At 34.6% G+C, this 57671-nt stretch carries 63 protein-coding genes, 2 pseudogenes and 1 other annotated feature (1 of these 66 only partly in view); of the genes and pseudogenes, 51 read left to right on the top strand and 14 right to left on the bottom strand.

Going from position 1 to position 57671, the window contains the following annotated elements; all coding sequences use genetic code 11:
* The 19 genes from BLT48_RS12855 to BLT48_RS12945 form a co-directional block, all read left to right on the top strand.
* Positions 1-933, top strand: partial view of a penicillin-binding transpeptidase domain-containing protein gene (locus BLT48_RS12855; protein WP_089978468.1) — the 3' portion only. 1227 nt of this gene lie to the left of the window's left edge; only the last 933 of its 2160 coding nucleotides appear in the window; its start codon lies off the left edge, out of view; it ends in the stop codon at positions 931-933.
* Positions 934-949: 16 nt separating this feature from the next.
* A complete protein-coding gene (locus BLT48_RS12860; RefSeq protein WP_089978470.1) occupies positions 950-2428 on the top strand; it encodes a UDP-N-acetylmuramoyl-L-alanyl-D-glutamate--2,6-diaminopimelate ligase in 1479 nt (492 codons plus the stop codon).
* 12 nt (positions 2429-2440) lie between these two features.
* The gene (gene mraY / locus BLT48_RS12865) at positions 2441-3406 is read left to right on the top strand and encodes a phospho-N-acetylmuramoyl-pentapeptide-transferase (RefSeq protein ID WP_089978474.1); all 966 of its coding nucleotides are present in this window, start codon (positions 2441-2443) and stop codon (positions 3404-3406) included.
* Positions 3407-3471: 65 nt separating this feature from the next.
* Complete coding sequence (gene murD / locus BLT48_RS12870; protein ID WP_089978476.1) at positions 3472-4857, top strand: UDP-N-acetylmuramoyl-L-alanine--D-glutamate ligase; 1386 nt, start codon at positions 3472-3474, stop codon at positions 4855-4857.
* A gap of 20 nt (positions 4858-4877) precedes the next feature.
* Positions 4878-5981 (top strand): undecaprenyldiphospho-muramoylpentapeptide beta-N-acetylglucosaminyltransferase, encoded by a 1104-nt coding sequence (gene murG, locus BLT48_RS12875; RefSeq protein ID WP_035022191.1) that lies wholly within the window; start codon positions 4878-4880, stop codon positions 5979-5981.
* A gap of 23 nt (positions 5982-6004) precedes the next feature.
* Positions 6005-6934, top strand: a complete 930-nt coding sequence (locus BLT48_RS12880; protein WP_051923378.1) for a cell division protein FtsQ/DivIB — start codon at positions 6005-6007, stop codon at positions 6932-6934.
* Between the two features lie 135 nt (positions 6935-7069).
* Positions 7070-8401 carry a cell division protein FtsA gene (ftsA, locus tag BLT48_RS12885; protein WP_035022193.1) on the top strand — a complete coding sequence of 444 codons (1332 nt, stop codon included), beginning with the start codon at positions 7070-7072 and terminating at the stop codon, positions 8399-8401.
* Positions 8402-8437: 36 nt separating this feature from the next.
* Positions 8438-9697, top strand: a complete 1260-nt coding sequence (gene ftsZ, locus BLT48_RS12890) for a cell division protein FtsZ (RefSeq protein ID WP_035022195.1) — start codon at positions 8438-8440, stop codon at positions 9695-9697.
* Between the two features lie 2 nt (positions 9698-9699).
* Positions 9700-10374, top strand: coding sequence for a YggS family pyridoxal phosphate-dependent enzyme (locus BLT48_RS12895; RefSeq protein ID WP_089978478.1), 675 nt, complete (start codon positions 9700-9702; stop codon positions 10372-10374).
* Positions 10375-10423: 49 nt separating this feature from the next.
* Entirely contained in the window at positions 10424-10909 is a 486-nt protein-coding gene (locus BLT48_RS12900) for a cell division protein SepF (protein ID WP_035022200.1), read from the top strand.
* A gap of 33 nt (positions 10910-10942) precedes the next feature.
* Positions 10943-11218 (top strand): YggT family protein, encoded by a 276-nt coding sequence (locus tag BLT48_RS12905; RefSeq protein ID WP_143019116.1) that lies wholly within the window; start codon positions 10943-10945, stop codon positions 11216-11218.
* A 20-nt stretch (positions 11219-11238) separates the two neighbouring features.
* Positions 11239-12021, top strand: coding sequence for a YlmH family RNA-binding protein (locus tag BLT48_RS12910; RefSeq protein WP_089978483.1), 783 nt, complete (start codon positions 11239-11241; stop codon positions 12019-12021).
* Between the two features lie 131 nt (positions 12022-12152).
* Positions 12153-12791, top strand: coding sequence for a DivIVA domain-containing protein (locus BLT48_RS12915; RefSeq protein ID WP_439328948.1), 639 nt, complete (start codon positions 12153-12155; stop codon positions 12789-12791).
* A 348-nt stretch (positions 12792-13139) separates the two neighbouring features.
* The gene (ileS, locus tag BLT48_RS12920) at positions 13140-15929 is read left to right on the top strand and encodes an isoleucine--tRNA ligase (RefSeq protein ID WP_089978488.1); all 2790 of its coding nucleotides are present in this window, start codon (positions 13140-13142) and stop codon (positions 15927-15929) included.
* A 124-nt stretch (positions 15930-16053) separates the two neighbouring features.
* Positions 16054-17034 carry a diaminopimelate epimerase gene (dapF, locus tag BLT48_RS12925; protein WP_035022208.1) on the top strand — a complete coding sequence of 327 codons (981 nt, stop codon included), beginning with the start codon at positions 16054-16056 and terminating at the stop codon, positions 17032-17034.
* A 160-nt stretch (positions 17035-17194) separates the two neighbouring features.
* A complete protein-coding gene (gene cspD / locus BLT48_RS12930; RefSeq protein ID WP_035022210.1) occupies positions 17195-17395 on the top strand; it encodes a cold-shock protein CspD in 201 nt (66 codons plus the stop codon).
* Positions 17396-17618: 223 nt separating this feature from the next.
* Positions 17619-18041: a MarR family winged helix-turn-helix transcriptional regulator gene (locus BLT48_RS12935; RefSeq protein ID WP_051923433.1), complete on the top strand. Its 423-nt coding sequence runs from the start codon at positions 17619-17621 to the stop codon at positions 18039-18041.
* 31 nt (positions 18042-18072) lie between these two features.
* The gene (locus BLT48_RS12940; RefSeq protein WP_035022212.1) at positions 18073-19851 is read left to right on the top strand and encodes an ABC transporter ATP-binding protein; all 1779 of its coding nucleotides are present in this window, start codon (positions 18073-18075) and stop codon (positions 19849-19851) included.
* A gap of 28 nt (positions 19852-19879) precedes the next feature.
* Complete coding sequence (locus BLT48_RS12945; protein ID WP_197050323.1) at positions 19880-21646, top strand: ABC transporter ATP-binding protein; 1767 nt, start codon at positions 19880-19882, stop codon at positions 21644-21646.
* A 275-nt stretch (positions 21647-21921) separates the two neighbouring features.
* Here BLT48_RS12945 and BLT48_RS12950 read toward each other — a convergent pair whose 3' ends face one another.
* From BLT48_RS12950 to BLT48_RS12960, 3 genes are all read right to left on the bottom strand, one after another.
* Positions 21922-22170, bottom strand: coding sequence for a GlsB/YeaQ/YmgE family stress response membrane protein (locus tag BLT48_RS12950; protein WP_007724863.1), 249 nt, complete (start codon positions 22168-22170; stop codon positions 21922-21924).
* Positions 22171-22333: 163 nt separating this feature from the next.
* Positions 22334-23554: a toxic anion resistance protein gene (locus tag BLT48_RS12955; RefSeq protein ID WP_035022216.1), complete on the bottom strand. Its 1221-nt coding sequence runs from the start codon at positions 23552-23554 to the stop codon at positions 22334-22336.
* Between the two features lie 19 nt (positions 23555-23573).
* Positions 23574-24278, bottom strand: a complete 705-nt coding sequence (locus tag BLT48_RS12960) for a 5-bromo-4-chloroindolyl phosphate hydrolysis family protein (RefSeq protein WP_089978492.1) — start codon at positions 24276-24278, stop codon at positions 23574-23576.
* A 251-nt stretch (positions 24279-24529) separates the two neighbouring features.
* On the opposite strand from BLT48_RS12960, the gene BLT48_RS12965 reads away from it, so the two are divergent.
* The 3 genes from BLT48_RS12965 to BLT48_RS12975 are packed head-to-tail and all read left to right on the top strand — an operon-like array spanning position 24530 to position 26064.
* Positions 24530-25081 carry an NUDIX hydrolase gene (locus tag BLT48_RS12965; RefSeq protein WP_035022221.1) on the top strand — a complete coding sequence of 184 codons (552 nt, stop codon included), beginning with the start codon at positions 24530-24532 and terminating at the stop codon, positions 25079-25081.
* Between the two features lie 18 nt (positions 25082-25099).
* Complete coding sequence (gene macP / locus BLT48_RS12970) at positions 25100-25351, top strand: cell wall synthase accessory phosphoprotein MacP (RefSeq protein WP_035022223.1); 252 nt, start codon at positions 25100-25102, stop codon at positions 25349-25351.
* 20 nt (positions 25352-25371) lie between these two features.
* The gene (locus BLT48_RS12975; RefSeq protein WP_035022226.1) at positions 25372-26064 is read left to right on the top strand and encodes a 5'-methylthioadenosine/adenosylhomocysteine nucleosidase; all 693 of its coding nucleotides are present in this window, start codon (positions 25372-25374) and stop codon (positions 26062-26064) included.
* Positions 26065-26145: 81 nt separating this feature from the next.
* On the opposite strand, the gene BLT48_RS12980 is transcribed toward BLT48_RS12975, so the two are convergent.
* Positions 26146-26619 carry a GNAT family N-acetyltransferase gene (locus BLT48_RS12980; protein WP_035022228.1) on the bottom strand — a complete coding sequence of 158 codons (474 nt, stop codon included), beginning with the start codon at positions 26617-26619 and terminating at the stop codon, positions 26146-26148.
* A 220-nt stretch (positions 26620-26839) separates the two neighbouring features.
* Here BLT48_RS12980 and BLT48_RS12985 point away from each other — a divergent pair, with 220 nt between their 5' ends.
* The gene (locus BLT48_RS12985; protein ID WP_035022231.1) at positions 26840-27406 is read left to right on the top strand and encodes a GNAT family N-acetyltransferase; all 567 of its coding nucleotides are present in this window, start codon (positions 26840-26842) and stop codon (positions 27404-27406) included.
* A 24-nt stretch (positions 27407-27430) separates the two neighbouring features.
* Here BLT48_RS12985 and BLT48_RS12990 read toward each other — a convergent pair whose 3' ends face one another.
* Positions 27431-27871, bottom strand: coding sequence for a YueI family protein (locus BLT48_RS12990; protein ID WP_089978495.1), 441 nt, complete (start codon positions 27869-27871; stop codon positions 27431-27433).
* Positions 27872-28169: 298 nt separating this feature from the next.
* Here BLT48_RS12990 and BLT48_RS12995 point away from each other — a divergent pair, with 298 nt between their 5' ends.
* The gene (locus BLT48_RS12995; protein WP_035022236.1) at positions 28170-28799 is read left to right on the top strand and encodes a YktB family protein; all 630 of its coding nucleotides are present in this window, start codon (positions 28170-28172) and stop codon (positions 28797-28799) included.
* Positions 28800-28860: 61 nt separating this feature from the next.
* Here BLT48_RS12995 and BLT48_RS13000 read toward each other — a convergent pair whose 3' ends face one another.
* From BLT48_RS13000 to BLT48_RS13010, 4 genes are all read right to left on the bottom strand, one after another.
* On the bottom strand, positions 28861-29325 hold the full coding sequence (locus BLT48_RS13000) for an S-ribosylhomocysteine lyase (protein ID WP_035022239.1): 465 nt from the start codon (positions 29323-29325) through the stop codon (positions 28861-28863).
* 133 nt (positions 29326-29458) lie between these two features.
* Complete coding sequence (locus BLT48_RS13935) at positions 29459-29629, bottom strand: hypothetical protein (RefSeq protein ID WP_156097349.1); 171 nt, start codon at positions 29627-29629, stop codon at positions 29459-29461.
* 301 nt (positions 29630-29930) lie between these two features.
* Positions 29931-30536 (bottom strand): 30S ribosomal protein S4, encoded by a 606-nt coding sequence (gene rpsD, locus BLT48_RS13005; RefSeq protein WP_035022241.1) that lies wholly within the window; start codon positions 30534-30536, stop codon positions 29931-29933.
* Positions 30537-30757: 221 nt separating this feature from the next.
* Positions 30758-31225 (bottom strand): free L-methionine (R)-S-oxide reductase MsrC, encoded by a 468-nt coding sequence (locus BLT48_RS13010; protein ID WP_035022243.1) that lies wholly within the window; start codon positions 31223-31225, stop codon positions 30758-30760.
* A gap of 224 nt (positions 31226-31449) precedes the next feature.
* Here BLT48_RS13010 and BLT48_RS13015 point away from each other — a divergent pair, with 224 nt between their 5' ends.
* From BLT48_RS13015 to BLT48_RS13060, 11 genes and pseudogenes are all read left to right on the top strand, one after another.
* The gene (locus BLT48_RS13015; protein ID WP_089978497.1) at positions 31450-33171 is read left to right on the top strand and encodes a septation ring formation regulator EzrA; all 1722 of its coding nucleotides are present in this window, start codon (positions 31450-31452) and stop codon (positions 33169-33171) included.
* A 165-nt stretch (positions 33172-33336) separates the two neighbouring features.
* Positions 33337-34476, top strand: coding sequence for a cysteine desulfurase family protein (locus BLT48_RS13020; RefSeq protein ID WP_035022247.1), 1140 nt, complete (start codon positions 33337-33339; stop codon positions 34474-34476).
* Positions 34477-34511: 35 nt separating this feature from the next.
* A pseudogene (gene thiI / locus BLT48_RS13025) lies at positions 34512-35730 on the top strand (tRNA uracil 4-sulfurtransferase ThiI).
* A 163-nt stretch (positions 35731-35893) separates the two neighbouring features.
* The gene (locus BLT48_RS14075) at positions 35894-36037 is read left to right on the top strand and encodes a hypothetical protein (RefSeq protein ID WP_218123375.1); all 144 of its coding nucleotides are present in this window, start codon (positions 35894-35896) and stop codon (positions 36035-36037) included.
* A gap of 300 nt (positions 36038-36337) precedes the next feature.
* Positions 36338-37942, top strand: a complete 1605-nt coding sequence (locus tag BLT48_RS13030) for an amidohydrolase (RefSeq protein WP_089978499.1) — start codon at positions 36338-36340, stop codon at positions 37940-37942.
* A gap of 324 nt (positions 37943-38266) precedes the next feature.
* Positions 38267-38935 carry a redox-sensing transcriptional repressor Rex gene (locus BLT48_RS13035; RefSeq protein ID WP_089978501.1) on the top strand — a complete coding sequence of 223 codons (669 nt, stop codon included), beginning with the start codon at positions 38267-38269 and terminating at the stop codon, positions 38933-38935.
* Between the two features lie 122 nt (positions 38936-39057).
* Complete coding sequence (gene tpx, locus BLT48_RS13040) at positions 39058-39549, top strand: thiol peroxidase (RefSeq protein ID WP_035022253.1); 492 nt, start codon at positions 39058-39060, stop codon at positions 39547-39549.
* A gap of 54 nt (positions 39550-39603) precedes the next feature.
* Positions 39604-39840 (top strand) — a binding site (T-box leader).
* 74 nt (positions 39841-39914) lie between these two features.
* Positions 39915-42560 carry a valine--tRNA ligase gene (locus BLT48_RS13045; protein ID WP_089978503.1) on the top strand — a complete coding sequence of 882 codons (2646 nt, stop codon included), beginning with the start codon at positions 39915-39917 and terminating at the stop codon, positions 42558-42560.
* 186 nt (positions 42561-42746) lie between these two features.
* Positions 42747-44054: a bifunctional folylpolyglutamate synthase/dihydrofolate synthase gene (locus BLT48_RS13050; protein WP_035022259.1), complete on the top strand. Its 1308-nt coding sequence runs from the start codon at positions 42747-42749 to the stop codon at positions 44052-44054.
* 18 nt (positions 44055-44072) lie between these two features.
* Complete coding sequence (locus BLT48_RS13055; protein ID WP_035022262.1) at positions 44073-44732, top strand: HAD family hydrolase; 660 nt, start codon at positions 44073-44075, stop codon at positions 44730-44732.
* A gap of 63 nt (positions 44733-44795) precedes the next feature.
* Complete coding sequence (locus BLT48_RS13060; protein WP_226776678.1) at positions 44796-45440, top strand: UPF0758 domain-containing protein; 645 nt, start codon at positions 44796-44798, stop codon at positions 45438-45440.
* A gap of 227 nt (positions 45441-45667) precedes the next feature.
* Here BLT48_RS13060 and BLT48_RS13065 read toward each other — a convergent pair.
* The 5 genes and pseudogenes from BLT48_RS13065 to BLT48_RS13085 all read right to left on the bottom strand — a co-directional run.
* Positions 45668-46669: pseudogene (locus BLT48_RS13065) on the bottom strand (recombinase family protein); the annotation flags it as partial.
* Positions 46670-46800: 131 nt separating this feature from the next.
* Positions 46801-47433, bottom strand: a complete 633-nt coding sequence (locus BLT48_RS13070) for a DUF4352 domain-containing protein (protein WP_089978508.1) — start codon at positions 47431-47433, stop codon at positions 46801-46803.
* Between the two features lie 69 nt (positions 47434-47502).
* A complete protein-coding gene (locus tag BLT48_RS13075) occupies positions 47503-47706 on the bottom strand; it encodes a hypothetical protein (RefSeq protein ID WP_089978510.1) in 204 nt (67 codons plus the stop codon).
* Positions 47707-47769: 63 nt separating this feature from the next.
* Positions 47770-48114 (bottom strand): ImmA/IrrE family metallo-endopeptidase, encoded by a 345-nt coding sequence (locus BLT48_RS13080; RefSeq protein ID WP_089978511.1) that lies wholly within the window; start codon positions 48112-48114, stop codon positions 47770-47772.
* A 10-nt stretch (positions 48115-48124) separates the two neighbouring features.
* A complete protein-coding gene (locus tag BLT48_RS13085; protein WP_089978513.1) occupies positions 48125-48445 on the bottom strand; it encodes a helix-turn-helix domain-containing protein in 321 nt (106 codons plus the stop codon).
* A 274-nt stretch (positions 48446-48719) separates the two neighbouring features.
* Between BLT48_RS13085 and BLT48_RS13090 the strand changes: the two genes are divergently transcribed.
* The 16 genes from BLT48_RS13090 to BLT48_RS13150 all read left to right on the top strand — a co-directional run bounded on the left by BLT48_RS13090 (position 48720) and on the right by BLT48_RS13150 (position 57589).
* The gene (locus tag BLT48_RS13090; protein WP_089978514.1) at positions 48720-48911 is read left to right on the top strand and encodes a hypothetical protein; all 192 of its coding nucleotides are present in this window, start codon (positions 48720-48722) and stop codon (positions 48909-48911) included.
* Between the two features lie 14 nt (positions 48912-48925).
* Positions 48926-49081 carry a hypothetical protein gene (locus tag BLT48_RS13940; RefSeq protein WP_176944133.1) on the top strand — a complete coding sequence of 52 codons (156 nt, stop codon included), beginning with the start codon at positions 48926-48928 and terminating at the stop codon, positions 49079-49081.
* A gap of 172 nt (positions 49082-49253) precedes the next feature.
* Positions 49254-49472: a hypothetical protein gene (locus BLT48_RS13095; protein WP_089978517.1), complete on the top strand. Its 219-nt coding sequence runs from the start codon at positions 49254-49256 to the stop codon at positions 49470-49472.
* 14 nt (positions 49473-49486) lie between these two features.
* The gene (locus BLT48_RS13945) at positions 49487-49663 is read left to right on the top strand and encodes a hypothetical protein (RefSeq protein ID WP_176944134.1); all 177 of its coding nucleotides are present in this window, start codon (positions 49487-49489) and stop codon (positions 49661-49663) included.
* A 149-nt stretch (positions 49664-49812) separates the two neighbouring features.
* A complete protein-coding gene (locus tag BLT48_RS13100; RefSeq protein WP_089978519.1) occupies positions 49813-50049 on the top strand; it encodes a hypothetical protein in 237 nt (78 codons plus the stop codon).
* Positions 50046-50300, top strand: a complete 255-nt coding sequence (locus tag BLT48_RS13105; protein WP_089978521.1) for an RNA-dependent RNA polymerase family protein — start codon at positions 50046-50048, stop codon at positions 50298-50300. Before BLT48_RS13100 ends, BLT48_RS13105 begins: the two co-directional genes overlap by 4 nt.
* Before the next feature lie 75 nt (positions 50301-50375).
* Positions 50376-50576, top strand: a complete 201-nt coding sequence (locus BLT48_RS13110) for a hypothetical protein (RefSeq protein ID WP_089978522.1) — start codon at positions 50376-50378, stop codon at positions 50574-50576.
* On the top strand, positions 50576-51052 hold the full coding sequence (locus tag BLT48_RS13115; RefSeq protein WP_089978525.1) for a siphovirus Gp157 family protein: 477 nt from the start codon (positions 50576-50578) through the stop codon (positions 51050-51052). The genes BLT48_RS13110 and BLT48_RS13115 overlap by 1 nt, the downstream gene beginning before the upstream one ends.
* Positions 51053-51076: 24 nt before the next feature.
* A complete protein-coding gene (locus BLT48_RS13120) occupies positions 51077-51754 on the top strand; it encodes an AAA family ATPase (protein WP_226776753.1) in 678 nt (225 codons plus the stop codon).
* Positions 51755-51774: 20 nt separating this feature from the next.
* Positions 51775-52275, top strand: coding sequence for a hypothetical protein (locus tag BLT48_RS13125; RefSeq protein WP_089978529.1), 501 nt, complete (start codon positions 51775-51777; stop codon positions 52273-52275).
* 13 nt (positions 52276-52288) lie between these two features.
* Complete coding sequence (locus tag BLT48_RS13130) at positions 52289-52492, top strand: hypothetical protein (protein ID WP_089978530.1); 204 nt, start codon at positions 52289-52291, stop codon at positions 52490-52492.
* A gap of 364 nt (positions 52493-52856) precedes the next feature.
* On the top strand, positions 52857-54689 hold the full coding sequence (locus BLT48_RS13135) for a hypothetical protein (RefSeq protein ID WP_143019117.1): 1833 nt from the start codon (positions 52857-52859) through the stop codon (positions 54687-54689).
* Entirely contained in the window at positions 54686-56155 is a 1470-nt protein-coding gene (locus BLT48_RS13140; protein WP_089978535.1) for an ATP-dependent DNA helicase, read from the top strand. Before BLT48_RS13135 ends, BLT48_RS13140 begins: the two co-directional genes overlap by 4 nt.
* Positions 56152-56619 carry a crossover junction endodeoxyribonuclease RuvC gene (locus BLT48_RS13145; protein ID WP_089978536.1) on the top strand — a complete coding sequence of 156 codons (468 nt, stop codon included), beginning with the start codon at positions 56152-56154 and terminating at the stop codon, positions 56617-56619. The genes BLT48_RS13140 and BLT48_RS13145 overlap by 4 nt, the downstream gene beginning before the upstream one ends.
* Positions 56616-56783, top strand: coding sequence for a hypothetical protein (locus BLT48_RS13950; RefSeq protein WP_176944135.1), 168 nt, complete (start codon positions 56616-56618; stop codon positions 56781-56783). Before BLT48_RS13145 ends, BLT48_RS13950 begins: the two co-directional genes overlap by 4 nt.
* Positions 56784-56785: 2 nt before the next feature.
* The gene (locus BLT48_RS13150) at positions 56786-57589 is read left to right on the top strand and encodes a DNA-methyltransferase (protein WP_089978539.1); all 804 of its coding nucleotides are present in this window, start codon (positions 56786-56788) and stop codon (positions 57587-57589) included.
* Positions 57590-57671 lie beyond the last annotated feature (82 nt).

Below are 57671 nucleotides of genomic sequence, written 5' to 3' on the forward strand. Positions count from 1 at the left end.
GAAGCTAAGGGCTCGATTGCTTACAATTATCCCTTAGAACAAGCCAACACAGCTTTTGGTCAAGGATTGACAGTAACTGCATTTCAAATGTTGCAAGCTTTTACAGCTATAGCAAATGATGGGAAAATGATGAAGCCACAATTTATCAGTAAAACGGTTGATTCTGACACAGGAGAAGAAACAATCGTTGAGCCAGAAGTTGTTGGTGAACCTATCACAGAAGAAGTAGCCGATCAAACACTAGAATACCTTAAAGAAGTTGTTTATAACAAAAATGGTACAGGAGTAGATTATCAAATCGAGGGATATGAAATTGCCGCAAAAACTGGGACCGCAGAAATTGTCAATCCTGAAACAAAACAGTATTATAGTGGGGGAACCGATTATGTCTACTCAGTAGCAGCTATGGCTCCAGCGGATGATCCAAAAGTAATTCTTTACATTACTGTACAACAACCAGAAATTAAGGATGGCAGTACAACAGGAAGTGGCGTAGTTAAAGAAATTTATCATCCTGTTATGAAGCGAGCATTAGAATATTTGGCCTTAGGAGAAGATGAAGAATCCGAGGAAAATGCGGTCGAAATGCCAAAAGTTACTGGAATTTCAAAAGATGAAGCACTTAAATCATTAGAAGGTACTCAGTTAAATGTGACCGTTGTTGGAAATGGTGATACAATAGTACAACAATTACCATTATCAGCTGAGACCACTATTGAAAATCAACGTGTGGTTTTAATGACTAATGGTGCTATGACTATGCCGGATATGATGGGATGGTCAAAAAATGATGTTTTAAAAGTTTCAGAAATAACCGGATTAGAATTTATATTTGAAGGGGAAGGTTATGTCGTCAGTCAAAACCTTGAACCAAATGCGAATATGCAAAGTACGGATAAAATTACCATAAAATTAGAAACACCACAAGAATAGAAAAAGGTGAAAAACAGTGAAAGCAATCGAATTAATCAACCCATTAAAATCAAAGGAATTTTCTACAAATTTTTCTGATAGTTTAGAAATTACAAAAGTTACTCAAGATACAAGAGAAGTTGAACCGGGTTCTCTTTTTGTCTGTATTATTGGTTCTCTTCACAATGGACATGAGTTAGCAAAAGAAGCTGTTCAAAAAGGAGCAGTTTTAATAGTGGCAAGTGAACCACTAGATGTAGACGTTCCAGTGGTCTATGTAAACAATACAATGAAAGCTATGGCAATTTTAGCAGCTGCTTTTTTTGATTATCCGAGTCAGGATTTGCGAGTTATAGGTGTTACTGGTACTAATGGTAAAACAACAGTCACACATCTTTTAGATTATATTTTTCACGATCACAAGGAAAAAACCGGAGTTATCGGAACGATGTATCGTCGTATAGGCTCTGAAGTTTACGAAACAAAAAATACTACACCAGATAGTCTTACGTTGCAAAAAACTTTGCGCGAAATGAAAGAAAACGGCGTACAGACTTGTTCTATGGAGGTTTCTTCACATTCTTTGGTTCAAGGTAGAGTGTGGGGGACTGATTTTGATATTGCAATTTTTACTAATTTAAGTCAAGATCATTTGGAATATCATCACACTATGCAAAAATATGCTGAAGCTAAAAGTTTATTGTTTTCACAATTAGGTAATGGCTATCAGCAAGATAAACCAAAATTTGCTATTTTAAATTTTGATGATCCAGTGGGCAGAAGCTTTGAAGAAAAAACGGCTGCTTCTGTTTTTTCTTATGGAATCGATCAACCGGCTGATTTCAAAGCTACCGATTTAAGGATTACGAATAAAGGTACCCGTTTTAATTTGAATTTTGAAAATCAAGTATACGAAGTACAATTACAACTCGTTGGTAAGTTTAATGTGTCGAATGCTTTAGCAGCTATTGCAGGGGCATATGCTGCTGGATTGGAACTGCCATCTGTTATTCAGTCACTTAGCCAAATAAGTGGCGTAAGAGGCCGTTTTGAGATTGTTAAAGGGGAGTATGATTTTGCTGTAATCGTTGATTACGCGCACACACCAGACGGGTTATTGAATGTATTAAATGCAGTAAATGAAATTAAAACTGGAAATGTGTTTTGTGTAGTTGGGTGTGGCGGAGACCGTGACCGCACTAAGCGTCCAATAATGGCTGAAATTGCACAAAAAAATTCAGATACAGTTATCTTTACATCAGACAATCCAAGAACGGAAGACCCTGATGCTATATTAAATGAAGTAGTTGCAGGATTAGAAGAAGATTCATATCAATTAATTCCTGATAGAAGAGAAGCTATCCAGTCTGCTATTCAACAAGCAGCACCAAATGATATTGTTTTAATTGCTGGAAAAGGCCATGAAAATTATCAAATTATCGGGACTGAAAAAATTCATTTTGATGACGTAGAAGAGGCTGAAAAAGCAATACTCATAAAAAACATTGATAAATAGGAGCGGAATAGAATGCAATGGACAGAAATGTTACTCGCAGTTGTGAGTGGGTTTGCCTTAACTATTATGGCAATGCCAATCGTGATTGGTTTTTTTAGAACAAAACAATTAGGACAAACAACTAGGGATGAAGGACCGAAGTGGCACGAAGTGAAGACGGGGACTCCAACTATGGGAGGGATTGTCTTTCTAGTAGCGGCAATTATTTCAACAATTTGGGTTTCTATATGGCAAAACGTCTTTTCAATAGGTATTGTGCTAACTCTTTTCATCCTAATTCTTTATGGTTTATTGGGATTCTTGGACGACTTCATTAAGGTGTTCAAAAAGAGAAATCTTGGTTTGACTTCTAAACAAAAGTTAATAGGTCAAATACTCGGGGGTGTGCTTTTTTTTGGTGTTTCCCTTTATAAAAACATACCGACAGAATTGGCTTTCCCTTTTGTAGGCCCAGTAAATATTGGTTGGTTTTATGGATTATTTATTATCTTTTGGTTAGTTGGGTTTTCAAATGCTGTTAACTTAACGGATGGTTTAGACGGGCTAGTTGCCGGAACAGCAAGTATTGCTTATGGCGCATATGCTATTATCGCTTGGAATCAACAACAACTTGATATTTTAATTGTTTGTTTAACTATCATAGGTGGGTTGATTGGATTTTTCTTTTTTAATAAAAAACCTGCTAAAATATTTATGGGAGACGTTGGTTCATTAGCATTAGGTGGCGGTTTAGCAGCCATTTCAATTCTATTGCATCAAGAATGGTCTCTTCTTTTAATCGGACTTGTTTTTGTTATGGAAACCGCAAGTGTTATGATCCAAGTCACTTCTTTTAAATTAAGAGGTAAGCGCGTCTTTAAGATGAGCCCTATTCATCATCATTTTGAAATGAGCGGTTGGAGTGAATGGCGTGTGGTTCTTACTTTTTGGTCTATCGGATTACTAGCTGCAGGAGCTTGTCTACTAATTATTCTATGAAGATTCCAGTAGTTTTAAGTGCTTGATATTAAAATATCCTTATTTTAAGAAAAAGAGGTTTAGACATGAAAAAAATAAAATGTTATGAACATAAAAAAGTATTGGTTTTAGGTCTCGCTTTAAGTGGAGTCAATGCAGCTAAATTACTTCATTCATTGGGTGCACTAGTAACCGTTAATGATTATAAAAATTTTGATGAAAATCCTCAAGCTCAAGAATTATTAGAATCTGGTATACGAGTAGTTACTGGAGGACATCCCGTTGAGCTATTAGACGAAGATTTTGAATGGGTCGTGAAAAACCCAGGTATTATGTATAACAATCCTATCATCATGAAAGCTGTTGAAAAGGGTGTACCTGTCATTACAGAAGTTGAATTAGCCTATGAAGTAGCTGAAAGTATGATTATTGGTATTACAGGTACAAACGGAAAAACAACAACAACAACTATGATAGCAGAGTTGTTAAATGCAGAACGTTCTAAAGGTCAAGCTTTTGTGGCTGGGAATATCGGAACTCCTGCAAGCTTGGTAGCTCAAAAAGCAACAAGAGACGATGAAATCATAATGGAGTTGTCTAGTTTTCAATTAATGGGAATCACTCAACTAAGACCGCATATTGCAGTGATAACAAATATTTATTCTGCTCATTTAGACTACCATGGAACAAGAGAAGAGTATGTGGCAGCTAAGATGAGTATTACGAAGAATCAAACTGAAGAAGATTATTTGATTGTCAACTGGGATCAACCTGAATTAAGAAAACTGTCTCAACAAAGCAAAGCCACTATTGTGCCTTTTTCAAGAAAAGAGATCTTAGAAAACGGAGTGTATTTGCAAGACGATGTGATTTTTTATCAAGGAGAGCCAGTAATGGCTAAGGAAACTATTTTAATCCCTGGTGATCATAACGTTGAAAATGCAATGGCAGCTATTGCGGTTGCTAAGTTATTGAATCAAGAAAATGGCGTGATTCGGACGAGTTTAGAACAATTTGCTGGTGTCAAACACCGGACTCAATTTGTAAGAGAGTGGAATGAACGTCGTTTTTACAATGATTCAAAAGCTACAAATACGTTAGCAACGGAAAATGCATTAAAAGGTTTTAATGACCCAGTTATTTTATTAGCTGGTGGTTTAGATCGAGGAAACAATTTTGATGAATTGATTCCAGTAATGAATAAAAAAGTAAAAGCTTTAATCGTTTTTGGAGAAACGGCAACTAAATTAAGTGAAACGGGTACTGAAGCTGGAATACCAACGATTCTATCTGTTCAAAATGTTGAAGCAGCTGTGCCAGTTGCTTATGAACTTAGTGAGCCTAACGATGTCATTCTGTTATCGCCTGCTTGTGCAAGTTGGGATCAGTATCGAAGTTTTGAGGTTCGTGGCGATGCCTTTATTCATTCAGTTGAACAATTAATAGAAGAAGCAACAGAAGAGGAGGAATAGGCCTTTTGGTCTAGCAGCCAATGAAAATTTTATTATCTGGTGGGGGAACTGGAGGACATGTCTATCCAGCACTCGCACTTATGCGTCGAATACAAGAACTAAATCCAACGGCAGAATTTTTGTACGTTGGAACTGAAAAAGGGTTAGAAAAAAGAATTGTAAAGGAGTATGGGATACCTTTTGCTTCTGTAGAAATAAAAGGATTTAAACGCTCATTATCTCTTGATACAGTTAAAACGATACGGATGTTTATCAGTAGTATTAAGCAAGCTAAAAAAATTGTTAAGAACTTCCAACCTGATATTGTTATTGGGACGGGTGGGTATGTATGTGCGCCGATAGTATATGCTGCATCAAAATTAGGTGTGCCAAGCATAATCCATGAACAAAATAGTGTTGCAGGTATAACGAATAAGTTTCTTGCACGTTATGTAACTAAAATAGCTATTTGTTTTGAAGAAGTTCGAAATGACTTTACTAAATATCCTGAAAAAGTTTGTTTTACAGGTAATCCAAGAGCACAAGAAGTCAGTACTGTGCAAAAAAATGCGGCTTTAGAAGAATACAATTTAGATTCTGAAAAACCAACTGTCTTGATTTTTGGTGGTAGCAGAGGAGCAAAAAAAATTAATGATGCTTTTGTCGAAGCTCTGCCTTTGTTAGCGAATAAAGATTATCAAGTATTGATAGCTACAGGAGATATTCATTTTGAAAAAATTCAAAGTCAGTTAACAAAAATCAAGAATGAGAAGTTTAACGTTTCAGTAGTATCCTACATTCCGAATATGCCAGAAGTCTTCTCGACAGTTTCTTTGGTTGTTTCAAGAAGCGGGGCTACAACGTTGGCAGAACTTACAGCACTTGGATTACCAAGCGTCTTGATTCCTAGTCCGTATGTGACCAATGATCACCAAACAAAAAATGCAGAAAGTTTAGTAAATAAAAACGCTGCAAAATTAATCAACGAATCAGAATTAACTGGAGAAAAGTTAGTCCAAATATTGGATGATCTAATGTTGAACCCAAACATGCGACAAGAAATGGCAAGAAATGCTAAAAAAATGGGTATGCCAGATGCTTCAGATAGAATAATTGAAGTAATAAATAAAATTGTGAAAAAATAACTTTTATAAAGGAGGATAGGTGCATGAGAAAACAGAATAAAAAACAAAAAGCTGTAACTAACCTGCATCTTTCTTCTTTAAAAAAAGGAGAACAAAAAAAAGAAGCGGCAGATAGTGAGAAGCAAGCTGTATTTCAAAGAACAAAATCATTAGAACATACGTTACCAAAATTAAAAAAACAACGTCAGAAAAAACTTTTCTCACGATTAATCATGCTTATTTTATTATTTTCATTTGCAATTTTGATAGTTGTGTATTTTATAAGTCCTTTAAGCAAAGTGGACATCGTTTCTGTTAGAGGTACAAAAGAAGTAGCCGATCAAGAAATAATTGATGAAAGTGGTATTAAATCTGGAGGTAATCTCTGGGAAATATTCTTTGAAAGAAATAAAATTTCTGGAGAAGTTGTATCTGAACTGCCACAAGTTAAATCTATGAAAATTGTTTTAGATGGTTTGAATGACTACACTTTGGAAATCCAAGAGTATGAGACAGTTGCTTATTTAGTTAAAGACAATAAATACTACAATATCCTTGAGAATGGGAAAATTGTAAATGAAAGTAGAAAAGTATCTATTGGAAACCCACCAATTTTCAAAGAGTTTGAAGAAAACAAAGCGTTAAAGGAAATGATTGCTCAATATCAGTCATTAAATGAAAATATCCAAAACAGTATTTCAGAAGTCCAGTATACGCCCAGTGAGGTTGACGATTATCTTATTAAGCTATATATGAATGATGGGAATGAAGTAATCGCTTCGATACCTTCCTTTGCAGAAAAAATGAATTACTATCCTGATATGGTGAAAAAAGTGGGCGACCAAAAAGGAACAATAAATATTGAAGTTGGGGCTTATTTTTCTCCATTTAAATATAGTGAGGATAAAAAGGAAGAGTCAAACGGAACTTCTGATGAAAACGGTATTGAACTCGTTCCAGAAGAAGCCCAATAGAAAAAAGGAATAAAAAGTTTTCTACTTAAATAGAAAAAAATACTGAAATACTTCGTAAATTGGTACCGCTTATGTTAAAATTGGTAATAACTATAGGTTTTAACATAAAATGATGATATAGGAGGTTTCAATGAATTGGGGAATACTGAAATGTATGTAAGTCTAGATATTGGAACCACTTCAATAAAAGTAGTTGTAGCTGAATATATAAACGGACAAATGAATATTATTGGAGTAGGCAATGAAAAGTCTGAAGGCTTAAACCGTGGGATTATCGTAGATATTGATAAAACGGTACAATCAATTAACAAAGCCATTAAACAAGCAGAGAAAAAAGCAAATGTAACTATTCGTAACGTTATTGTAGGCATTCCAAGTACATCTGTCGAAATAGAAGCGTGTCATGGAATGGTAGCAGTATCAGGAGAAAATCGTGAGATTACTGAAGTAGACGTCCAAAATGTTTTGGCAGCTGCAATGGTAAAATCAGTTCCTCCGGAAAGAGAAATCTTAACCATTTTACCGGAAGAATTTATTGTTGATGGATTTGATGGCATCAAAGATCCGAGAGGAATGATTGGCGTCCGTTTGGAAATGCATGCTATTATGTTAACTGGACCAAAAACTATCTTACATAACACGAAACGTTGTGTAGAAAAAGCTGGTTTACAAATTCAAAATATCGTCTTGCAGTCTTTGGCAGCAAGCAGTGTAGCAATGTCTAGCGGCGAAAGAGATTTTGGCACAATCTTGCTTGATTTGGGAGGCGGACAAACAACGGCTTCAGTTATGCATGATCACCAGTTGAAATACACGTATGTAAATCAAGAGGGTGGAGATTACGTAACAAAAGATATCTCGGTTGTCTTAAACACCACCATTGAAAGTGCCGAAAGAATAAAACGTGATTATGGATATGCTTTGCCAGAAGAAACTTCTCCAGAAGAAACTTTTCCAATAGAAGTGATTGGCAAAAGCCAACCGGTAAAAATTGATGAACGTTATTTGTCAGAGATTATTGAAGCTCGGATGGTTCAAATTTTTGAAAAAGTGAAATTTGAATTAGACAAGGTTGGAGCAAGAGCTTTACCTGGTGGAATGATTTTAACGGGTGGTGCCGCAGCCTTACCTGGTGCAATAGAGCTTGCTGAAGATACGTTTGAAATTCCAGTTAAACTTTATATTCCTCATCAAATGGGTCTGCGTTATCCAGCATTTACTACAGGTATAGGTTTGATTCAATATGAAGCTAACCTAGATGATATTCATCAAATTATGAAAGAATATCAATTAGGTGTTACAAGGTCAGAAGATTCTTCTTACAATGTTAAATCAGAAAATTTTCCAGAAAATGATGAACACAGTTTTTTAGAATATGAAAAAGAAAAACCCCTTAAAAAAGAAAAGAAACAAGAAGACAAGTGGAGCAATAAGGCGAAAAACTTTATCTCAAATTTCTTTGATTAAATAAAATACATTCAGATTGTAGTAGGAGGAAATAGAATGGACTTAGAATTTGACACAAATCCAGCTAATGGAGCGATCATTAAAGTAATTGGTGTTGGTGGAGCTGGGAATAATGCGGTTAACCGAATGATTGATGAAAATGTACAAGGTGTAGAATTTATCGTAGCAAATACTGATTTACAAGCTTTAGCAGGTTCAAATGCTGAAGTAAAAATCCAACTTGGGCCAAAGTTAACACGTGGTCTAGGAGCAGGAGCAAATCCTGAGATTGGTCGTAAAGCAGCAGAAGAAAGTGAAGAACAAATTGCTGAATCATTACGTGGAGCAGATATGATTTTTGTAACTGCTGGTATGGGTGGTGGAACAGGTACTGGTGCTGCACCTATCGTAGCTCGTATTGCTAAAGAGCAAGGCGCTTTAACAGTTGGAGTTATTACTAGACCCTTTACTTTTGAAGGACCTAAACGTGGGCGTTTTGCTGCTGAAGGTGTAGCACAAATGAAAGAACACGTGGATACTCTTGTTATTATTTCAAATAATCGTTTATTAGAAATTGTTGATAAAAAGACACCAATGCTTGAAGCCTTCCATGAAGCCGATAACGTTTTACGCCAAGGTGTTCAAGGGATTTCAGATTTAATCACTGCACCTGGATATGTAAACTTAGATTTTGCTGATGTAAAAACAGTTATGGAAAATCAAGGATCAGCATTAATGGGTATTGGTATGGCAAGTGGTGAAAATCGTACAGTCGAAGCGACTAAAAAAGCAATTTCATCTCCATTGCTAGAAGTTTCCATTGATGGCGCAGAGTCTGTATTGTTAAATATTACAGGTGGATCTGACTTAACATTATTCGAAGCGCAAGATGCTTCAGATATCGTTTCAGCAGCCTCTACGACAGAAGTAAATATTATATTTGGTACTTCTATTAATGAAAACTTAGGTGATGACGTTATTGTAACGGTTATTGCAACAGGTATCGATACAACTAAAGCAAAAGAAGTAAAACCACAAACAAGTGAAAGAAATCGAAACAGTTCTACTCAAAGAATTGTGCCTGAGACATCAGCTGCCCAATCAGATCAAACAAAAGATCCTTTTGGCGATTGGGACATTCGTCGCGAACCTAGTTTGCGTGATCAAAGAGCTAAATCTCAATCGAATGAGTTAAATCAACAAAACGAAAAACCTGACTTCGATATTTTTAAACGAGAAGAAAAGCAAGAAAAAGAAAGTCATCAAGAAGAAGATAATCTTGATACACCTCCATTCTTTAGAAGACGTCGTAAATAAAAATGAGTTCTGTTAAAGAAAATTGTCAAGAAATTGAACGTAAGTTAGGTTTGTCGTTAAAAAAAGTCAATCGAGAACGTTCTAGTATACAAGTTGTTGCAGTGACTAAAAGTGTTTCTAGTGAACAGGCTATTACTGTAATTGAAGAAGGCTATACGCATCTGGCAGAAAATCGTCCTGAAGGTTTGGAAGCAAAGTTGGAAGAACTAAATAATCCTCAATTGGTCTGGCATTATATTGGAAATCTACAAACAAGAAAAGTAAAGAAAGTAATCAATAAAATTGATTACTTTCATGCTTTGGATCGTTTGGCATTAGCTGAAGAAATTGAGAAGAGAGCGAATAAAACTATTTCTTGTTTTGTTCAAGTAAATGTGACGGGTGAAACTTCCAAAAGTGGTATAAGCCCGGATGATCTTGATGGATTTATTGATAGTCTTTTACAGTATCCAAAAATAAGAGTCGTTGGTTTAATGACTATGGCGCCTTTAAATGCTGAGGAGATAGTTGTTCGCAGGGCTTTTGCTCAGTTGAGAGACTTGCAACAGACGATTCAAGAAAAAACACTCTCTCACGCCCCCTGTACAGAACTTAGTATGGGAATGAGTAAAGATTATACTATTGCTGCTGAAGAGGGAGCAACGTTTATTCGAATCGGAACGTCTTTTTTTGAATAAAAATCAATTTCAGTAAAGAAGGAAATTGGTTTAAAAAGGAGGACTTTAAATGAATATGTTAACTAATTTATCTCAATTCTTTGGTTTAAATGATGAAGAAGAATTCGAACTAGAAACTGCAGCTGACAATCAAGAAAGTAGACCATCAAAAGCAGAAAAAAGTGAAACTAAGCGAGAATTAAAAAAACAACGAGCTTTCAATACACGTCGTGAACCAGCAACAACGAATAAAGTTGTTTCACTGAAAAACCCTGAGATCCCTTACCAATCTAAAATTGTTGTTTTTGAACCTAGAGTTTATTCTGAAGTTCAAGAGATTGCAGATTTATTGCTTAGCAATCAATCAGTTGTTTTAAATTTTACTCGTATTGAAGAAGATCAAGCTAAAAGAATCGTTGATTTTTTGACTGGAACTATCTACGCTATAAGCGGGGATATTCAGCGTATTGGTGAAGAAATTTTTTTATGTACACCTAAGAATGTTGAAATAAATGGTGCATTGTCAGATGCTATGCAAGAAAATGATTTTTATTAAAGAAAAGAGGAAAAATCGATAGTGGCTTATTTTATGTCCTTACTTTACACGATACTTTCTAAAGCATTAGATATCTACTCTACTCTGATTATCGTATATATCTTAATGTCTTGGTTTCCTGGAGCTTATCAATCAAAATTTGGTCGTCTATTGTCATCTATTTGTGAGCCGTACCTAGGCTTCTTTAGACGGTTTATTCCACCAATTGGTATGATTAGTTTTTCAGGAATTGTTGCTTTGATTGTTTTAAATTTAGCTAAAAGCGGATTATATTCACTCTTTCAGCTAATCATGAGAATAGTGTATTAATTGAAGGAGGTATTTTTCTAATGATTGAAAATGTCTATCAGCATTTTAGAAAAGAAGAGCAATCCTTTATTGATACAGTTATTGGTTGGATAAGAAACGTTGAAGATCAATATACTCCTTATTTGACAAATTTTTTAGATCCACGTCAATTGCATATTGTAAAAACAATCGTTGGGAAAAATAGCGAGATTACTATTCATTCTTTTGGAGGATATGAAGCAGCAGAGAGGGTGAGAGCTTTCATCTGTCCTTCATATTTCACTCCAAAGCAGGATGATTTTGGAATAACGATTTGTGAAATCCGTTACCCTATAAAATTTGCATCGTTGTCGCATGGAAAAGTATTAGGAACTTTGCTTTCAACTGGACTAAAAAGGGATTATTTCGGAGATATTATTTCGGATGGTGCACGTTGGCAAGTATTTGTCGAAAATACAACGAAAAGTTATGTGGAGCAGCAAGTTATCAGTATTGGGAAAGTTGCAGTCCGTATGGAAGAAAGAAACTATACCGACATTTTAGTTCCTATAGATAATTGGACAATTGAGAGTCAAACCGTTTCATCCATGCGTTTGGATACATTGGTTTCCAGCGTATTCAAGATATCTAGACAACGCGCCAAACAGATGATTGAATCAGGAAAAGTGAAGTTGAATTGGGTTGAATCAACTCGACCGGATTTTGAAATCGGGTTGCTAGATATTGTTTCAGTTCGTGGATACGGACGATTACAAGTTCAAGAAATTGAAGGCAAAACTAAAAAGGATAAATGGCGTTTGCAGTTAGGTGTATTATATAAATAACTCTTAACTCATTTACTTGTAGATTAGTTTATGATAATTTAGTACTAAAGCACGTAAAAATTAAAAAAATGGAGGTGTCTTATATGGTGTTGACTCCCTTAGATATACATAACAAAGAGTTCCCTGTCAAGATGCGAGGCTACGATCAAGATCAAGTAAACGATTATTTAGATCAAATCATTAAGGACTACGAAATGGTTTTAAAAGAAAAACGTGAATTAGAAAAAAACTTGCAATTTTCTGAAGAAAAAGTTGGACACTTCAACAATCTTCAAGACGCTTTAAATAAATCGATTATTGTTGCTCAAGATGCAGCAGATAGATTAAAAGAAAATGCGGCTAAAGAAGCAAATATTATTCGTTTAGAAGCTGAAAAAAATGCGGATCGTTTGTTAGATGAGGCCGTTTCTAAAGCTAGAAAAATTACTACTGAAACAGATGAATTGAAAAAACAAAGTAGAGTCTTTAAACAACGTCTGCAGATTATGATAGAATCTCAACTAGAAATGGTTAAGAATTCAGAATGGGATGATTTGTTAAGACCTGCTGAAGAAGAAACGCTCAACATTCCTACATTAAAAGAAATATTAGCAAGTGTTAATCAACCAGAAGAAGTTGTCAGTTCTAATGTTGAATCGAACGATGAAACAATTGGAGAAAATAATTCTGAGAAACTGACAGTAGTTAGCGCTAATGAAATAGAAAACAATGATACACAAGAACAGCCTTCATTAGAAGGCACTTTGCCCGCTATTGAATTGCCTAAATAAGTAAAAGCAATGAATGGAACAGAAAAACGCTAGAACACTAAAGTAAGCGAGTTAGGAATAGTGAAAGCCTAACAGTCCCTTCTAGTTGTCAGATCCTCCAGGAGTGTTAATTTGAACTTGAGTAAAATTAACCGTTTAATTGACGTTATACAATTACTTAAGAGAAGGAAAGAATTTTGAATTTTTCCCTTCTAAATTTGGGTGGTACCACGAAGATTTCGTCCCTCTAGGGATGAAGTCTTTTTTTTTTTGATAAGATTAGTTGCAATTGATATATCTCAGTTGTATGATGAGCATGTCGTTTTGGAACTAAGAAGATAAATCATAACAAATAAGGAGTAGATCTTAATGAAAATGAAAGAAACATTACAATTAGGAAAAACAAAATTTCCCATGCGTGGAAATTTACCGGTTCGTGAGTTAGAATGGCAAAAAAACTGGGAAGAATTAGATATTTATGGACAAAGACAAAAAATCAATGAAGGTAAACCAACATTTGTTTTACATGATGGACCACCTTATGCAAATGGAAACATTCATATTGGGCATGCTTTAAATAAAATTAGTAAAGATATCATTGTCCGTTACAAATCAATGTCTGGATTCAGATCTCCTTATGTACCAGGTTGGGACACTCATGGACTGCCGATTGAACAAGCCTTAACAAATAAAGGTGTTAAACGTAAAGAAATGAGTCTTGCAGAATTCCGTAAGTTATGTGAAGAATATGCTTGGGAACAAGTAAATAAACAAAAAGAAGATTTTAAACGTTTAGGTGTAGCCGGAGAATGGGATCATCCATATGTAACACTAACGAAGGAATACGAAGAAGCACAAATTCGCGTGTTTGGAAAAATGGCTGAAAAGGGTTATATCTATAAAGGGTTAAAACCCATTTATTGGTCTCCATCTAGTGAATCTGCACTTGCAGAAGCTGAAATTGAATACAAAGACGTTAAATCAGCAAGTATTTATGTAGGGTTTAAAGTTGTTGATGGGAAAGGTCTGATCGATGAAGATACTTCATTTGTTATTTGGACAACTACACCATGGACTATCCCATCAAATCTTGCTATTACTGTTCATCCAGAATATGACTATTCTGTTGTAGTTGCAGACGGTAAGAAATACGTTTTAGCAAAAGATTTAATTGATGCTGTTGCAGAAGAAATTGGTTGGAATCAAGTTGAAACGATTAAAGAATTAAAAGGCAAAGACTTGGAATTCATGACGGCTCAACACCCAATGTATGACCGTACTTCTCTTTTGATTTTAGGTGACCATGTAACTCTTGAAGCCGGTACTGGACTTGTTCATACAGCTCCAGGTCATGGGGATGATGACTTTATTGTAGGACAAAAATACAAATTAAGTGTTTTATCACCAGTTGATGATAAAGGATGTTTCACAGATGAAGCTCCAGGTTTAGAAGGTATTTTTTACAATGATGGAAACAAAGTCATTACTGAGTGGTTGGAAAAAGAAGGAGCACTACTAAAATTAAACTTCTTTACTCATAGCTACCCACATGACTGGAGAACTAAGAAACCGGTTATTTTCCGTGCAACACCTCAATGGTTTGCTTCTATTGATCAATTCCGTGGAGACATTTTAAAAGCCGTGGAAGGTGTTGAATGGGTTCAAAAATGGGGTATGCAACGCTTATACAACATGGTCCGTGATCGAGGCGATTGGGTGATTTCACGTCAACGTGCTTGGGGAGTTCCTTTACCAATCTTCTATGGTGAAAATGGCGAAGCTATTATAACACCGGAAACAATTGAACACGTAGCAGCTTTATTTGGAGAGTTTGGTTCAAATGTATGGTTTGAACGCGAAGCTAAAGAGTTATTACCAGAAGGATTCACTCATCCCTCAAGTCCAAATAATCAATTTACAAAAGAAACAGACATCATGGATGTATGGTTTGATTCTGGTTCATCTCATGAAGCTGTACTAAGAGCTAGAGAAAACTTAACTTTCCCAGCGGATATGTATCTTGAAGGTTCAGATCAATACCGCGGTTGGTTTAATTCAAGCATTACGACCAGTGTAGCTATCAACGGAGTAGCACCATATAAAACAGTTCTCTCTCAAGGAATGGTTTTAGATGGAGACGGTCGTAAAATGAGTAAATCTCTTGGAAACACGATTGCACCAAGTAAAGTTATTAAACAAATGGGAGCAGACATTGTGCGCCTATGGGTTTCTAGTGTAGATACACAAGCAGATGTGCGTGTGAGTGATGAAATTTTAAAACAGGTTTCTGAAGTTTACCGCAAAATTCGTAATACCATGCGTTTCTTATTGGCTAATACCGCTGACTACAATCCTTCAACAAATAAAATAGCGTTTAACGACTTAAGATCTGTTGATAAATACCTCATGATTCGTTTGAATCAGTTGGTAGAAAAAGTAGAAAGGCACTATGATAACTATGAATTTTCTTCTATTTATCAATTAATAAATAACTTCTGTACAGTAGACTTATCTCAATTCTATCTAGATTTTGCTAAAGATGTTGTTTATATTGAAGCTGAGGATGCTTATGAACGCCGTGCTATGCAAACAGTGTTCTATGAAGTATTAGTAAAAATTACAAAACTATTAACACCAATTCTTCCACATACTGCTGAAGAGATTTGGACATTCTTAAGTGAAACCGATGAATTTGTTCAATTAACGGATATGCCAGTCATTGATCGATATGAAAATGAAGCTGAACTATTAGACATGTGGGATGCTTTCATGGATATTCGCGATGTAGTTCAAAAAGCTCTTGAAGAAGCACGTAATGAAAAAATCATTGGAAAATCTTTTGAAGCAAAAGTTACTATTTACCCTACAGAACAAACAAAAGATTTGTTTGTTTCATTAAATAGTGATATAGCACAATTATTAATTGTTTCTAATTTAGAAATAGCAGAATCGATTGAAGAAGCACCTAGTAACGCGGTTCATTCAGAATCTGTAGCCGTTGTAGTAGAACACGCTCATGGCGAAACTTGCGAAAGATGTCGTGCTATCAAAGAAGATGTAGGTTCTAATGAAAATGCACCAACTCTTTGTGCTCGTTGTGCTGCAATCGTTGAAGAACATTTTCCAGAAGCTTTAGTACCTGAAACTGAAGCAGAATAAACCTTTTATAAAATAAGGGAGTGAGACAAACGTCTCACTCCCTTATTTTGATACTTTATATTTTTTATTGTAATCTGTAAATGAAATGGTAAAATATGGTAAGGAAAAAGGAGGTACAATCATTATGCAAGTAGACTTAATTAAAGTTCATGGATCAGAAAACGAATTTTTTATTTTAGATGAAACATTGCTCGAAAGAACAGTGACACAAGATGAACTTGTATCTCTGACTCAAATCATTACGGATCGCAACACAGGGCTTCTAAAGGGAGCTGACGGAGTTCTTTTAGTAGGAACAACGAATCATGAAGAATCAGACGGACGTATGAGAGTAATCAATTATGATGGTAGTGAAGCTAGTATGTGTGGCAATGGATTAAGAACGGTTGCGCGTTATCTTTCTGAAAAAAATAAAAAAAATGAGTTTATTGTTGAAACAATGCATGCTGATCTACACGTAAAAAAAGCAGAAGAATTAGGAAAAGATATTCAAACTTTTCAAGTAGAGATTTCTCCAGTATCTTTTAATGTAGATGATTTGCCATTCAATTGGTCATCAGAAAAGTTTATTGATCAAGAATTACCAGAACTAGCTCCTAATTTGCGCTTTTCTGCGGTTGCAGTGCCAAATCCTCATTTAATCAGTTTTGTTGATCATGAAACAGTATACAGTTCACAATTTGAGGAGCTTGCAACCTATTTAAATGGTAAAAACCCTTATTTTCCTGACGGAGTAAATGTTAGCTTTGTAGAAGTATTGGATAAACAATCCCTATTTGTCCGTACTTTTGAAAGAGGAGTAGGTTTTACAAATGCTTGCGGTACTGCAATGGCAGCGAGCAGTTTAATGTATGTGTTATTAAAAAATGGACAATTTGAAGAAAAGATTCAAGTGACTAACCCTGGAGGAATGGTTCAAACAGTTGTTCACAAAGATGAAGATGGAATTTACTGGATGGACTTAATTGGAAATGCAACGTATTTAAATAAAGTGTCTATCTCATTAGAAGACATTTTAACTCATAAACTAGATAATCATACCCAAATCCCACTAAATGAAAATGAAAATTACCATAAATTTTTAAAGGAACTTACGATTGATTAAAAAACATAGATGAAAATGTTGCTGTTAAAGCAAAGTAAACCCTTGCAAAACTAAAAACACTGAGTTATAATAATTTTGTAATTGATTTTATTTTTTTGAAAGACAATAGGTCACAAAAGAGAATCAATTGCAAAACGACTAAGCGGAGGTACAGTGAATTATGGAAAAAGGAACAGTAAAATGGTTTAATGCAGAAAAAGGTTTTGGTTTTATTGAGGTTGAAGGCGGGGACGACGTGTTTGTACACTTTAGTGCAATTACAGGTGACGGCTTCAAATCATTAGAAGAAGGACAAGCAGTTGAATTTGAGATTGTTGAAGGAAACCGTGGAGCACAAGCTGCGAATGTTGTAAAACTTTAATTTTAATTCAATTAATCGTAGTACCAGCAGATTAAAGTCTGTTGGTACTTTTTTTGTAGAGAGAGATTAAACCTGATTTTTTTGTTGACTTTAAGTTAGTGTTGATATATTATAGTTAGCATGCTAACTATAATTCGTTCTGTAAATTTCTGAAAAGGATAGTCGAAAGATTGAGGTGAGAATAATTTTTTTTGATGAAGAGAACAATGAAAAAGAAATTGGAATGGAAATACGTAAATTAGTAAATTTTATACACCGAAATGTCGATTCTTTTAAAACAGAAGATGAAAAATACCATATTACCAAGATGCATGGAATGATCATTGGTTTTTTAAATAATGCAAAAGACGAAGATGTATTCCAAAAAGATATTGAAAAAAAATTTTCAATGCGCCGTTCAACTACTTCAACAATGTTGAAAAGTATGGAAGATAAAGGATTGATTGAACGTATTTCTATTGAAAAAGACGCACGAATGAAGAAGTTACAATTATCCCAAAAAGGTCAAAGCTTAGTTGAAAAAGTAACAAAAGAGTACCAAAGAATAGAAAATTTATTACTTAAAGATTTAACGGACGAAGAGCTTGAACAGTTTTTCAAGACCATTCATAAGATGCAACAAAATATGTTGAAAGATATAGAGTAAGACTCAGTTAAAGAAACGAAGGAGAACGACTATGCTAAAAATATTAAAATATTTAAAACGAAAAGAATGGATGATGATTTTATTTAGCGTTATCTTTATAGTTGTTCAAGTCTATTTGGATTTAGAACTACCAGAATATATGTCTAAAATTACGCAACTTATTCAAATTCCGGGTTCAAAAATGCAAGATATATTTGAAAATGGCGGCTATATGATGCTGTGTGCTCTAGGTAGCTTAGTCGCATCTTTTGTAACAGTGTTTTTTGTTTCAAAAGTAGCGGCTGGTCTTTCACGCACGATACGATCAGAAGTATTTACAAAGGTTGAAGGATTTTCAATGGAAGAAATCAATCATTTTTCTACTTCAAGTTTGATCACCCGTTCTTCAAATGATGTAACCCAGATTCAAATGGCAATGTCATTAGGTCTGCAAGTGTTAATCAAAGCTCCTATTATGGCTATATGGGCCATTTCCAAAATAGTTGATAAATCTTGGGAATGGACACTTTCAACAGCGGGGGCAGTAGGTGTTTTGTTCCTTATTATAAGTGTTGTCGTTATATTCGCTTTACCAAAGTTTAAAGTGATCCAAACCTTAACCGATAACCTTAACCGAGTTACACGTGAAAATCTAACCGGATTACGCGTTATTCGTGCATACAATGCAGAAAATTTTGAAGAAGAAAAATTTGAAACAGCAAATCACAAACTAATGAATACAAACTTATTTATCAATAGAATCATGGCGATTATGGGACCAGGGATGACATTGATCATGAGTGGATTAAGTTTATCTATTTACTGGATCGGTGCTTACTTAATCAATGATGTTCAACTAACTAGTCAAGCAAGTGTTTTAGATCGTGTTGATATATTCAGTGATATGGTTGTGTTCTCTTCTTATGCTATTCAAGTTGTTATTTCATTTATGATGTTAACGATTGTATTTATTATCGTTCCTCGTGCTGCAGTATCAGCTGGACGTATTTTAGAAGTTTTAAATACAAAAGAAACCATTAAGGATGGAACATTGACACAATCTACTCAAGATCAAAAAGGTACCGTAGTATTTGATAATGTATCTTTTCAGTATCCAGATGCTTCTGAAGCTATATTGGAAAATATTTCCTTTACGGCAAACAAAGGTGAAACAGTTGCTTTTATTGGTTCTACCGGTAGTGGGAAAAGTACGTTAGTCAATTTGATCCCTCGTTTCTTTGATGTAACAGGTGGCCAAATTAAAGTTAACGGCCAGGATATCAAAGAATATACACAAAAATATCTGCATTCTTTAGTTGGGTTTGTTCCACAAAAAGCGTTTTTATTCAGTGGTACGGTTCGTTCAAATGTGAGTTATGGAGATGCTGGACACGAAGTAACTGAAGCCGACATGAAAAAAGCTATTGAAATAGCTCAAAGTAGCGACTTTGTTGAGAAAATGGAAGATGGATATGATGCCTCAATTTCTCAATCAGGAAGCAACGTATCAGGAGGTCAGCGTCAACGTTTAGCAATCTCACGTGCGATTTCACGGAAGCCAGAGATTTTGGTTTTTGATGACTCATTTTCAGCTTTAGATTACAAAACAGATCGTGTATTACGTGCAGCGTTAAACAAAGAATTAAAAGATACAACAAAATTAATTGTCGCTCAACGTATTGGTACCATTCGTGATGCAGACAAAATTATTGTTTTAGATGAAGGAAAAATTGTTGGAATTGGTACACATCAAGAATTGATGCAAACGTGTGAAGTCTATCAAGACATCGCTTATTCTCAACTTTCTAAGGAGGAATTAGCAGATGAGTAAACAAAAAAATGGACCGATGAGTGGACCAATGGTAGGTAAGAAACCTGATAATTTTAAAGAGTCTATTGGTAAGTTAGCAAAATATTGTAAACCTTATATGATATACATTATAGTAGCATTTGTATTTGCTATTTTCGGTACAGTATTTAATTTAATAGGCCCGGATCGTCTTAGTGAAATTACAGATATAATTACTGCAGGCATTACTGGTGCTATAAATTTAGAAAAAATAAAAAGTATTGGTTTATTTTTAGTTACGTTATATGTTCTTGGTGCAATGTTATCTTATTTCCAAGGATTTATTATGGCTACTGTAACTCAAACCGTTACTAAAAAATTGCGTACAGATATTTCAACAAAAATTAATCGTTTACCATTACGATACTTTGATAGCAACAATCATGGTGACATTTTGAGCCGTGTAACAAATGATGTGGATACAATTGGCCAAACATTAAACCAAAGTTTAGGCCAATTGGTAACCTCTATTAGTTTATTTATCGGTTCATTGATTATGATGTTTTATACAAATGTGCCTATGGCTTTATCTGCCATCCTATCAACCGTTATTGGTTTTGGCTTAATGATCACCATCATTAAAAAGTCACAAAAATATTTCAGTCAACAACAAAAAAGTTTAGGCGAATTAAATGGTCATGTCGAAGAAATATATACAGGTCATAATATTGTAAAAGCCTTTAATGGTGAAGAGTCAGCAATTGAAGAATTTAATGAAATCAATGATACATTATTTGATAGTGCATGGAAATCTCAATATATTTCTGGTCTAATGATGCCATTAATGAACTTTATTGGGAACTTTGGATATGTAGTGGTTTGTGTAGTTGGAGCTTATCTGGCATTCAATGATCAAATTACTTTTGGTGTGATTGTTGCCTTTATGATGTATATTCGTTTCTTTACACAACCTCTTTCACAAATTGCACAAGCTTTTACTAGTTTACAATCGGCAGCAGCTGCAAGTGAGCGTGTCTTTAATTTCTTGGAAGAAGACGAGTTAGAAGTGGAAACTGGGAAACCTACTTCGTTAGGGACAGTTAAAGGAAATGTTACATTCGATCATGTGAAATTTGGATATAATCCTGACAGACCAATTATTAAGGACTTTTCTCTAGAAGCTAAAGCTGGACAAAAAATTGCAATCGTAGGTCCAACTGGAGCAGGTAAGACGACATTAGTGAACTTGTTAATGCGTTTCTATGAAGTGAATAGTGGAGAAATCTACATTGATGGAACACCAATTTCTAGTGTTACTAGAGGAGCCTTACACGAACAATTCTGTATGGTATTACAAGACACTTGGTTGTTTGAAGGAACGGTTAGAGAAAATATTGTCTACAGTAAAACAGGTGTAAAAGATGAAGAAGTGGTCAACGCTTGTAAAGCAGTTGGAGTACATCATTTTATTCAAACTTTACCACACGGTTACGATACAATTTTAGATGATACAACAAGTTTATCTGCTGGGCAAAAACAATTAATGACGATTGCTCGTGCAATGGTCGCAGATGCCCCATTATTGATTTTGGACGAAGCAACAAGTTCTGTTGATACCCGTACTGAATTGATTATTCAAAAAGCAATGGATAGCTTAATGCATGGAAGAACGTCTTTCGTTATTGCACATCGTCTATCAACTATTAAGAATGCAGATTTGATTATTGTGATGAAAGATGGAGATGTAGTAGAAAGTGGAAACCATGATGTTTTATTGCAAAAAAATGGATTTTATGCGGATCTTTACAATAGTCAATTTGATCAAGAAGAAGAGTAAAATGATAAATCTTAAAAATAGCTAAACCTATAGGGTGTGAATGAAGAAATTCATTCATGCCTTTTTTTGTGTCTAGTAAAAACCAAGCGCCTATTCGTTAAATTTAGGCGTTTTAAGGCCTTGAAATCCAAACTAAGATACTTATATGTAATTCTCTACAAAGATACTTAAAATAGCGTTATTTCATCCTGTCTAGGTCTGTTATTCTCAAATACTGGACACAAAAAAAGCAGTCCAAGAAATTTCTTTCTTGAACTGCTTTTTTATGATTATTCTTAACCTTTGCGTCTTCCAACAATAAGTGAGAAGATAAAAATTAAAATAATAGCTCCAATTAGTGCTGGAATAATCGCGAAACCGCCAATGATAGGTCCGAAATCGCTTAATAATGAACTACCGATCCATGATCCGATAAAACCAACAATAATGTTTCCGATAATTCCGCCTGGTACATCTTTACCAACTATCATACCTGCGATAGCTCCTAAAATTCCACCTACAATTAATGACCAAATAAATCCCATGTTCTTTTCCTCCTTCAAAAAATGTTATTCTCTATTACTCTTATTATTATAGTCACCTTTTGTTCACATATCAAATGATATGCTCTTCGTAGTATCTGATGGATAAAAAAAGCATTTAGACAATCAATCGAAGGCTGCCAATTGATTATCTAAATGCAATTATTTAACTTTTATCAGTTGTCAGTTCTAATAATTTATCACGTAAAGAGGTTTCCATAACGGATAATTCCCGTTCAGCTTCTTTTCGTTTGACTCGTCCATCTTGTTGAATTTGCAATGTTTCTTGTAGAGTTTCAATTAAATCGTTTTGAGTTTTTTGCAAAGTCTCAATATCGATGATGCCGCGTTCGTTTTCTTTGGCAGTTTCAATAGATGAGATTTTTAACATTTCAGAATTCTTCTTCATTAAATCATTCGTTGTTTCGGATACTTGTCGTTGAGCTGTAACAGCATCTTTTTGACGAAGCAACGTAAGAGCAATCGCAATTTGGTTTTTCCAAAGAGGGATGGCCATATTAATCGAAGATTGGATTTTTTCAGCTAAGGCTTGATTGGTATTTTGAATCAAGCGAATCTGTGGAGCTTGTTGAATCGTCATTTGACGCGCAAGTTTCAGATCATGGGTTCTTTTTTCTAAACGGTCTAAAAACTGATTTAAATCATTGACCGTTTGTACGTCCATTTGATTGGTACTCGTTTCCGCTTTTTTTACAGCCTCTGGAATAAGGTTATTAAGCAAATCGTCAATTTTTACTTCTCCAGCAGCGATGTAAATATTTAAGGCATCAAAATAATCTTTGTTCTTATTATAAAGCTGTTCTAACATTAAATTATCGTTTAATAAACCGGCTTTTTCCTTATCTAATTTCACGGAAATCTTATCAATTTGTGCACCGATTTTTTGATATTTTGCAGTCATTTCATAAATTGATTTTTTTACACGGCCAAATATTTTTTTAAACATATTGCTATCTTCAGCACGCAAGTCTTCTGGGTTAGCTTCGTTTAAGCGATACATTAAATCATTTAAGGTATCACCAATTTCTCCAGTATCTTGGTTTTGAACATGATTTAACATAGAATGAGAAAACTCTCCAAGTTTTTGTTGCGCAGCTGAACCATACATCATAACAGATTGAGCGTTAGTGACATCAATTTGTTCAGCTAATGAACGAGCTTGTTCTTGACGTTCTTTTGGCAAACTATCAATTAAGCGTGGCACTTGTTCTGTTTGGACCATTTCTTTTTCAATTTGTTCTTGTTTTTGTAAAACAGGTGCGTTTTCAGATACATCTCCGAAAGGATTAGCTAATAAACTTTCTAATTCAGAGTCGACTTCTTTGACTGTAGAAGATTGTTTTAGTACTTCGTTTTCTTTATCCATCTTACCATCTCCTTAAAGATTATAATTCTTCTGATTCTATTGATTGTGTATGACCATTATCGCGTTCAATTGCTTTCTTTGCAAGCTCTACCTCTATGGCCATATCTTCAAAATCATCAGATTTAAACAGAACATAATCTTCAGCAATCAATTGACACATTTCATCTATTGTAGAGGCACTTTCGTCAAGAATATCAAAGGTTGATTTATTTTTTACTTCATGTTGACTAATTTCCAAATATTTATCTGTTAAATCGGTTAAAGAAGGGAGGTGGACATATAAAAATTTGTCGACTTCATGTAAACGATTGGGTTCTTCAGTGATACCTTTAAATAAAGATTTAGACAACTGGATTGTATTGTTTCGTTTTTCAATTGCTTCAAGTTTTGAAACACTGTGAAGGTTTTTTTCTAAGCGTAATAATTTTAATTTAGCTGTATGCATGGTTTCTCTAAAAAATTTAATTTCTTCCTTAGACATTCCTTTAGATTTATAAAAAGCTTCTTTTTCAGGAGATAAACGATTTAGCTTTTTTAAAGACCTAGAATCCTCATTGACGGATTGCTTATAGATAAAGAAGGCTCCTATAGCCATACTGATAATCAAGGACAAGAATAAATCAAAACCGAATAGAAAGTGGACAATAACGAAGATTAAAATAGTTGATAAACTGGTCAAGGTGTAATAAAAAATGTCACCTAAACTTTTGATATTTTTTTTCATATTTTTCACTCCAATAATTTATTTTTTTAATTGTTTTTAAGTTTTATTTTCTTACTCTTATTTTAGCATAAATAAGAGTGAATCTCCTATCAGACCTAAGAATGATTTCTTGCTACAACTAATGAAGTGGAGTAGCTTGTAGACAGTCTATAATTTATTTATAGAAAAGCAAGGAATGTAGACTTAATTGAAAAAAATGAAAAGGAGAGTTATGATAAGGCATAAGAAAATTTTTTTATGGAGGAAATAAAATGATATTTGAAGAGAAAACACTCTCTACTGAAACTGTATACAAGGGGAATTTGATTGATTTTGTAGTGGATACTATTGAATTGCCTAATGGAGAAACGGCTACTAGAGAATTGGTTAAACATCCTGGTGCAGTAGCGATTATGGCGTTCACAGATGACAATAAAATGATTTTTGTTAAGCAATACCGAAAAGCCATTGAGCAAGTTCTTTTAGAGATTCCTGCTGGGAAAATTGATTTAACAGATGAAACTCCCTTGGAAACAGGAAAAAGAGAATTAGAAGAAGAAACCGGGTTCCAAGCAGAATCATTTGAAATGGAAACATCTTTTTATACTTCTCCAGGATTTGCAAATGAACTGATTTATGTTTATTCTGCTAAGGGACTTAAAAAAGTTGAAAATCCTCTTGCTCAAGATGAAGATGAATTTATTGAATTAGTTTACTTAACGTTTGATGAGGCTTGGGAAGCTTATGAGAACCACTTGATTTACGATGCAAAAACAGTATATGCTCTCATTGCTTGGAAACTTAAATTAGCCACAACGAAATAGAAAGGGTGATTTTACTAGATGGATCCAAAAACTAGAGCAGAAATTAGAAAAGAAAATGAATTAAAAGAAAAAGATCAAAAGAAAAGAGATAAAGAACGCGAAAAAGTTGAGCGAGAATACCAAAAGCAATTAGAAAAGGAAGGCATCGTTACGAAGAGCCGTAAGAATGAAAATGAAAAAGTTCGTGACAGAGGGCGTAAGCTGGATAAAATTATTTTAGTGGTAGCGATATTACTAGTTATTGTGTTGGCAATTGTATTTATTATTTAGTCTAGAGAGGAATTTAAAGTATGAAAATTGGGATTATCGGTGCTATGCAAGAAGAAGTAACCGTATTGAAAAATAGTATGAGCAATAAACAAGAGTGGGTAGAAGCGAATGCTTCGTTTGTATCTGGAAAAATTGAGCAAGTTGAAGTTATTTTAGTGCAATCCGGTATTGGAAAAGTTAATTCGGCCATTGCTGCAACGCTCTTGCTGTCTAAACACGAAGTGGATGCTATTATCAATACGGGGTCTGCTGGAGGAATAGGAGAAGGACTATCTGTAGGAGATGTGGTTATTTCAACTGAAATGGCTTATCATGATGTTGATGCAACAGTCTTTGATTACGTTATTGGACAAGTTCCTCAAATGCCTGCTCGTTATCAAGCAGACCGTTCTCTGGTTGAACAAACCAGCAAAGCGGCTAAAAAAGTAGGTTTGCAAATGGTTCAAGGGTTGATCCTGACAAGTGATTCTTTTATTGCAGATAAAAAAATTGTGGATCAAATTAAACACCACTTTCCAGATGCTTTGGCTTCTGAAATGGAAGGTGCAGCCATTGCACAAGTTTGTTACCAATTTGATAAACCCTTCGTTATCGTAAGAGCTATGTCAGATGTAGCAGATGAAGAAGCAGGAATGAGTTTTGATGAATTTATTATTGATGCAGGTAAAAAATCTGCTGAAATGGTGATGGAGCTGTTAAAAAACTTATCTTGATATAAAAAAATGAAGAGACAAGGATGAAAATATCCTTGTCTCTTCATTTTTTTAGTGGTGTAAGAAGTGCAAAGAATAACGTTAGAGTTGTTTGTAAGCTACTTCAGTGTAAACTTCATATCCCAATTGCTGGTACACTTTTTTTGCTCTTTCATTATCAGACCAATAATGCAGTTCCAGTTGGGAAATGCCGCGTTCTTTTGCAAAGTTATCAGCAAATGCTAAAAGTTTTTTGCTTAGGCCTTTTCCTTGGTAAGCCGGCATGATTAAGATATGGTGCAAGTATAATCTAGTGTAACCATAACGATAAACCGTTTCTGCTACAGCTTCTTCCTCTAACCAAAGATAAGCCGCAATTTGTTCGCGTTCTTGCTGATCATCTATCCAAAGAAATACTTGTTGTTTTGGATTTTTAAATCGTTCTTGAAAATAATGTAAGATTGCTTCTTCATCGTATGGTTTGAAAAAATTAGGATACATTTCTTTATGTTTTTCTTGCATGACATATCCTAATTTTGCCATTAGTTGCGCATCTCTTGTTTCAATAATCTTCATATTAAAGCCTCACTTATATTTAATTTTCTAAATTATACACACCATAATAGTTTATCATGAGAAGGAAGAAAATAAAAATAGTAGATTTCTGAATACACATATAAAAAATGAAATAAGGTTTGCTATAAAAGCGTAAACATTTTAAAATAGAGATATTATATCTAATCATATTAAACTCGTTCATTGGTGGAAGACAAAATTAGTAGGAAAGAGGCTTTAAGTGGTGACTATTATAGAAACGGAGCGTTTACTACTCGTACCTTATCAATTATCCTTTATTGAAGCTACACTAACTGGGGATGATAAATTACAGGAAGTGTCTGGTTATAGTGTTGCACAAGAATGGCCGGGTGTAGAATTTTTCTTTTATCTACCGTATGTGCTTGAAACAGTAAAACAAGACAAAATAAAAGAAAAATGGACCTATTTAGTGATCCTTAAAACTGAACAAAAAATTATTGGAGAAGTCAGTGCACAAGGCAATCCTGAACTGACGGGTGAAGCAGAGTTGGGTTATGGCATAGTAGAGGCCTATGCGGGTAATGGATATGCCACGGAAGGAGCGCAAGCTTTTTTAGATTGGCTTTTAACTGAGAATATCAAAAGTGTAAAAGCTAAAACATATTTGTATCATAAGAAATCGCAACATATTTTAAAAAAATTAGGGTTTGTAAAAACAGGTGAAGGTTTATTTACTGGAGGAGACAGGGTAGCTTATTATGAATGGCAATCCAATTCAATCACATCTATAAACAGTGAAGGATACGAAAAAAAAGCTAAAGGATAACGATTTAGCTTTTCACCGTATTCATTATGAGAATAATTTTTTGAAAAAAGACGGTTTCTTGTTCTCTTCTTTAGGAGGAGTCCTTAAAGGATATTTAACGGCTACGTCCACTTCAGTTTCATCAACTGCAGTCGATGAGACATAAATCAATCCAAGTGGACTACGTAGAGCTCCTTCATCAGATACGATCCGAAAAGAACAATTATATTCTTGGCATAGCTTGATATAGGGAGTTAATTTGCTCATATCGATTTGTCCATTTAAGAGCAATTGTTGATTTGGATGAAGTTGAATTTCTTGTTTTAAAGCATCAATATAGTTTTCAGAAATAAGTTGTTCAATAGTCATGGATAAATAGACACGTTCTCTAAGACTGCCAAAATATTTATTTCTTTCATCAGGATTTGTTTTTTTATTTCCATGTATACCTTTTGATAAATAGTCTTGAGTCTCTCTGTCAGCCATTTCAAAACCCTCCTTTTATAGTCATTGTTAATGAATTAAAGTTTTAATGTTCTCTTAGATTAAAAAACAGTATAGCATGAACCCCACCGAAATAAAAATATTTTATATTTTGTCAAGCTGACAAAGAAAAGTTGAAAAATATGGATAAAAAATCTTATAAAAGCAACAATATGAATGAAATCATGCCTTGATAGGTTAAAGATGTGATTTCATAAAATAGTGATTTCTATAAAAACAATCTAATTTGACTATTCATTTAGTAGAATAGAGACAAGAATCAAGTTCAAGGAGTGGAAGAATGGATAATGTCACGTTTACCAAAGACGATTTTGCGGTGTTTACTATTGAAGGGCTAGAACCTAGAATGTCAGCCATTCGAAAACAAATTCAACCAAAGTTTCATCTACTAGGACAGGGACTAGCAAAGGAGTTAGCAGCTGAATTGAATAAAGAAAGCCTGCCTGTTCATATTGCCCAACATATAAGAAGAACCAAGAATGCTCCAAAAGATACTTGGATGGCGATTGGTGGGAATAAAAGAGGGTACAAAAAATACCCTCATTTTCAATTAGGTTTATATGGAACACATATTTTTATTTGGTTGGCTTTTATTGATAATCCTCTGCATGAAGAAAAAATAGCTCAGAAAATTATCGAGGAACCAACTTTATTATTTGATGTGCCTAATGATTATGTTGTTTCATGGGATCACACAAAAGAACAAGTGATCCCAATTCATCAAGCCGAATTACTTAGTGGATTAATGCGATGGAAAACGGTCAAAAAGGGAGAATTTTTAATTGGAAGACAGATTTTGGCCAATGATCCACTTTTGATGAATCCAAATCAGACCCAAAACTATATACTTGAAACATTTATGCAGTTATTGCCATTGTATAAACAGGCTTACAGTGTACATGAACTATAAGAAATCAGCAGTTAAAAAAAGGGTTCAACACGATAATTATCGCGTTGAACCCTTTTTTAGATTAAGCAAATACAATGTGCCATTCATTTCGTTTAGATAAGAAATCTTTTGCTAATTGTTGTGCACCTTCTAAAGTATGATGAGCTGCCCAACCACATTGAGTTTCGTTACTTGCTGGAACTTCAGTAGCTATTAAAACGTCTTCCATTGTTTTTTGTAAAACTTCTAAAATTTCATCATAATTCTCATGGTTGATAACGGTTAGATAAAAACCTGTTTGGCAACCCATAGGACCAAAATCGATAATATAATCTGCATGGTTACGGATCAATTCTGCAGTTAAATGTTCTAGTGAATGGACACTCATCATATCCATATGTTCTTTATTTGGTTGTGAGAAACGGACATCATATTTTAAAATTTTATCTCCATTTAATCCCATTTTTTTATCGGCTAATCTAACATAAGGTGCTTTAACTTTTGTATGATCTAAGTTAAAACTTTCCACATTCATTTTGCTTGTCATCAACACTACACTCCTTATTTTCTTCTAATGTTATTTAAGTTCCTATTCATTAGTGTACCACTTTTAGCTTCAGACTAAAAATAGTTATTTTTCAGCAGAGTTTCTAGAAAATAAAAAACGCTGAATGAAAATCTCAGCGTTTATCGTTGTTGTCATTATCTTTTTTTTCATTAAATTTACGGACAATAAATTCATAGTTTATAAGGGCATTAAAATCATCTTGAAAATGAATCACTATTTTGGACTTGTTGCTCTTTAATTTGACGGCAGGACCAGTAACTTCAACTACTGTATGGTTAGACACACTGTACACTCCTTTTTAATTAAATGAAATGGGGTAAATGACTATTTAAATTAAATATATATGGATAAAAAAGAATAATTGCTATTTATTAATCAACAAAGCTTACCATAAAAATGTGGAAATTAAAATATACTTGAACTCCTTTTTTGAAATTCTCATCAAATTCATATAAAAATTGATTATCAGCCATTGGAAACGGTTGTTCATTTAGAAAAACTACCTAATTTTTCTAAAAAACAGAACAAAAAAAGAACCAACGGAATGAATCTAGCCATTCCGTTGGTTCTTAATAAATTAGTTATTAACGAGAGTAGTACTCAACGATGATTGTTTCATCGATTTCAGCAGATAATTCATCTCTTAATGGTAAACGGTTGTATGAACCTTCTAATTTTTCAACATCGAAAGTTACGTATTCAGGACGGCCGAATAATGCTTCAGCAGCTGATTTAATAATATCCATGTTTTTAGATTTTTCACGTACAGAGATAACTTGTCCAACTGAAACGCTGTATGATGGAATATCAACGCGTTTGCCATCAACAAGGATGTGGCCGTGATTTACTAATTGACGTGCTTGACGACGAGTAGTAGCTAAACCTAAACGGTAAACAACATTGTCTAAACGTTGTTCTAAAAGGATCATGAAGTTTTCACCATGTTTACCTTCTTTGTTTTTACCAGCTTTTAAGAATAAGTTGCTAAATTGACGTTCGTTCATGCCAAACATGTGACGCAATTTTTGTTTTTCTTGTAATTGAAGACCGTATTCTGTTAATTTTTTACGGCTGTTTGGACCATGAGGACCTGGAGCGTAAGGACGGCGTTCGATTTCTTTACCTGTGCCAGAAAGTGAAATGCCTAAACGACGAGAAACTTTCCAACTTGGACCTGTATAACGTGACATAATGTAATTCCTCCAATAAATATTTTTTTTGGAGTAAAATAATAAGTTGAAGTTCAGTATTTCGTGCAGTCCATTTTTCAATCTTCACCTTTGCAGCCATAGGTTACGCAATTGCACCATTACTGGCAATGAACTGTTGACGTGAATACCACTCTCACGCTGCATTATTTTACACAAACGCAATTATACGCTATAAATCATTAGTAAGTCAAGCCATTCTACTATATAATCGAAGGAACTAATAGAATTTGAACAAATTCTTCTAAATATTTTTGGTCGATTGCGTCAAAACGGCTAGTAACAGGAGCATCGATATCTAAAACACCAATTACACGACCATCTTTGATTAAAGGAATAACAATTTCAGATTGGCTTGCTGCATCACAAGCAATATGTCCCGGGAATTGGTTAACATCTACAACGAAAATGCTCTCTCTTTTGGCAAATGCTGTTCCGCAAACGCCTTTACCATTTTGTATTCTTATGCAAGCTACTTTACCTTGGAAAGGCCCTAAGACCAGTTCGTCAGAAGTTGGTTCATATAAATAAAATCCTGCCCAATTGATAGTAGGTAAGTTCTCGAATAATAAAGCTGCTGCGTTACTTAAATTTGCAATGAAATTAGTTTCATCACCTATTACTGCACTAAGTTGTTTATTTGTTAATGAATAAGCAGATTCTTTTGTCATATAACTACTCCTTATAGGTCTCTCAACAACCTATCAGTAAAATGATTATTTTACTAGATTGAGGTGTGAGAATATTTTCTTCTATGTTATAATATACAATAGGTGTTTTTATAAGTAAATCCTTTATAAAAATTAGACATACCATTACATTCCTACATAGAATGAAAGAACTATTTTTGTGAAATCAAAATGAACATAGCAGTAATCCAATCGGAGGTTTTAAAATGAAAATAGAAACAGTTTTAATGGTTATCATTGTATTAGCTCTGGTAACTTATATAACCAGTTATATTATGAAAAAAAAGCATTATCAAACGATCAACAAATTGGAACAAGAAAAATTTGACTTAATAGATACACCCATATCAGAAACCATTCAAAGTGTTAAGGATCTTTCTTTGACGGGTCAGACAAAGAAAAATTTTGAGCAATGGAAAGAAAAATGGAAAAAATTAGAGATGACAGCATTTCCTGATATAGAAAATCTTTTGTTCGATGCTGAACAGGCAACAGACCGTTTACAATTAATCAAAGCTAGTCAAGCTGAACAGAAAAGCAGCGAGCTGATGAACAGTACAAAACAGAGCATTAAAGAAATCCAATTAGCACTGAATGAATTATTAAAAAGTGAAGAAAAAAATATTCAGGCTGTAAAAAAAGTCCAAGAAATGTATCAAAGTATTCGGAAAAAATTATTAACACAGAGTTTTTCTTTTGGCCCAGCACTGGATAGACTAGAAAAGAAACTCACTTTCTTAGAATTAAGTTTTGCTGATTTTTCTGATTTAACGGTTTCTGGGGACCACATTGAAGCTGAAGAAGTATTGAAGAAGCTTAATCATGAAACAAAAGAATTAAATGATGCAGTTATGACCATCCCTAGCTTAGTTAAAGAAATTAGTACCGAATTTCCGGCTCAAGTTCAAGAATTAAAAGAAGGATACCATGAATTAAAAGATGTGCAGCATTTCGTCTTTTTAGAAGATTCAATAGCCGCTGACATTGTGGATATTGAAAAGGATATCAAACAAGGTGAAAAATTACTTAAGCAATGTGAACCTGAAGAGGCCCAAAAGCTGAATGTGATAATTGAAGAAAAAATCAACCGGATCTATGATGTTATGGAAGCAGAATTAACTGCAAAAGCAACAGTCGAAAAAGAGCAGACTATTTTGGCTGAATTTATTGGATTTGTGAATAAGAGAAATCAACAACTAATGATTGAGATTGACCGCGTATCACAAAGTTATAAATTAAACGATGCTGTTTTAGAGCAAACAAAAAAAATGCAAGAACAAATTGATGAAATCAAACTTGATTTTGAAACCTTTAAAAGTGGGATTGAAAAAAATCAAGCTGTCTATACTGTTGTTGAAGAAACCTATGCTGCAGATGGAGAAAAATTGACCCATATTGAAGAAGAGCAAGAAAAATTGATTACTCAATTAGCTGACTTACGCAAAGAAGAAACAGAAGTAAAAGAAAAAATTGATGATTTTGAGTTTAACATGCGTGGTATAAAACGATATATTGAAAAGCAACACTTACCAGGGTTACCTGAAGAATACCTAGATTTGTTTTTTGTCACAACAGAGCGGATTGAAAAATTAGCTAAAGAATTAAACAAATTGAAAATCGATATGACAGAGATAAAAAAAATGTGTGAACTGTGTGAAGATGATGTTGAATTGCTTATTGATAAGACCGAAGAAATCGTAGATAGTGCATTACTGACAGAGTACATGATGCAGTATGCGAATCGGTACCGAAATGAGCATCCTGAAATTGGAGAAGCCATTTTGGAAAGCAACGATTTGTTTAATAAAGAATTTCAGTATAAAGAAGCGCTTGAGGTTGTCTCTACAGCACTAGAAGTTGTGGAACCTGGAGCATTCAAAAAAGTTGAGAATCAGTATTATGAAGAAAAAAGCCAAAGTGCTAAGTAAATTAAAAAACTAAACCAATCAAGAAATAGTCAACAGAGTGGTGATTAGCACTGCTCTGTTTTATTTTGTTAAAAAAAAGAGACGTCTTGTATTCGGAAAAGTTTTTGTTATAATAGTAAAGAATTTTCACTTGAGGAATAATTTAAAGGAAAGTGTGACAATACAATGATTTATTTTGATAATAGCGCAACAACAAGAATGGATAAAAATGTTTTACAAACTTTTGAAAAGGTAAGTCAAACGATCAATGGAAATCCTTCCAGTTTACACTTATTAGGCAACTATGCGGATGGGTTGCTTCAGCAATCTAGAAAACAAATTGCTGATCTAATGCACGTTTTGCCTGAAGAGATTTACTTTACTAGTGGTGGAACAGAAGGCGATAACTGGGCTATAAAAGGAACCGCTATTGAAAAAAGACAATTCGGCAAACACGTGATTACAACAGCGGTGGAACACCCTGCAGTCAAGGAATCTGTTGGTCAGTTGAAAATGTTGGGATTTGATGTAACTATTTTACCTGTTGATCAGAGTGGAAGAGTTTCCGTTTCTGATTTAAAAGAAGCATTAAGATCGGATACTATTCTAGTGTCGGTAATGGTTGTAAATAACGAAGTGGGAAGTATTCAGCCAATTGCAGAGATTGGGGAAATGCTAAAAGATTACCCAACCGTTCATTTTCATGTGGATGCAGTACAAGCGATTGGAAAAGTACCATTATTATTAGGTAAAGAGTCAAGAGTTGACTTAGCTACTTTTTCTGCTCATAAATTTCATGGGCCTAAAGGTATGGGATTTATGTATATTAAAAAAGGAAAAAAAATTGCCCCTCTTTTAAATGGTGGTGGACAGGAATCTGGCAAACGCAGTGGTACAGAAAACGTAGCTGGCGCAGCATCTATGGCTAAAGCTTTGCGCCTCGTACTTGAAAAGTCAGAAGAGAAGCAAAAGAATCAAAGAGAGATAAAAAAATATTTGGTGCAGCAATTAGAAGGGTATAAAAAAGTTTCAGTTTTTTCTCAAACAGAAGGAGCACCTCATATAGTATGTTTTGCTTTAAAAGGGATTCGTGGAGAAGTCATGGTTCATGCTTTTGAAAAGAAAGATATTTATATTTCAACCACTAGCGCTTGTTCAAGCCGTAGTGGTGTGGGTTCTAGTACATTGGAAGCTATGCATGTCCCTGAAAAGTTAGCTACAAGTGCAGTGCGCATCAGTTTGACAGATACCAATGATTTAGCAGAAGCAAAACTTTTTATGGGCGAATTTGACCAGCTGTACCAACAATTTAAAGATATCAAATAAGTTTAAAGGGAATAAAGAGAGGAAGTTAGTAATACATGCAATACGATGAAGTAATGATCCGTTATGGTGAACTATCAACTAAAGGTAAAAACAAACGCATTTTTATCAGCAAACTGGCTCAAAATGTAAAGTTCGCTTTGCAAGATTTTGAAGAATTAAAAGTACATGGAGAGCGTGACCGTATGCATTTAGAATTAAATGGTGCAGATAGTGATGCAGTATTGAAAAGATTAGAATCTATCTTTGGTATTCAAAACTATTCTCCGGTTAGACGTTTGGAACGAGACATTGAATTGTTGAAAAAAGTTGCAGTTGATATGGTCGAAGAGCTGTACACAGAAGGTAAAACATTTAAAGTCATGACTAGACGTTCTGATCATGACTATGAATTAGATACGAACGATATGAATCAATTGTTGGGAGCAGAAATTTTCAGCAAAGTCGAAGGCATAAAAGTTCAAATGAAAAAACCTGACATTACATTGCGAGTTGAAATTCGTAATGAAGGATTCTTCTTATCAAGCAAGACTGTCATGGGAGCAGGTGGTCTACCTGTAGGGGCAAGTGGAAAAGGTATGCTAATGTTATCTGGTGGAATCGACTCACCTGTAGCAGGTTATTTAACCATGAAACGCGGCGTAAATTTAGAAGCTGTTCATTTCCACAGTCCTCCATACACAAGTCCAAGAGCTCTTCAAAAAGCGAAAGATTTAGCCGCTAAGTTAGCTGCTTTCTCAGGCAGTGTTCAATTTATTGAAGTTCCTTTTACCGAAATTCAAGAAGAAATAAAGAAAATTGTTCCAGAGGGTTATTTAATGACAGTTACAAGAAGAATGATGATGAGATTGACCGGATAGTATCCGAGAAGAACGCAAAGGATTAGCAATCGTTAATGGCGAGTCATTAGGACAAGTAGCTTCACAAACATTGCATAGTATGATTGCAATCAATGACGTAACTCCAACTCCGGTCATTCGACCAGTTATTTCAATGGATAAAAATGAAATTATTGAGATTGCTCAAAAAATTGATACATTTGATTTATCTATCCAACCATTTGAAGATTGCTGTACAATTTTTGCTCCTCCAGCGCCTAAAACACAACCAAAACTCGAAAAAGCTCGTAAATATGAAGAGCGACTTGATGTTGAAGGACTAATTGAAAGAGCGATGAATGGTTTAGTGATCACTAAAATTACTGTTGGAGACACATTAGAAGCACAACAAAAAGCTGATTTTTCAAGTTTATTATAATTAAATGCAATCTTGAAACAAAGGTTGTATGACAAATGGTGTGGATGCTTCAAAATAAAAATTCTTCTGGAATGGACGGATTTGCTTGTGGAGCCATGGGAGCGTCTGAAGTTGCTCTATTTTAGAACGTGTTTCAAAAAGCAAACCTGACGTCCACTTTGTCATGGCTGTAGTTGCTTTAGCTACGTACAGACATGATACACTTAGGCGTAAGCCTACAGTGCTTCTATTTAATGCTCGATGGTCGGTGACCATACTGCGCTTATTCGCTCCAGTTGCCCTAGCTCTTGCGGCTTTAGTCGCTTAGAGATAAGGTATGCGTTAGAAGTTTCAGGTCTAAACGCTTTTAGCCACACTCCCAATGAAGCGCTAACGATTTATAATTCTCATTGAATCCTATACAAGGCTACAAGCGACTCTATTCCTCTAGAAATTTTTGGTGAGTAGTTTGATTAATCTATCAGCACTAAAAATTACAAATCCAAAAAAGTTAGGCACAAAGTATGTGTTTAGCTTTTTTTATCATTCTCCTTACGTAATTTAATACTGCTAAATAAAACTTAAGTGGGTATAATATAGATAGCGAATACGATAGGAGGATGTTAAAGTGAAGTTATGGAAAAATGGACTTTTTTTTACAATGGAAAAAGAAGACGAAACGGTTTCTGCAGTCCTTACTGATGGTGAAACCATTTTGGGTGTAGGCGAAGAAGAGGAATTGAAAAAAAAGTATGGCAATAAAATAAACGTGGAAATTGATTTAAATGGAGAAATGATATTTCCGGGGTTTGTAGATAGCCATTTGCATTTACTGTGGTATGGAATGAGTTTGTCTCGCTTAAATTTAAATCAAGTTAAAAGTAAAAAAACAAGTTTGGAACAAATTCGAAAAAAAGTTGAGCAACTAAATCTAGATGAATGGCTTTTTGTTGAGGGGTACAATGAAAATGAATGGGAAGACGATCCAACTCCTCTTACGAAAATGGACTTGGATGCTATTTCAACATCCCATCCCTTATTGGTTCGCAGAATCGATTACCATAATGTTGTGATCAACACACCGTTAATTAATAAGCTACAACTCAAAGATGGTCAGACATATGATGGTGGCGGCGAAATTCAATTAGATAAAGAAGGAAAATTAACCGGGATTTTAAAAGATGAAGCTACGAATTTGGCTATAAATGCTTTTCCTGAGACGACTCCTTTAGAACAAGAAGAATACTTATCTTTAGCAATCGAAGATTTATGGTCAAAAGGAATAACCGGAGGGCATTCGGAGGACCTACATTACTTTAACGGCTTCCAAGGAACCTTAAAGACGTTTCATACGGTTATTGAAGAAAAAAGAAAAGCTTTTCGAGTTCATCTCTTAATTCATCATGAGGAATTAAATGTCTACAATCAGTCAAATGAAATGTATCTGGATGGAAATCCTTATATAGAACTAGGTGCAATGAAAATATTTTATGATGGAACAGTAGGATCTCGAACAGCTCTAATGAGCTACCCGTATCCTGGGACCACTGATTATGGGCTACAAGTTCAAACAGATGAAGTTTTTATAGCCCTTATCAAAGCTGCACGTAAAGCTAAACTTCCAGTAGCTATCCATATTTTAGGAGATAAAGCATTTGAGAAAGTAATTGAAACGTTACGTCAATTTCCACCGCTGCCTGGACAACTTGATCGAATGATTCATACACCTTGGTTGAACACTGAATTACTAAAGAAAGCTAAAAACTTACCTTTGGTTTTTGATTTACAGCCGCAATTTATGAGTAGTGATCTTCCGTGGGCGCTAGATGTTTTGGGTAAAAATCATCCGCCTTTAGCCTTCGCATGGAAGACTATAAAAGATACAGGGTTTCCAATTGCAGGAGGTAGTGACGCTCCAGTTGAAATACCCAATCCATTTTTTGGTATACACGCAGCTGTTACTAGAATGAAAAAAGATGGGAAAGATAAAAAACGTTATTTTCCGGAAGAAGAGCTTTCTGTATTTGAAGCTTTATCGCTTTACACAACTGGGAGTGCTATTGCAGGGTATAAAGAGGATACTAGAGGGAAAATAAAACCTGGTTATATCAGTGACTTTACAATTTTAAAACAAAATCCTTTTTTAATAGAAAAAGATAGTTTGAAAGACCTAGTCGTTTCGAAAACAGTTGTAGGTGGAAATGTCGTTTTTTCGATAAACGATTATGCATAGGAAGTTTAGAAAGAAAGAAGACAAAAGTAAATAAGACTCTTCGTCAAATGGTGTTGATAGAAGTAAATAACATTTCTTCTGGAATAGACGGATTTGCTTGTGGAGAGCCATTGAATTCAATGCAAGCTACAAGTAAACCCTATTCCTCCAGAAGTTTCGTGCCATTAATTTAACTAAGCTATCAATACTAAAAAGTATAGAGCCGGAGATATCCGTCTTCTTTTTTTGTTCAATATAATTGTGATTAACATCACAATTATATTGAGTTAATCATTGAAAGATGATATGATAATGAAGAAATTTAAAGGACAGGAGGCAGGATAAGTGGAGATAACGACTAAAATACATCAAATTCCAAATGCAACAGCTCAAAGGTTACCTATCTATTATCGTTCATTAAAAAAATTGAACGAAACAGGAGTAGAGCGCATAAAATCAAAAGAATTGAGTCAACTGACACAAATTCCTTCAGCGACGATTCGTCGAGATTTTTCTCATTTTGGTGAATTAGGAAGGAGCGGATACGGGTATGAGGTTGTTTATGTAACTGAAGTATTTCGTGAGTTATTAAATGTGAATAATATCATTAATGTAGTGCTTATAGGAGTGGGGAATTTAGGGAAAGCTATTTTAACTAATAATTTCAAGAAAGAAAAAAACATTACGATCAAGTGTGCTTTTGACAGTCAATCGCCTTATTTAGGAAAAGAAATATCAGGTGTACCAATTTTTCCTATGGAAAGAATGAAAGAACTTGTTAGGAAACAACAAATTCAGACAGCTATTTGTGCTGTACCTAGTGAGGTATCACAAGAAGTAGTTGATGATCTAATTGATGCCGGTATCAATTCTATTTTAAATTTTGCTCCTGGAAGAATAAAAGTACCGGATACTATTCAAATGAAATATATCGATTTCTCCAGTGAAATTTTTACAATGGTCTATCAAAACGAAGCACTATATCCTGGAAATCCAATTGAAAAAAATAATTGAAATAAAAAAAATTAGATAAGTTAGAAAACAATAGAATCTGACTATTTGTACGGAAATATTGCTTTAAAAAATGATTATTCGTATACTGTTCTAAGATAAGTCTTAGAATAGGAGTGTTTAATATGGAAATTACTAGAAAAGGTACACCACATAAACTAAGAGGTATTCAAACAAAGGTTGGAGATAAAGCGCCTGAATTTAATATTAAAAACTTAGTGGATGAAACAGTTGGATTAAACGAATTTTCCGGAAAAGTTGTTTTAATCAGTGTCATTCCAGATATTGATACACGAGTATGTGCTTTACAAGCAAAAGAATTCAATAAAATCGCCAGCGAATTAGAGGGTGTGCAATTGATCACTATTTCAAATAACACCAAAGAAGAACAAGCTGAATGGTGTGCTGGAAAAGACATTTCAATGGAAATGTTGCATGATAGTGAATTAAGTTTTGGTAACGCGTATGGTTTAGTAATGGAAGATCTTGATCGATTAGCACGCTCAGTATTTGTTGTTAACCCAAGAGGTGAAATCACGTATCAAGAAATCGTTCCTGAAATGTCTAGTGAACCTGACTATGATAAAGCGATCAAAGCAGCTAGAGCAGCACGTTAATGAAATCCATAAGATGTATTGAAAAATAACTTTTTTAATGCTACTATGTAAAAATAAAAGGCAATGAACAAGAAGAGTAATTTTATTTGCTGACTGATAGAGAAAAGAACGAATGCTGGGAGTTCTTAGTCGTGATAAAATGAAGGTAGCTTGGGAGCTGACAAGGTGAATATACAGTAACTTTGTTCGGAGTAACGATCCGTTAAAATTGGAACTAAGAGGTGTACTTTTGAAATTAGTAAAAGTACGCAATATAGGTGGTACCGCGAGTGAACAGCATTCGTCCTAATAATAATTTATTATTAGGACGGGTGCTTTTTTTGTTTGTATAAATCGTTTAATTAAAATTGTAAAGGAGAGATAGAATGACTGATGAATTGAAAATGTCTACTAAATACCAACCAAATGAAGTAGAAGCTGGTCGTTATGAAAAATGGGTAGAAAAAGGGCTATTTAAGCCAAGTGGAGATAAGACAAAAGAGGCTTACTCTGTCGTTATTCCTCCTCCAAACGTAACAGGGAAATTGCATTTAGGTCATGCATGGGATACAACCTTACAAGATATTATTGTTAGACAAAAAAGAATGCAAGGCTTTGACACTTTATGGTTGCCAGGTATGGATCATGCAGGGATTGCAACCCAAGCAAAAGTAGAAGCTAAATTAGCTGAAAATGGTATTTCACGCTACGATTTAGGACGTGAAAAGTTTATTGATACTGTCTGGGATTGGAAAGAAGAATACGCTAGTGTGATTCGTGAACAATGGGCAAAAGTTGGTATTTCAGTTGACTATAGCCGTGAACGTTTTACATTAGATGACGGATTATCTGAAGCGGTTCGTAAAGTATTTGTAACGATGTACGATAAAAAACTAATTTACCGTGGAGAATATATCATCAACTGGGATCCAAAAGCTAAAACAGCTTTATCAGATATTGAGGTTATTCACCAAGATGTTGAAGGTGCCTTTTATCATATGAGTTATCCTTTAACAGATGGTAGCGGAGTAGTAGAAATTGCGACAACGCGACCTGAGACGATGCTAGGAGACACAGCAATTGCGGTTCATCCAGACGATGAGCGCTACCAACAATTGATCGGTAAGACCGTTCTCTTGCCTTTAATGAATCGTGAAATCCCAATTATAGTAGATGATTATGTTGAAATGGATTTTGGTACAGGTGTTGTGAAAATCACTCCTGCTCATGATCCGAATGACTTTGAAGTTGGGAAACGTCACAATTTGCCACAAATTAATGTGATGAATGATGATGGTTCAATGAATGAATTGGCTGGCAAGTATGAATCGATGGATCGTTTTGAAGCTCGTAAAGCCGTGGTAAAAGATTTAGAAGCTGAAGGACGAATGATCAAAATCGAAAAAGTGGTTCACAGTGTTGGTCATTCAGAACGCACAGGAGTTGTAGTAGAACCAAGGTTATCTACGCAATGGTTTGTAAATATGGCACCACTAGCTAAAGAAGCAATCGAAAGCCAAGGAACAGAAGAGAAAGTTAATTTTGTGCCAGAGCGTTTCGAAAATACCTATATGCGTTGGATGGAAAATGTTCACGATTGGGTAATCTCACGCCAATTGTGGTGGGGTCACCGTATTCCTGCTTGGTACCATAAAACAAGTGGTGAGTTATATGTAGGAATGGAAGCACCTGAAGATAATGAAAATTGGGTACAAGATCCAGATGTTTTGGATACGTGGTTTAGTTCAGCTTTATGGCCGTTTTCTACAATGGGATGGCCCGATGAAGATTCTGAAGATTTCAATCGTTATTTCCCTACCAATACTTTGGTAACAGGATACGACATTATTTTCTTCTGGGTTAGCCGCATGATGTTCCAAAGTTTAGAATTTACTGGAAAACGACCATTTAATAATGTATTGATTCATGGTCTTATCCGTGATACAGATGGCCGTAAAATGAGTAAATCACTAGGCAATGGGATCGATCCTATGGATGTGATTGAAAAGTATGGAGCGGATGCACTGCGTTGGTTCTTGTCTAATGGTTCTGCTCCAGGGCAAGATGTTCGTTTTAGTTATGACAAAATGGATGCTGCATGGAACTTTATCAATAAGATATGGAATGCTAGCCGCTTTGCATTGATGAATATGGAAAACTTTACTGTCGATCAAATTGATTTAATAGGTGAAAAAACAGTTGCTGACCGCTGGATCTTAACCAAATTAAATGAAACCATTGAAAAAGTAACCGACTTATTCGAGCGTTTTGAATTTGGTGAAGCGGGTCGCCACTTGTATCACTTTATTTGGGATGATTTTTGTGACTGGTACATCGAAATGAGTAAGGAAGTATTATTTGGAGAAGATGAAAAAGCAAAACAAACGACTAGAAGTATTTTAGCTTATGTATTGGATCAGACGTTACGTCTGTTACACCCAATCATGCCATTTGTTACTGAAGAGATTTGGGAAAATATTCCTCACGAAGGAGAATCCTTAGTGGTAGCAGAATACCCAGTTGTTCATCCAGAACTTTCTGATGAAGCAGCGACTAAAGGGATGGATGTACTGATGGAATTGATTCGTTCGGTTCGTAATATCCGTTCTGAGGTAAATACACCATTATCTAAAAAAATTGAGATATTGATCAAAACAAACGATCAAACAATCGAACAATTCTTGAAAGATAATACTTCTTATATTGAACGCTTCTGTAATCCTGAAACATTGACAATCTCAAGTGATGTAGAAGCTCCCGAAACAGCTATGTCAGCTGTAATCACAGGTGCTGAAATTTACTTGCCTCTAGCTGGATTGATCAATTTAGAAGAAGAAATCGCTCGTTTAGAAAAAGAATTGGATAAATGGAACAAAGAAGTGAAACGTGTAGAAGGAAAATTAGCGAATAAAAAATTCGTAGATAATGCTCCTGATGCAGTAGTTGAAGCTGAAAAAGCAAAACAAGGCGATTACCTTGAAAAACATGCTGCAGTAAATGAACGTATAAAAGTACTGAAAAATCAACTTTAATCAGTAACCTATTATAAATAAAACGAGTAAAAACTAGGATCGCTCTTAGCTTTTTACTCGTTTTATTGTTCTTTTGAGAAGGAATTATAGTAAAGGATGGAATGAATGGCGATATTTTAATGGTTGAAATGAACAGGGTAGTTTATAATTAACTAGGTATGGAATATAAATAAGTGGAGGTAAGTCATGTTCACTAAGTATGAAGAAGCATTGAACTGGATTCATGCAACAAGAACTTTTGGTGAAAAGCCAGGATTAAAGCGTATGGAATGGATGTTAGGTAAGTTAGGTCATCCAGAAAAAAAATTTAAATCGATTCATATAGCAGGCACCAATGGTAAAGGCTCTACATTGGCTTTCTTGAGGAATATGTTGGAAGCAAATGGACAAATAGTTGGGACGTTCACTTCACCATATATTGAAATGTTTAACGAACGAGTGAGCGTCAATGGTGAACCACTGTCTGATGATGAGATTTTGCGTTTAGCAAATACTGTCTATCCTCTTACAGAAGAATTAAAAAAGATAGACCTAGGCGGACCAAGTGAATTTGAAATTATTACAATGATGATGTTGATTTATTTTGGTGAAGGACATGCAGATGTAGTACTAATTGAAGTGGGGATAGGTGGGTTGTATGATTCGACAAATGTTATTAACCCAGTAGTCTCAGTTATTACAACGATAGGAATGGATCACATGAATTTGCTTGGAGAGACATTGTCTGAGATTGCTTTGAATAAGGCAGGTATTATTAAGACAGCTATTCCTGTTGTAACCGGGAAAATTGGAAAAGAAGCTTTAGAAGTAATCGAACAGAAAGCAGCTGATCAAGATAGCCTTATAATGAAATATAATAAAGATTTTTTTGTTACAAAATGGCAGACCCTTCCTACTTGGGGGGAGCAATTCGTATTTGAAGATGATTTTATGCGACTTAGTCCTATCCAAATAGAAATGTTGGGAAGGCATCAAGTAGAAAATGCAGCAGTAGCAATTGAAGCATTAAGAGTTTACAGTCATGAAACAGGTCTAGCTGTGAATCATGAAAAAATACGAAGTGGTCTAAAAAATACTTTTTGGCCTGGAAGAATGGAAAAAATAAACGATCAACCGCTGCTGATTTTAGATGGTGCTCATAATGAACATGCAATAAAGACATTAGTTGAAACGATTAAAAAAAACTTTGCTCAACAAGAGGTCTCTATCATTATGGCAGCTATGCGGGATAAAGACATTCAGGGGATGGCAGATCAATTGCAATCTATACCGAATTGCCGTTTGATTCTGACGAGTTTCAACTATCCTAGAGCTGCTGGAATCGATGACTTAAACAAACTAATGCTAAAGAACGGAACAGTAATCGAACATTGGCAAGAAGCATTGGTAGAGTCTCTTAATGAAATGGATGAAAATGGTGTAGTGATTGTAACAGGATCTTTGTATTTTGTTTCTGAAGTGAGAGCATACATTAAAGTAGCAAATAAGAAATAAAAATTTGGAGGAGAAATCATGACCAAAATTGAAGCAGTTATTTTTGATATGGATGGACTAATGTTTGATACAGAAGTGCTTTACTATGAAGCAAATCGAACGATTGCTAAAAGGATTGATTTGGCGTATACGTGGGAGTTTCACGAAAAATATATTGGTGTCTCCGATGAAGAATTCCATAAGGAGCTTTATTTAACATTTGAAACAGAAGCAGCTGAGACACTTATTAATGAAGGCGGTCAGGCTTTGCTAGAGCATGTAGAAGTTAACGGGTTGCGCAAGAAAAAAGGACTGATTGAATTACTGGACTATTTAGAAAGTAAAAATATAAAAAAGATAGTTGCTTCTAGCAGTATCAAATCGGTTGTTTCATTATTTTTAGAAAAAGAACAACTCACTTCGTATTTTGATGCCATTATTGGAGGAGATGAAGTAACTCGAGCAAAACCAAGCCCGGAAATTTATGAAAAGGCATGGTTAAAAACGCAGGTTCCAAAAGAGCATACACTTGTTTTAGAGGATTCGCTTAATGGAATTCGAGCAAGTTATGATGCTAACATCCCAGTTATTATGATACCGGATTTAATACTGCCAACGAATGAAGCAAAAGAAAAAACGCTCATGATTTTAGATGATTTAAATCAAGTGAAAACCTTTATTAAACAACAAAATCAATAGGAAAATAAAAAATTGCCTCCTCCCTTTTCGCGGATAATATTAATGTGAAAAAGGAGGATTTTTATGACAATAAAAAGTATGAATCTTATAAAAGAAGTTCCCATTCAATCAAGGCCTAGAGAAAGACTAGAGCAATATGGTGAGAAAGCTCTTGCTAACCACGAATTGCTTGCTATCTTGCTTAGAACAGGAACAAAAGGAACAAATGTTGTTACGTTAGCGTTATCCATGCTCAATCAGTTTGAAGATCTCTATTATTTGAAGACAGCCTCTTGTCAAGAGCTGATGACAGTTGCTGGGATTGGGAGAATCAAAGCAATTGAATTAAAAGCAGCAATTGAATTAGGTCTTCGTATTTCGCAAGCCTCTCAAATCAAAATAGGACAAATTACTTCTAGTACGAAAGCAGGAGAAATGTTGCTTTTAGAAATGCGTGGTCTGCAACAAGAACATCTAGTCGTTCTTTACTTAAATACAAAAAATGAAATTATTAAAAAAGAAACTATTTTTATTGGAGGACTTAATTCTAGTATAAGCAATCCTTTTAGCTATAAATTCCAAACTATGTCTAATTGTTCGCCATTTACAGTGATAGTATCAACAAACGTGTCCATTATTTTTATTTTTGCTAATGTATTTTCTTCTTCCCAATTAAAATCATTTAGATTTTTTAAAGACTCTTGTATAACTTTTTCATCCTTTTTATAATCTATTTCATTTAAAAGTAAGTCTAAGTTAATTTTTTGCACATTTAATTTTTCAATGCGTCCGTTTATTTTTTCAGGTGTTATTGATCCGAATTGAAATAATTCGATTAGTTTTTCTATTTGATTATCAATGGATTTTATTTCTTTTTTTATCGTTGACCTTTTTTCGATATCACCATTTTTTTCTGGAACAGTCAAATCTTTCAAAGTTAGTTTTTTTAATCTTTCAATAACTCGATTTTCTAACTGTTCTACGTTATATCTATTATTATCGCATTTTCTATCTTTAATTAGTTTTGGAGAACTCCAATTTTTAGAGGAACAAGCATATTTAATGTATCGATACTTTTTGCTGCCGGTAACTTGTCTATAGTATTTTGCACCACATTTACCACAATACAACTTACCATTCAATAATCCCTTTTGTTCGTGGCCAGAGTAGTTATAAAGTATTCTGCTATCTCTTATTTTTTGAGCAGCATTGAAAGTTTCTTCATCAACAATTGATTCGTGTTGTCCGTCGTGTATTTCTCCAGCAAAAGTTACTTTACCAATATAGAGCGGGTTAGAGAGTACACCTTTAATTTTAGTTCTTGTAGTTACTTGTTCTGGATATTTGTCGTGCAGTTCCATAACTATTTGACGAACACCTTTCTTTTGGAGATATAGACTATATATTTCTTTTACCACCATAGCTTCAAATTCATTTACTATTAACATATGATCTATATAATCGTATCCAAGTGGCGTAAAATTACCGCCTCCATGATACAAACCCGTTTTCGCTCTCTCTACACGACCCATCGTTAAACGTTCTGTAATCGTATCTCTTTCGAGTTGTGCGAACACAGATAAAATACCAATCATAGCACGTCCGAAAGAAGAGGTAGTGTCGAACGATTCGCTCATTGAAACAAAGTTAACGTTATTTTTTAGAAACACATCTTCAATTAAATAAAGAGTATGCTTTTGAGAACGGGAAAGTCTATCTAATTTATAAACAAGAATAATGTCTAATTTGTTATTTTTAATATCTTCAATCATACTTTGGAGACCTGGTCTGTCTAGTTTTGCACCACTATGTCCAGGATCTATATATTTTGCTACTAAGTTGTAATCTTTTGCTAAAGCAAAGTTAGTTAGCCTTTCTTCTTGTGCTTGTAAAGAGTAACCTTCTTTAACTTGCTCAAATGTGGAAACTCTTAAATAGATACCAGCCCTTAATTTCATTTATTTTTCCTCCAATATATGATAAAATTAAGCAAAGCAAATAGCACCGTATGACAGCGTGGCATTTTGCATAATATTATGGTGAACACCACTTTCGCTTTGGTCGGGGAGAGTGGTGTTCTTTTTTTATATTAATGTAAGTTAATTAATTCTGTTTCAGTTCCAAAAGCGCCAGTAGCAACTTCTAATTGTGTTTTTGTAGAGTTTGCTTGTTCTTCAGAAATATCAAATACAATTTTTCCTTGCATTTCAATATCAGGATTTAAGTTTTCTAAGAAGAAAGAGTTTGTAATTTGTCCATCGTCTCCTTGATTAGCAGACATAGAACCCGCAGCATCTGCTTCAAAACTTTTATCACCTTCTTTTAATTTGAAGAAAGAACTATCAACCATTACAGCTTCGTTTCCGTTATTTTTAACTGTTAAATCCACAATCAAGAAAGTTCCTTTAGCTTCTGTAGGCATGATGCTTGGACCAACTGATTTGCTAACTTCCAATCCATTAACTGTATATTCCATATCTCCAACGGTCACTACATCGCCAACTTTAAATGTTGGTTCTTCTTTAGCTGGAGTTGATTCAGTTGTTTCTTTTGTATCAGCAGCAGTCGTGTCAGATGTAGTTTCTTCTCCGCCTAAACCTCCACCAATAGCAGCTACAACAATAACAGCTAAAACCCAGAACCAAACTTTCTTATAAAAAGGTTTTTTTAATTTACCTTTCACTTCATTACCGTGTTCGTCAAACAATTTCTTCTTCGCCATTTTTCATTCCTCCAATGTATATGTATTTTTTATTACCCCTGCTGATTGGCAACCGGCAGGGATATTTTTTTATTTTTTAAACAAGTCAAATATTGAGAATGTTGTCTTTTTGTAAACTGCATTATAAGCAGCTTTCTTAGGATCTTTAATCCATCCAGAACCTTTTTTACCATAGAAAGGAATGACTGATTTTTTAATTGCTCTTTTAGCCCTGCTAGTAGTTCGAGCTCTAATCAATTTCTTTAAACTTGGTTTACGCATTCCGAACTTCATTTGATCGCTCCTTTTTATGTAATGATTTCATTATAACGCATGTACCAATTATAATGTTACCTTTTATTTAATTTTGCCTTCCCAACCTATACCTAAATTATACTTTTCTAAAACACTCGAATAATTGAATTGTCCTTCACATTCATTTATCAAGTATTTAATCATAAACTTAGTTGCTTCGTTTTCCATTTTAGAACGGTATGATTTATTGCTATATAAAGAAGCTAAATCCTTATGATTAAGAACATGTCCTAATTCATGAAGGATGACCTCTTTTTGTTTTTCCTCATCTAATAGTTGATTAATGAAAATGATATTTAGAGCAGGATCATAATATCCATTGCTCTCAATACTTATCAAAACTAACTCAATGTTATTTAGTTCAAGTAAATCAAAGACGCTATCCATATATTTTCCCTCACTTATCGCTAAATCTTCCTTCAAGATAAGCACGAATTGACTCTCTATCATTTTCAGTCATAGGTTTTCCGTCAAAACTCATCATGCCGTCTAAAACTTTATCTAAATCAGTAGGCAACGTAACTTTAGTATCTTTTCCTCGTAGGTAGTCAACTGAAACATCAAAGTAATCAGCCACTTTTTCTATATTCTCTAATTTTGGAGAAGCAGTATCCCATCTTCTAATTTGTCCATTAGATAAACCTACGTGTCTTTCAACCTCCGCAAAAGTCGTTTTATGACTATCGCACAATATTTTTATTCTGTCTACTATTCCCATGGTTATCACCTTTCAAAGGCTCACGAAAATAAATATTAACTTTTAAGCTATTTTAGTTTGACAAATAACTTTTAAGCTATTATACTATGTTCATAAGCTAGTTTGTTAGCTAATAAGTTATCGACATTTTTTTAACACGTTCCCCAACGTTGTTGTTATGGTCGTTTTGCGCTTATTTGCTATGGGTTTATATTAGCATAAAAGCTATTTACGGTCAATCATTAGCTTACAAATTAGCTTATTTTTCTTAATTTATTTTTAGGAGGTTGTAGAGATGCCAGAAACACAAGCTTTGAGAAGTAAGATTTTAAATCATTTAGAAGAACACACTATTCCGCAAAGACACTTAGCTATGTTGATAGACGAAAATCCTCAATATTTAAGCGAAGTTTTAAACGGAAAAAAAACAGGTCCAAAAGCAAATGTAATGTTACTGACAATAGTTAAAGTCTTGGGGGTCAAATAAGGAGGTTTTGTACCGTGGCAACTAAAACAAAAAAGAAAGAAATAAATTTTATCATAACGGACTATGACAAAAACGGAAACGTTATTAAGGATTTATCAAAAGTGGTTGTTCCGCTTGAAATGCAGCTAGAACTATTGAAAGAATTAAATAATTTGAGGAGAAGGAGATGATCACATGTCCCTAGAAACAATCAAAAAGTTAATCTGGTCCTCGAATATGTTCTTCTTTGGGAGCAAGAGGATAGACAAGAATAGTTTCTACTGGTTTTACGGATTCATCACCGCTTGCTTCATGATGTTAGTTTTGTTGGTTGATGTGTGGGTTATATGAGAGGAGAAAAATATGTATCCAACTAGACGCTTTGTTATAAAAATAGGAGGTTCTTTTGTAACCGAAATAGAAGTGATTGGTTTCACTAGAAAAGGTAATGAATTTATAGGCACATACAAACACAAAGTTAGCCAAAACACAGCTAAAATATTTAAAGCTAACGGTGAATCAACTTATTCTGAAGTTAAAAGTATAGCAGATGGAGTTAACGGCGTACTAATAGAACTGTAAAGGAGGAAAAAATAATGAGTGTAAAACATATTAGTTCAGAAGACGTAGCGATGGTTATTGAAGGAATTTTATATGGTGATGATTCAGGATTCGAAAGCGTGTTAGAAAATGGATTCAACGAACTTGAAGCATTTGCAGAAAAGATGAGAGAAGCTAACAAAACATATACAATAGCTACTTTTGATAATTAGGAGGTTCACAAGTGTTTTATGTAATTAGTAAAGATTTACCCACAGTCGCCATGTTCGTTCAGATAAGCCGAGCATATGCGTTCAGAAAGACGTTACTAGACAAAGGTTTAGTAGCAATCGTGATACAGACTGACAAGGAGGAATAAACGATGACAATTGGAGAATTAAAAGAGCTTTTAAAAGACAGTGAAGATATAGACGTGGTACTTGTGGAAATTGGTGGTAGTAGATTGACCGGAGGAGATATTCGTGTTGTGGATGGCGCTGAAAAAATAACTGAAAAAGGATTTGCTATATTTTGTAATTCTGTTGAACCTACAGAAGAAGAAATAGAAGATTGGAAATTTATCCATAAATCTTTAGTTATCAAGGAGGAAAACAATTGACATACAAACTAAACGGAATCAATTATACAGAAATGTTGGTGACGGATGAAGAGTTGGCGGTGGTTAGGGCGATGAGAGAAAAGGATGCAAAAATAAACGTATTCGTAAATCGTAAGAACGAAAAAGAAGCTGTGGAATATGCGAATAGTTTTCCTAAAGTAGATGAAGCACTATCTGTAGCCGGCAGTGATTTCTTTTATAGCTCTAATGTAAAAACGGGTGTTTTTGCTAATTACGAAAAAAAAGACTAAAAGGATCCCACTCCAATTAGTCCGATACGTTAATAAGTTACCCATAGTTTACCACATGAAAGGCGGTAAATAAATATGTTTGAAGAATTACCACGATTTTTATTAGATCCACCAGAAGACAGACCCATCGCATTTGATTGGAATCAATCAGAAATTTATCCAGGTGATGAAGTTTATACAATCATGGAAGAAACCGGAAAAGTAGTCCTAGTGTTAAAAGAGGACTTGGAAAATTATATTGAAAATCAATTTGGGGAAGCGGAGGTTATGCAGTAATGAATTTATACAAACTAACACAAAACTATCAAAATGTACTAGAAATTGCTGAACAATTAGATGCTGAAACGTTAAAAGACACACTAGATTCAATTGACGAAGCTATTAATGACAAAGTTGAAAACACTGCTTACGTGATTAAACAATTAGGTGCAAATGTAGATGCTTATGCAAGTGAAATTAAACGGATGCAAGCTGCTAAGTCAGCGATGGAAAACAATGCTAAAAACTTAAAACTTTACATCCAAGAGTCAATGGAAAAAGTTGGATTGGACAAGGTGCAAGGCAAATTAATCAAAGTGGCCATCCAGAAAAACCAGCCAAGTGTAGTGGTAACTGATGAAAAGAAACTATCTAAGTATTTCATTGAACAGCCGCCACAATTGAATAAAACGATCCTTAAAGAAGATTTGAATAATGGCGTAAAAGTAGACGGTGCTGAGTTACAAAGCACTAGAAGTATTCGGATTAGATAAGGGAGGTGAGAAAGATTGGAAGTAATGAAAGCAACCGATATTAAAAAATATCAAAATTGGTCATGCATTATTTATTCCGAACCAGGCATAGGTAAAACAACCATGATTAAATCATTAACTGGTAAAACGATTGTGTTTTCTATCGATGGCATGTATCAAGTTCTTCACAATTTGGAGAACGTTGACATCATAACAATGGACGCACAAGAACCAAATAAAGAATTAGGTAACTTTTACCGCTTTGTTGTAAAGAACAAAGACGAGTATGACAACATCGTAATCGATAACTTATCAACGTTCCAAAAGTTCTGGTTAAATGCACAAGCAACATTATCCAAAAGCGGCATGCCAGAAATAAAAGATTATGGAGTAATCGATAGAGTGCTACTTGATTTCATCGCAAGCTTCAAAAAACTTAAAAAAAATCTATTGTTTTTTGCACACGAAAAGAAAGTTGAAATCACGCGAGAAAGTGGCGGAGTATATACCCAATTTCAACCAGATATTCGCAACCTTGACGCAATTATGGGAATTGTTCCTATTGTGGGGCGCATGGTCATTATGAAAGAACCAGAAACACAAAAAAGAAAAAGAGTCATCGTACTCCAGCCTACTCAATCGACTAGGGCTAAAGATCAACTTATTGGAAACCTACAAACGATTGATCAATTAGAATTGTTACCAACTTTACAAAAAAACTAAACTAAAAGGGGATTATTAAAATGGGATTATTAGACACATTGAAACAAGTAAAACAAGAAGGATTTAACGCAGAAACGGACTCAATCGCAACAAATTCAAAACTAGCAGCGGGTAAATATCCAGTTCGCTTCAAATCTTCGCAAGTGAGCGTGGATAAAGCAAGCCGAACACAATTAGGAATTGCTTTGGAAGTTGTATCAGGAAAAGATAAAGGGCGTATGGAATTCATTTATTTAAGTTTCGATGAAGGTTTGCCAGAGTTTGTTTTAAACAAAAATGGACGTACTCTTTTAAAACTAGCCAGCATGTTGGACATTGAATTTACAAATAAAGACTTAGCTGATGAAGTAGCGACAAACGAAGCATTATCGAAAGGTATCGGAAAACAGTTTGAAATGGATTTAACTATCGCAGCTAACAAAAAGAATCCTGATTTTCCTTACAGAAATTATGATTTTAAACAATTAATTTCAGAACTAGATGATTCAATTGATGAAGATGAACTAGATTTACCGTTCTAAAGGAGTTATTAAAGTGAAAAGTGAAACAGAAATGAAAATGATTAAAAGGAAACGCTCGAAAGAAGTCACTGTTAGAAATAAATTTACAGGTGAAGAAAAAGTCTTCAACACCGTGGGAGAAGCTAGTGAGTTTTTAGGATGTTCCAGAGTTCATTTATCCGGAATAATTTCAGGGAAAAGAAAAAACAGAACGGAATACATCTTCTCGACAGATTAAAAAACAGGTTACAAAACATGGTTACAGAAAATAAGACTTGTAACTTTTTCAATAGCACCAAGGGTTTGCGAGGTTACAAAAAAGTTATGTCGAGCAATAAATAACCAAAAAAATAAAAAAAGTTACAAAATGTTTGTAAAAATAACCTCGGCATAACCATTCTTGTAACCTACGTAACCGTTGGTATTAAAGAGTTTCTAAGCAAAAGTTACAAAGTTACACCTAGTAAACTAAATTATTAATATATATAAGAAAAAAAGACGTTACCCTCTTTTTTGTAACTTTCACAAAATTTTGAGGGCAACATCTTTTAAATTGGGTGTTCTGTTGAATTGAATATAACACATAGAAAGGCAGGATGCAAGTGGGAGAAATAGTTTTTGACAAATCAAGAAAAAATCTAAAAAAAATATATGATCGCATCCGTTCCAAAAGTTTAGCAAAGCATGTTGGAAAAGAAGAAGTGCTATTTCTGGCCATGGGCGGCTATAACCGAACTTATGAATTAATGCGCGAATTAGGTTTAGAAAAAGATGATATCGCTACATTTTCAAACTTAAACCTAACACAAAATTTCTTAATGGAAACACACGAAAAAAAACTGATCCTTATTCAAAAAATAAACTATACAACCAGCATAAACAAAAATACGTCTTTTACTTTAAAGAAACTAGATTTGAACGTAGCGGATGGTTTTGAAGAAAGTATGCTTATTTATAAAAATGCTGAAAGAACACTTGGGCAAAAAATAACTAATCGCCTAACTTGGCAGAAGCCAGCTATTGTTATATTGGACGACCCTTCTCTTAACCTTCAATACGAAGGGCATAGGTTTCGTTATCAAAATGAAATAGGTTTCGTCCAAACTCGTAACCCGAACGCAGACCCCAAATTAATAGTAGCTGAAATAGAACAAGTTGAAGCTGCTGATCGTATGATGTTTGCTTTGTACCAACAAAACGTATCAACAGAAACAGAAATGGTAGAAGCTTTGGCACGTTTGAGTGGTTCAGTTCAAATAAAAATCGAAACAAACTGGTATATGAAGCCTACACAATACAAACAAGTTGTCGGTTCGCAAGACCTCGCAACTACCTTAAAAGAAACGACAGAAATCGGCATTTATCAATTAAACAAAAACAAAAAGATAGGTAAAGAAAACGCGCGATGGATTGTAATACCTGAATCTGCATTCTTCTTTAATGGATTCAATTACATGGATGAAGAAGATTTATTTGCAGAAGAACTAAAAAATGAAGAAGATGCAGAGTCTAAACATGAGAAAGAACAAGAACTCCTACTACAAGACGTTTTATCAACAACTATGCCATTCAACATCCAAACTGGTTACGTTACAAGCCAAATGAACAACAGTCCTTCTGAGAGCCTTAAATCGTTCTTGGCAGACGTTGACGAAATAGAAGAACAAAAGGTACATGGAGTAGAACTTCTTTTAGGAGCAACAACCGAAGAAGAATACAAACACATAAAAAAACACAACCTTGCTTATTTCTTAGATGGTTCTTATCGAAACGATGACCGAAAAGACTCCAATTATCAAGGTGGTAAAAGACTTATTTCAATAGATGTGGATGATGGCGAATATACAAGGGAAGAAATCGAGAAGAAACTAGAACTACAAGACTTCTTTGGAATCATTTACCCAACAGCTAAATATTACTTTGACAATTCTAAAAGATGGAGAATCATCCTTATTGCAGATACAGAAATGTCTAAAGAAGATTACAAAAACACAGTTGAAGGTGTAGCAGCACTTTTGGATTTAGAAATAGACAATGCTAGCAAAAAGCTTTCTCAATTAATGGGTTATCCACTAGTTCAATCCCACGTATCAACTGTAATTGGTGGTTTTGTAAATGTTTCTCAATTTGCTAAAGAAAAACCATTGGCTCAAAAATATGCAAATGTGTATGACATTAAGCCGAAAAGCAATAAATCACTAATGGATTTCAATCATGATCAAGCTAGAATCGTACACGAAATAATGAATGGTGGTTTACGAGAAGGTGAGCGTAACGAAAAATATCGTCAAGCTTACATGTTCTTACGTGACACACTAAGTAATCCAGAATTAGAACAATGGCATACAGAAGCTTCCGAACTAATCAATGCAACTCGTTCGCAGGCATCGGCAGACGGACTACCTGAAAAAGAAGTGGAGGCGATTTACCGATGAAACCTTTTACGCAATCTTTAGAATCAAATATCAAACAAACATTTACCTATTCTCATGCAAAAAACAAGTACAACTATGAAGGCCGGGCAGAGGGATACGATTCTCTGTCTTTCTTCAAAAGAATGTTAGTGCAAAAAAATCCTTTTCAAATACTGATGGATTTGGATCGAGTAGCTTTTAAACGCGCTAAACAAATCATTTTAACTCACGAAATACCTTATACACCAAAACAAGAAGAACAAGCTCGCATTTATCATGAAGTAACTGAACGTATGCAAAAGGATAGAAGTGATATCGTACCGATGTATCAAGAAAATTTAGAAGGAACAGGCGTAGTTATTTACAAAGAACCCTTCTTTTTAACAACAGTCGAAACAATCAAGCTTCATGACATCATCAACCATATGCCGAAGTCACAAAAGACGCATAACGTCGTATATGAACATCGTTTATCTAAACAAATATCGTCGTCAAAAGAACAACTTAACGCCTTGCAGAAATGTTTATCAAATCAAACATCTGTATTAATTGGTGGAGCAGGAACAGGAAAAAGTTTTGTAACAGCCGAAATTATTAAGCAACTACAAGCGAACGGAAAAAATGTTTCTGTACTTGCACCAACTCACAAAGCGAAAGAAGCACTACAAGATAAGATAGGCACGACTTCAACCGTCCGTACTATTCATTCATTCGTACACAAGCCAAATGATTGCGATGCAATTGTGATAGATGAAAGCGGCATGTTGTCAACACCACTACTTTTAAAACTGCTGAACCATCACACGACTGAACAATTGATATTCGTTGGTGATAAAAACCAACTGCCGCCAATCGAATATGGCAGACCTTTTGAACGTATTCAAAAACTGTTCCCAACAAGTGAATTAAAAGAAAATAAACGATCAGAATCAGCTGACATTATCGCATTAGGCCGTGAAATACTAGGTATTCCTCAAAACGCAAACATGAGAATGCCAAACATTGCTTTAGTTTCTTCAATATCTGAAGCACATGCACAAGGTGCGGAAGTTGTGCTTTCGTTCATGAATAACACTGTTAAACAAATAAATGAAGAACGAAAAATAAAGAATGGTATTCAAACACTTTCTCCATTATTTTCAGTCGGCGATAAAATCATCGCAACAACAAACGAAGCTGGACGATTCTACAATGGTCAACTATTTAAAATTACACATCCAAATCGTGCAGTCAATCAAAAAACAAACGTGCCTATCATATTCCGTTCCAGAAAAGACTTGGAACACAACTTTTCACTTGCTTACGGTCTAACCATCCACAAATCACAAGGAAGTGAATGGGACGTAGTAGCTTATCAACCAAGTTCTTATGACACACAGAATTTAGCTTATGTTGCTGTAACTCGTGCTAAAAAACGTCTTATCATCATTGGAAATGACATAAAGAACGAGTACAAAAAAGACAAAGATTGGAGCCAACTCGTTTGAAACTTATCGCATTTGACCAATCCACCACTGCAACTGGTTGGTGTCTAATGGATCAAGAAACGTCAACCATTTTAGAACATGGTGTAATCACTCCAGAAGGTTCGACGAATGAACGTATTCGCAAAATAATTAAGAAGTGTATGTACTTATGCGACTTTCACCAAGTGACGTTTGTTTTCATCGAAGGCATCCAAGTTCAGAAAAATCCTAAAGTATACGAAATACTAGCAAAACTTCAAGGTACGCTAGAAATATGTTTAGAAGAAAGAAACTACATTGTCAACGTGGTCAAATCATCTGAATGGCGTAAACGTGTAGGAATCAAATCAAAAAAACGCATAGAACTAAAAGCAGAAGCCATTCAAATGGTTAGCGAACTTTATAACATAAATCCTACAGAAGATGAATGTGAAGCCATCCTTTTTGCTAGAGCTTACTCAGAACAACTGGAGGTATCCAAATGACACGCGTAAAAGTCAAGCTAACCGAAGATTACGAAACTACGATCATGAAGCTTATCACGACACAGTTGAATCTGGCTGACATGATTGAACCAGAAAAGAAGAAGGAAGTTTTGAAAGAATTAGGGTATTTAGGGATAACGGTAGTGGATAAGGGGGATAAGTAGAGATGGGTAAAATTAAAATGGAATTATACAGAGATCACTTTCAAAATTATAAAAGGTACAACATACCAAAAGCACAATTGGTAATCGCAGATATACCGTATAACTTAGGGAACAATGCATATGCTTCAAGCAATCAATGGTACGTAGGTGGAGACAATAAAAACGGAGAAAGTAAGTTAGCAAACACTTCTTTTTTTAAAACGGACGAAAATTTCAACCTTGCTGAATACATGCACTTTTGTAGCAAATTATTAAAAAAAGAACCTAAAGAAAAGAATCAAGCTCCTGCCATGATTGTATTTTGCTCTTACCAACAAATGCCAATAGTTGAAGAATACGGACGAAAGTACGGATTTAAAAATTCATATCCTTTGTTCTTTATAAAAAACACAAGTTCTCAAGTGTTGAAATCGAACATGAAAATTGTTGGAGCAACTGAGCATGCTGTAGTGCTTTACCGCGATAAGTTACCCAAGTTCAGGAACGGAAAAACAGAAGATGTGAAAGGCAAAATGATTAAAAACTGGTTTGAGTGGAAGCGTGACAGTAAAAAAGAATATCCAAGAGTACATCCAACACAAAAACCAGTAAATGTTATTAAACAATTGATAGAAATATTTACAGATGAAGGTGATGTAGTCATTGATCCTTGTGCTGGAAGTGGTTCAACATTAAGAGCGGCTTATGAATTAGACAGAAATAGTTTTGGCTTCGAAATCGAAAAAGAATTTTATGAAAAATCAAAAGAGACCATGTTGAACGTTGAGCATATTGTTAAAAACGAACAATTAGAAATGAGTATTTAAAAATTGAATCGGAGGAAAACAAATGAAGAAACTACTAAAAGCAACACTTATCACATTAATCGCAGTATTCGCATTACTTGGA

The sequence above is a fragment of the Carnobacterium viridans genome, assembly GCF_900102725.1.
Classification (GTDB): Bacteria; Bacillota; Bacilli; order Lactobacillales; family Carnobacteriaceae; genus Carnobacterium_B; species Carnobacterium_B viridans.

Bases quoted from the DNA above. Each gene is read 5' to 3' on its own strand.
- mraY (WP_089978474.1), top strand. From the start codon at position 2,441: ATGCAATGGACAGAAATGTTACTCGCAGTTGTGAGTGGGTTTGCCTTA.
- murD (WP_089978476.1), top strand. From the start codon at position 3,472: ATGAAAAAAATAAAATGTTATGAACATAAAAAAGTATTGGTTTTAGGT.
- murG (WP_035022191.1), top strand. From the start codon at position 4,878: ATGAAAATTTTATTATCTGGTGGGGGAACTGGAGGACATGTCTATCCA.
- BLT48_RS12880 (WP_051923378.1), top strand. From the start codon at position 6,005: ATGAGAAAACAGAATAAAAAACAAAAAGCTGTAACTAACCTGCATCTT.
- ftsZ (WP_035022195.1), top strand. From the start codon at position 8,438: ATGGACTTAGAATTTGACACAAATCCAGCTAATGGAGCGATCATTAAA.
- BLT48_RS12895 (WP_089978478.1), top strand. From the start codon at position 9,700: ATGAGTTCTGTTAAAGAAAATTGTCAAGAAATTGAACGTAAGTTAGGT.
- BLT48_RS12900 (WP_035022200.1), top strand. From the start codon at position 10,424: ATGAATATGTTAACTAATTTATCTCAATTCTTTGGTTTAAATGATGAA.
- BLT48_RS12905 (WP_143019116.1), top strand. From the start codon at position 10,943: ATGTCCTTACTTTACACGATACTTTCTAAAGCATTAGATATCTACTCT.
- BLT48_RS12910 (WP_089978483.1), top strand. From the start codon at position 11,239: ATGATTGAAAATGTCTATCAGCATTTTAGAAAAGAAGAGCAATCCTTT.
- BLT48_RS12915 (WP_439328948.1), top strand. From the start codon at position 12,153: ATGCGAGGCTACGATCAAGATCAAGTAAACGATTATTTAGATCAAATC.
- ileS (WP_089978488.1), top strand. From the start codon at position 13,140: ATGAAAATGAAAGAAACATTACAATTAGGAAAAACAAAATTTCCCATG.
- dapF (WP_035022208.1), top strand. From the start codon at position 16,054: ATGCAAGTAGACTTAATTAAAGTTCATGGATCAGAAAACGAATTTTTT.
- cspD (WP_035022210.1), top strand. From the start codon at position 17,195: ATGGAAAAAGGAACAGTAAAATGGTTTAATGCAGAAAAAGGTTTTGGT.
- BLT48_RS12935 (WP_051923433.1), top strand. From the start codon at position 17,619: ATGGAAATACGTAAATTAGTAAATTTTATACACCGAAATGTCGATTCT.
- BLT48_RS12940 (WP_035022212.1), top strand. From the start codon at position 18,073: ATGCTAAAAATATTAAAATATTTAAAACGAAAAGAATGGATGATGATT.
- BLT48_RS12945 (WP_197050323.1), top strand. From the start codon at position 19,880: ATGGTAGGTAAGAAACCTGATAATTTTAAAGAGTCTATTGGTAAGTTA.
- BLT48_RS12950 (WP_007724863.1), bottom strand. From the start codon at position 22,170: ATGGGATTTATTTGGTCATTAATTGTAGGTGGAATTTTAGGAGCTATC.
- BLT48_RS12955 (WP_035022216.1), bottom strand. From the start codon at position 23,554: ATGGATAAAGAAAACGAAGTACTAAAACAATCTTCTACAGTCAAAGAA.
- BLT48_RS12960 (WP_089978492.1), bottom strand. From the start codon at position 24,278: ATGAAAAAAAATATCAAAAGTTTAGGTGACATTTTTTATTACACCTTG.
- BLT48_RS12965 (WP_035022221.1), top strand. From the start codon at position 24,530: ATGATATTTGAAGAGAAAACACTCTCTACTGAAACTGTATACAAGGGG.
- macP (WP_035022223.1), top strand. From the start codon at position 25,100: ATGGATCCAAAAACTAGAGCAGAAATTAGAAAAGAAAATGAATTAAAA.
- BLT48_RS12975 (WP_035022226.1), top strand. From the start codon at position 25,372: ATGAAAATTGGGATTATCGGTGCTATGCAAGAAGAAGTAACCGTATTG.
- BLT48_RS12980 (WP_035022228.1), bottom strand. From the start codon at position 26,619: ATGAAGATTATTGAAACAAGAGATGCGCAACTAATGGCAAAATTAGGA.
- BLT48_RS12990 (WP_089978495.1), bottom strand. From the start codon at position 27,871: ATGGCTGACAGAGAGACTCAAGACTATTTATCAAAAGGTATACATGGA.
- BLT48_RS12995 (WP_035022236.1), top strand. From the start codon at position 28,170: ATGGATAATGTCACGTTTACCAAAGACGATTTTGCGGTGTTTACTATT.
- BLT48_RS13000 (WP_035022239.1), bottom strand. From the start codon at position 29,325: ATGACAAGCAAAATGAATGTGGAAAGTTTTAACTTAGATCATACAAAA.
- rpsD (WP_035022241.1), bottom strand. From the start codon at position 30,536: ATGTCACGTTATACAGGTCCAAGTTGGAAAGTTTCTCGTCGTTTAGGC.
- BLT48_RS13010 (WP_035022243.1), bottom strand. From the start codon at position 31,225: ATGACAAAAGAATCTGCTTATTCATTAACAAATAAACAACTTAGTGCA.
- BLT48_RS13015 (WP_089978497.1), top strand. From the start codon at position 31,450: ATGAAAATAGAAACAGTTTTAATGGTTATCATTGTATTAGCTCTGGTA.
- BLT48_RS13020 (WP_035022247.1), top strand. From the start codon at position 33,337: ATGATTTATTTTGATAATAGCGCAACAACAAGAATGGATAAAAATGTT.
- BLT48_RS14075 (WP_218123375.1), top strand. From the start codon at position 35,894: ATGGCTGTAGTTGCTTTAGCTACGTACAGACATGATACACTTAGGCGT.
- tpx (WP_035022253.1), top strand. From the start codon at position 39,058: ATGGAAATTACTAGAAAAGGTACACCACATAAACTAAGAGGTATTCAA.
- BLT48_RS13045 (WP_089978503.1), top strand. From the start codon at position 39,915: ATGACTGATGAATTGAAAATGTCTACTAAATACCAACCAAATGAAGTA.
- BLT48_RS13050 (WP_035022259.1), top strand. From the start codon at position 42,747: ATGTTCACTAAGTATGAAGAAGCATTGAACTGGATTCATGCAACAAGA.
- BLT48_RS13055 (WP_035022262.1), top strand. From the start codon at position 44,073: ATGACCAAAATTGAAGCAGTTATTTTTGATATGGATGGACTAATGTTT.
- BLT48_RS13060 (WP_226776678.1), top strand. From the start codon at position 44,796: ATGACAATAAAAAGTATGAATCTTATAAAAGAAGTTCCCATTCAATCA.
- BLT48_RS13070 (WP_089978508.1), bottom strand. From the start codon at position 47,433: ATGGCGAAGAAGAAATTGTTTGACGAACACGGTAATGAAGTGAAAGGT.
- BLT48_RS13075 (WP_089978510.1), bottom strand. From the start codon at position 47,706: ATGAAGTTCGGAATGCGTAAACCAAGTTTAAAGAAATTGATTAGAGCT.
- BLT48_RS13080 (WP_089978511.1), bottom strand. From the start codon at position 48,114: ATGGATAGCGTCTTTGATTTACTTGAACTAAATAACATTGAGTTAGTT.
- BLT48_RS13085 (WP_089978513.1), bottom strand. From the start codon at position 48,445: ATGGGAATAGTAGACAGAATAAAAATATTGTGCGATAGTCATAAAACG.
- BLT48_RS13090 (WP_089978514.1), top strand. From the start codon at position 48,720: ATGCCAGAAACACAAGCTTTGAGAAGTAAGATTTTAAATCATTTAGAA.
- BLT48_RS13095 (WP_089978517.1), top strand. From the start codon at position 49,254: ATGTATCCAACTAGACGCTTTGTTATAAAAATAGGAGGTTCTTTTGTA.
- BLT48_RS13945 (WP_176944134.1), top strand. From the start codon at position 49,487: ATGAGTGTAAAACATATTAGTTCAGAAGACGTAGCGATGGTTATTGAA.
- BLT48_RS13100 (WP_089978519.1), top strand. From the start codon at position 49,813: ATGACAATTGGAGAATTAAAAGAGCTTTTAAAAGACAGTGAAGATATA.
- BLT48_RS13110 (WP_089978522.1), top strand. From the start codon at position 50,376: ATGTTTGAAGAATTACCACGATTTTTATTAGATCCACCAGAAGACAGA.
- BLT48_RS13115 (WP_089978525.1), top strand. From the start codon at position 50,576: ATGAATTTATACAAACTAACACAAAACTATCAAAATGTACTAGAAATT.
- BLT48_RS13120 (WP_226776753.1), top strand. From the start codon at position 51,077: ATGAAAGCAACCGATATTAAAAAATATCAAAATTGGTCATGCATTATT.
- BLT48_RS13125 (WP_089978529.1), top strand. From the start codon at position 51,775: ATGGGATTATTAGACACATTGAAACAAGTAAAACAAGAAGGATTTAAC.
- BLT48_RS13140 (WP_089978535.1), top strand. From the start codon at position 54,686: ATGAAACCTTTTACGCAATCTTTAGAATCAAATATCAAACAAACATTT.
- BLT48_RS13950 (WP_176944135.1), top strand. From the start codon at position 56,616: ATGACACGCGTAAAAGTCAAGCTAACCGAAGATTACGAAACTACGATC.
- BLT48_RS13150 (WP_089978539.1), top strand. From the start codon at position 56,786: ATGGGTAAAATTAAAATGGAATTATACAGAGATCACTTTCAAAATTAT.